The sequence below is a fragment of the Pseudomonas sp. Pseusp3 genome, from assembly GCF_047304225.1.
GTDB classification, from domain to species: domain Bacteria; phylum Pseudomonadota; class Gammaproteobacteria; order Pseudomonadales; family Pseudomonadaceae; genus Aquipseudomonas; species Aquipseudomonas fluorescens_CD.
In genome coordinates this window covers 1-56375 of record NZ_JBGLYV010000026.1, presented here as the reverse complement: position 1 = coordinate 56375, position 56375 = coordinate 1, and the positions used below count along the sequence as shown (strand labels likewise).

The 56375-nt window shown below is 60.5% G+C and carries 51 protein-coding genes (1 of these 51 running past the window's edge); 27 read left to right on the top strand and 24 right to left on the bottom strand.

From position 1 onward, the window contains the following. The 3 genes from ACCD00_RS11500 to ACCD00_RS11490 form a co-directional block, all read right to left on the bottom strand. A protein-coding gene (locus ACCD00_RS11500) for an ATP-dependent DNA ligase (protein ID WP_413424531.1) crosses the window boundary here: on the bottom strand, nt 1-1638 show its 5' portion. 33 nt of this gene lie to the left of the window's left edge; the window shows 1638 of its 1671 coding nt (coding positions 1-1638); its start codon is at nt 1636-1638; its stop codon lies beyond the left edge, outside the window. Next, complete coding sequence (locus tag ACCD00_RS11495; protein ID WP_413424529.1) at nt 1635-2669, bottom strand: ligase-associated DNA damage response exonuclease; 1035 nt, start codon at nt 2667-2669, stop codon at nt 1635-1637. Before ACCD00_RS11495 ends, ACCD00_RS11500 begins: the two co-directional genes overlap by 4 nt. Before the next feature lie 209 nt (nt 2670-2878). Continuing rightward, nucleotides 2879-5329, bottom strand: coding sequence for a penicillin acylase family protein (locus ACCD00_RS11490; protein WP_413424527.1), 2451 nt, complete (start codon nt 5327-5329; stop codon nt 2879-2881). A gap of 194 nt (nt 5330-5523) precedes the next feature. Here ACCD00_RS11490 and ACCD00_RS11485 point away from each other — a divergent pair, with 194 nt between their 5' ends. Next, a complete protein-coding gene (locus tag ACCD00_RS11485) occupies nt 5524-6081 on the top strand; it encodes a cysteine hydrolase family protein (RefSeq protein WP_413424525.1) in 558 nt (185 codons plus the stop codon). 149 nt (nt 6082-6230) lie between these two features. Here ACCD00_RS11485 and ACCD00_RS11480 read toward each other — a convergent pair whose 3' ends face one another. The 4 genes from ACCD00_RS11480 to ACCD00_RS11465 all read right to left on the bottom strand — a co-directional run bounded on the left by ACCD00_RS11480 (nt 6231) and on the right by ACCD00_RS11465 (nt 7994). After that, nucleotides 6231-6437 (bottom strand): SEC-C metal-binding domain-containing protein, encoded by a 207-nt coding sequence (locus tag ACCD00_RS11480; RefSeq protein ID WP_008056806.1) that lies wholly within the window; start codon nt 6435-6437, stop codon nt 6231-6233. Further along, nucleotides 6434-6928 carry an LEA type 2 family protein gene (locus ACCD00_RS11475; protein WP_413424523.1) on the bottom strand — a complete coding sequence of 165 codons (495 nt, stop codon included), beginning with the start codon at nt 6926-6928 and terminating at the stop codon, nt 6434-6436. The genes ACCD00_RS11480 and ACCD00_RS11475 overlap by 4 nt, the downstream gene beginning before the upstream one ends. 87 nt (nt 6929-7015) lie before the next feature. Next, nucleotides 7016-7492, bottom strand: a complete 477-nt coding sequence (locus tag ACCD00_RS11470) for a YchJ family protein (protein WP_413424521.1) — start codon at nt 7490-7492, stop codon at nt 7016-7018. A gap of 4 nt (nt 7493-7496) precedes the next feature. Beyond that, on the bottom strand, nt 7497-7994 hold the full coding sequence (locus tag ACCD00_RS11465; RefSeq protein ID WP_413424519.1) for a DUF6231 family protein: 498 nt from the start codon (nt 7992-7994) through the stop codon (nt 7497-7499). A gap of 189 nt (nt 7995-8183) precedes the next feature. Between ACCD00_RS11465 and ACCD00_RS11460 the strand changes: the two genes are divergently transcribed. The 4 genes from ACCD00_RS11460 to ACCD00_RS11445 all read left to right on the top strand — a co-directional run bounded on the left by ACCD00_RS11460 (nt 8184) and on the right by ACCD00_RS11445 (nt 10856). After that, the gene (locus ACCD00_RS11460) at nt 8184-8873 is read left to right on the top strand and encodes an OmpA family protein (protein ID WP_085715599.1); all 690 of its coding nucleotides are present in this window, start codon (nt 8184-8186) and stop codon (nt 8871-8873) included. A 91-nt stretch (nt 8874-8964) separates the two neighbouring features. After that, complete coding sequence (locus ACCD00_RS11455) at nt 8965-9678, top strand: OmpA family protein (RefSeq protein WP_413424517.1); 714 nt, start codon at nt 8965-8967, stop codon at nt 9676-9678. Nucleotides 9679-9826: 148 nt separating this feature from the next. Next, complete coding sequence (locus tag ACCD00_RS11450; protein ID WP_085715597.1) at nt 9827-10105, top strand: DUF1145 domain-containing protein; 279 nt, start codon at nt 9827-9829, stop codon at nt 10103-10105. Next, a complete protein-coding gene (locus tag ACCD00_RS11445) occupies nt 10098-10856 on the top strand; it encodes a collagen-like protein (RefSeq protein WP_413424515.1) in 759 nt (252 codons plus the stop codon). Before ACCD00_RS11450 ends, ACCD00_RS11445 begins: the two co-directional genes overlap by 8 nt. A 121-nt stretch (nt 10857-10977) precedes the next feature. Here the strand turns inward: ACCD00_RS11445 and ACCD00_RS11440 are convergent, their stop codons facing one another. Next, the gene (locus ACCD00_RS11440; RefSeq protein ID WP_413424513.1) at nt 10978-11442 is read right to left on the bottom strand and encodes a CopD family protein; all 465 of its coding nucleotides are present in this window, start codon (nt 11440-11442) and stop codon (nt 10978-10980) included. Between the two features lie 99 nt (nt 11443-11541). On the opposite strand from ACCD00_RS11440, the gene dinG reads away from it, so the two are divergent. The 5 genes from dinG to pdxH all read left to right on the top strand — a co-directional run bounded on the left by dinG (nt 11542) and on the right by pdxH (nt 19241). Then, on the top strand, nt 11542-13686 hold the full coding sequence (dinG, locus tag ACCD00_RS11435) for an ATP-dependent DNA helicase DinG (protein WP_413424511.1): 2145 nt from the start codon (nt 11542-11544) through the stop codon (nt 13684-13686). Between the two features lie 96 nt (nt 13687-13782). Beyond that, complete coding sequence (locus ACCD00_RS11430) at nt 13783-16185, top strand: beta-galactosidase (protein ID WP_413424509.1); 2403 nt, start codon at nt 13783-13785, stop codon at nt 16183-16185. 118 nt (nt 16186-16303) lie between these two features. After that, a complete protein-coding gene (locus tag ACCD00_RS11425) occupies nt 16304-17449 on the top strand; it encodes a serine hydrolase domain-containing protein (RefSeq protein WP_413424507.1) in 1146 nt (381 codons plus the stop codon). A 112-nt stretch (nt 17450-17561) separates the two neighbouring features. After that, nucleotides 17562-18569 (top strand): OmpA family protein, encoded by a 1008-nt coding sequence (locus ACCD00_RS11420; protein ID WP_413424505.1) that lies wholly within the window; start codon nt 17562-17564, stop codon nt 18567-18569. Nucleotides 18570-18593: 24 nt separating this feature from the next. After that, the gene (gene pdxH / locus ACCD00_RS11415; RefSeq protein ID WP_413424503.1) at nt 18594-19241 is read left to right on the top strand and encodes a pyridoxamine 5'-phosphate oxidase; all 648 of its coding nucleotides are present in this window, start codon (nt 18594-18596) and stop codon (nt 19239-19241) included. Nucleotides 19242-19246: 5 nt separating this feature from the next. Here the strand turns inward: pdxH and ACCD00_RS11410 are convergent, their stop codons facing one another. After that, nucleotides 19247-19483 (bottom strand): hypothetical protein, encoded by a 237-nt coding sequence (locus ACCD00_RS11410; RefSeq protein WP_413424501.1) that lies wholly within the window; start codon nt 19481-19483, stop codon nt 19247-19249. A 166-nt stretch (nt 19484-19649) separates the two neighbouring features. On the opposite strand from ACCD00_RS11410, the gene ACCD00_RS11405 reads away from it, so the two are divergent. Continuing rightward, nucleotides 19650-20114, top strand: a complete 465-nt coding sequence (locus ACCD00_RS11405) for a glycine zipper 2TM domain-containing protein (protein ID WP_008016451.1) — start codon at nt 19650-19652, stop codon at nt 20112-20114. 104 nt (nt 20115-20218) lie between these two features. Here ACCD00_RS11405 and nhaA read toward each other — a convergent pair whose 3' ends face one another. Further along, nucleotides 20219-21406, bottom strand: coding sequence for a Na+/H+ antiporter NhaA (gene nhaA, locus ACCD00_RS11400; protein WP_413424499.1), 1188 nt, complete (start codon nt 21404-21406; stop codon nt 20219-20221). A gap of 247 nt (nt 21407-21653) precedes the next feature. On the opposite strand from nhaA, the gene ACCD00_RS11395 reads away from it, so the two are divergent. Then, nucleotides 21654-22751: a PLP-dependent cysteine synthase family protein gene (locus ACCD00_RS11395; protein WP_413424554.1), complete on the top strand. Its 1098-nt coding sequence runs from the start codon at nt 21654-21656 to the stop codon at nt 22749-22751. A 117-nt stretch (nt 22752-22868) separates the two neighbouring features. On the opposite strand, the gene ACCD00_RS11390 is transcribed toward ACCD00_RS11395, so the two are convergent. From ACCD00_RS11390 to ACCD00_RS11380, 3 genes are all read right to left on the bottom strand, one after another. Continuing rightward, nucleotides 22869-24482, bottom strand: a complete 1614-nt coding sequence (locus tag ACCD00_RS11390; RefSeq protein WP_413424497.1) for an NAD(P)/FAD-dependent oxidoreductase — start codon at nt 24480-24482, stop codon at nt 22869-22871. 107 nt (nt 24483-24589) lie between these two features. Next, complete coding sequence (locus ACCD00_RS11385) at nt 24590-25258, bottom strand: COG3650 family protein (RefSeq protein ID WP_413424495.1); 669 nt, start codon at nt 25256-25258, stop codon at nt 24590-24592. A gap of 268 nt (nt 25259-25526) precedes the next feature. Further along, entirely contained in the window at nt 25527-26126 is a 600-nt protein-coding gene (locus ACCD00_RS11380; RefSeq protein WP_413424493.1) for a short chain dehydrogenase, read from the bottom strand. A gap of 107 nt (nt 26127-26233) precedes the next feature. On the opposite strand from ACCD00_RS11380, the gene ACCD00_RS11375 reads away from it, so the two are divergent. Next, nucleotides 26234-27142, top strand: coding sequence for a LysR family transcriptional regulator (locus tag ACCD00_RS11375; protein ID WP_008052920.1), 909 nt, complete (start codon nt 26234-26236; stop codon nt 27140-27142). A 217-nt stretch (nt 27143-27359) separates the two neighbouring features. Here ACCD00_RS11375 and ACCD00_RS11370 read toward each other — a convergent pair whose 3' ends face one another. The 5 genes from ACCD00_RS11370 to ACCD00_RS11350 all read right to left on the bottom strand — a co-directional run bounded on the left by ACCD00_RS11370 (nt 27360) and on the right by ACCD00_RS11350 (nt 32357). Next, a complete protein-coding gene (locus ACCD00_RS11370) occupies nt 27360-28061 on the bottom strand; it encodes an ABC transporter ATP-binding protein (protein ID WP_413424490.1) in 702 nt (233 codons plus the stop codon). Further along, entirely contained in the window at nt 28062-28829 is a 768-nt protein-coding gene (livG, locus tag ACCD00_RS11365) for a high-affinity branched-chain amino acid ABC transporter ATP-binding protein LivG (protein ID WP_413424488.1), read from the bottom strand. Then, entirely contained in the window at nt 28826-30082 is a 1257-nt protein-coding gene (locus ACCD00_RS11360; protein WP_413424486.1) for a high-affinity branched-chain amino acid ABC transporter permease LivM, read from the bottom strand. The genes livG and ACCD00_RS11360 overlap by 4 nt, the downstream gene beginning before the upstream one ends. Next, a complete protein-coding gene (gene livH, locus ACCD00_RS11355) occupies nt 30079-31002 on the bottom strand; it encodes a high-affinity branched-chain amino acid ABC transporter permease LivH (protein WP_046043982.1) in 924 nt (307 codons plus the stop codon). Before livH ends, ACCD00_RS11360 begins: the two co-directional genes overlap by 4 nt. Nucleotides 31003-31229: 227 nt before the next feature. Then, nucleotides 31230-32357, bottom strand: a complete 1128-nt coding sequence (locus tag ACCD00_RS11350) for a branched-chain amino acid ABC transporter substrate-binding protein (RefSeq protein ID WP_413424484.1) — start codon at nt 32355-32357, stop codon at nt 31230-31232. A gap of 351 nt (nt 32358-32708) precedes the next feature. Here ACCD00_RS11350 and ACCD00_RS11345 point away from each other — a divergent pair, with 351 nt between their 5' ends. Next, nucleotides 32709-33014, top strand: coding sequence for a DUF2288 domain-containing protein (locus ACCD00_RS11345; RefSeq protein ID WP_111281502.1), 306 nt, complete (start codon nt 32709-32711; stop codon nt 33012-33014). Nucleotides 33015-33312: 298 nt separating this feature from the next. Here the strand turns inward: ACCD00_RS11345 and ACCD00_RS11340 are convergent, their stop codons facing one another. Next, the gene (locus tag ACCD00_RS11340) at nt 33313-35511 is read right to left on the bottom strand and encodes a hypothetical protein (protein ID WP_413424481.1); all 2199 of its coding nucleotides are present in this window, start codon (nt 35509-35511) and stop codon (nt 33313-33315) included. A 196-nt stretch (nt 35512-35707) separates the two neighbouring features. Here ACCD00_RS11340 and ACCD00_RS11335 point away from each other — a divergent pair, with 196 nt between their 5' ends. Continuing rightward, nucleotides 35708-36604, top strand: a complete 897-nt coding sequence (locus tag ACCD00_RS11335; protein WP_413424479.1) for an NAD(P)-dependent oxidoreductase — start codon at nt 35708-35710, stop codon at nt 36602-36604. Here the strand turns inward: ACCD00_RS11335 and ACCD00_RS11330 are convergent. Then, entirely contained in the window at nt 36561-38777 is a 2217-nt protein-coding gene (locus tag ACCD00_RS11330; RefSeq protein WP_413424477.1) for a putative bifunctional diguanylate cyclase/phosphodiesterase, read from the bottom strand. The genes ACCD00_RS11335 and ACCD00_RS11330 overlap by 44 nt on opposite strands. Before the next feature lie 147 nt (nt 38778-38924). Further along, entirely contained in the window at nt 38925-39290 is a 366-nt protein-coding gene (locus ACCD00_RS11325; protein ID WP_008016472.1) for a YkgJ family cysteine cluster protein, read from the bottom strand. A gap of 268 nt (nt 39291-39558) precedes the next feature. On the opposite strand from ACCD00_RS11325, the gene ACCD00_RS11320 reads away from it, so the two are divergent. Beyond that, on the top strand, nt 39559-40908 hold the full coding sequence (locus ACCD00_RS11320; protein WP_413424475.1) for a spinster family MFS transporter: 1350 nt from the start codon (nt 39559-39561) through the stop codon (nt 40906-40908). Between the two features lie 196 nt (nt 40909-41104). Here the strand turns inward: ACCD00_RS11320 and rapA are convergent, their stop codons facing one another. Beyond that, a complete protein-coding gene (gene rapA, locus ACCD00_RS11315; protein ID WP_413424473.1) occupies nt 41105-43951 on the bottom strand; it encodes an RNA polymerase-associated protein RapA in 2847 nt (948 codons plus the stop codon). A gap of 217 nt (nt 43952-44168) precedes the next feature. Here rapA and ACCD00_RS11310 point away from each other — a divergent pair, with 217 nt between their 5' ends. From ACCD00_RS11310 to ccoM, 3 genes are all read left to right on the top strand, one after another. Further along, nucleotides 44169-44510: an aspartate-semialdehyde dehydrogenase gene (locus ACCD00_RS11310; protein ID WP_413424471.1), complete on the top strand. Its 342-nt coding sequence runs from the start codon at nt 44169-44171 to the stop codon at nt 44508-44510. 100 nt (nt 44511-44610) lie between these two features. Next, nucleotides 44611-44772: a hypothetical protein gene (locus tag ACCD00_RS11305; RefSeq protein ID WP_008016476.1), complete on the top strand. Its 162-nt coding sequence runs from the start codon at nt 44611-44613 to the stop codon at nt 44770-44772. A gap of 145 nt (nt 44773-44917) precedes the next feature. Next, nucleotides 44918-45028, top strand: coding sequence for a cytochrome c oxidase subunit CcoM (gene ccoM / locus ACCD00_RS11300; protein WP_008016477.1), 111 nt, complete (start codon nt 44918-44920; stop codon nt 45026-45028). A gap of 275 nt (nt 45029-45303) precedes the next feature. Here ccoM and ACCD00_RS11295 read toward each other — a convergent pair whose 3' ends face one another. Then, on the bottom strand, nt 45304-46779 hold the full coding sequence (locus ACCD00_RS11295) for an inorganic phosphate transporter (RefSeq protein ID WP_413424468.1): 1476 nt from the start codon (nt 46777-46779) through the stop codon (nt 45304-45306). Nucleotides 46780-47155: 376 nt separating this feature from the next. Continuing rightward, nucleotides 47156-47356 carry a hypothetical protein gene (locus ACCD00_RS11290; protein ID WP_007986337.1) on the bottom strand — a complete coding sequence of 67 codons (201 nt, stop codon included), beginning with the start codon at nt 47354-47356 and terminating at the stop codon, nt 47156-47158. A gap of 689 nt (nt 47357-48045) precedes the next feature. On the opposite strand from ACCD00_RS11290, the gene pcaR reads away from it, so the two are divergent. The 8 genes from pcaR to ACCD00_RS11250 all read left to right on the top strand — a co-directional run bounded on the left by pcaR (nt 48046) and on the right by ACCD00_RS11250 (nt 56299). Continuing rightward, entirely contained in the window at nt 48046-48888 is an 843-nt protein-coding gene (gene pcaR / locus ACCD00_RS11285; protein WP_008016479.1) for a pca regulon transcriptional regulator PcaR, read from the top strand. A 124-nt stretch (nt 48889-49012) separates the two neighbouring features. Next, complete coding sequence (locus ACCD00_RS11280) at nt 49013-50359, top strand: MFS transporter (protein WP_413424465.1); 1347 nt, start codon at nt 49013-49015, stop codon at nt 50357-50359. 283 nt (nt 50360-50642) lie between these two features. Further along, nucleotides 50643-51500, top strand: coding sequence for a CoA transferase subunit A (locus ACCD00_RS11275; RefSeq protein ID WP_008016482.1), 858 nt, complete (start codon nt 50643-50645; stop codon nt 51498-51500). After that, nucleotides 51500-52279 carry a CoA-transferase subunit beta gene (locus tag ACCD00_RS11270; RefSeq protein ID WP_057400795.1) on the top strand — a complete coding sequence of 260 codons (780 nt, stop codon included), beginning with the start codon at nt 51500-51502 and terminating at the stop codon, nt 52277-52279. The genes ACCD00_RS11275 and ACCD00_RS11270 overlap by 1 nt, the downstream gene beginning before the upstream one ends. Next, nucleotides 52276-53481 (top strand): 3-oxoadipyl-CoA thiolase, encoded by a 1206-nt coding sequence (gene pcaF, locus ACCD00_RS11265; RefSeq protein ID WP_413424463.1) that lies wholly within the window; start codon nt 52276-52278, stop codon nt 53479-53481. Before ACCD00_RS11270 ends, pcaF begins: the two co-directional genes overlap by 4 nt. Nucleotides 53482-53518: 37 nt before the next feature. Further along, nucleotides 53519-54223 carry a protocatechuate 3,4-dioxygenase subunit beta gene (pcaH, locus tag ACCD00_RS11260; RefSeq protein ID WP_108216752.1) on the top strand — a complete coding sequence of 235 codons (705 nt, stop codon included), beginning with the start codon at nt 53519-53521 and terminating at the stop codon, nt 54221-54223. 1 nt (nt 54224) lies between these two features. Then, nucleotides 54225-54791, top strand: a complete 567-nt coding sequence (gene pcaG, locus ACCD00_RS11255; protein WP_057400792.1) for a protocatechuate 3,4-dioxygenase subunit alpha — start codon at nt 54225-54227, stop codon at nt 54789-54791. Between the two features lie 203 nt (nt 54792-54994). Continuing rightward, nucleotides 54995-56299, top strand: coding sequence for an MFS family transporter (locus ACCD00_RS11250; protein ID WP_413424460.1), 1305 nt, complete (start codon nt 54995-54997; stop codon nt 56297-56299). Nucleotides 56300-56375 lie beyond the last annotated feature (76 nt).

Here is a 56375-nt window from a genome sequence, read left to right as displayed (position 1 = left end):
GTCGGCTTCGTCGATCGACTTGTCCTTGCGCCAGCGCAACATCCGCGGGAAGCGCACGGCAATGCCACTTTTGTGACGGCGGGAGAGGGCGATGCCCTCAAAACCTAATTCAAACACCAGGCTTGGCTGAATGCTGGTCACGGGCCCGAACTTTTCCACCGTGGTCTTGCGCACGATGCTGTCGATCTGGCGGATTTCGTCATCGCTCAGCCCGGAATAAGCTTTGGCGAACGGCACAAGGGAGCGTTCGCTGGCATCTGGCGGGCCGTCCCAGACGGCGAATGTGTAATTGCTGTATAGGCTGGCCCGGCGTCCTTGCCCTTGTTGCGCATGGATCAGCACGGCGTCAACGCTGAACGGGTCGACTTTCCATTTCCACCACACGCCCATGTTCTTGGTCCGGCCGATGCCGTACAAGGCATCACGTGCCTTGAGCATCAGGCCCTCGACACCGAGGGCGCGGGATGCCTCGCGCTGGCGGGCGAGGTCGAGCCAGGTGTCGCCGGTCAACAATGGCGAGAGGCGCAACCGCGGATTGGCGCAATCACTGGCTACCCATTCCAGTTGCGCGCGTCGCTCGGCCTGGCTCCGGTTGCGCCAGTCCTCACCCTGCCACTCGAGCAAATCGAAGGCGAGCAGTACCACCGGTACTTCTTCGAGGGTTTTCCGGTCCAGGGTCTTGCGACCGATGCGTTGTTGCAGGTGGGCGTAGGGTTGCGCCGCTGGTTCGAAATCCGTTTCGACGGCGGTTGGCGCAGATTTCCAGGCGACGATCTCTGCGTCGATCACCGTCCCGTCGGGAAGGCCCAGAATCAAACTGTCCAGTTCCGGGAAGCGCTCGGTCACCAGTTCCTCACCCCGCGACCAGATCCACAGACGTCCGTCGCGCTTGATCACCTGGGCGCGGATGCCATCCCATTTCCATTCCGCCTGCCAATGCTGGACGGGACCGAGCAGCGTTTCGAATTGTTCCACCGGCGGCGACAAGGCATGGGCGAGAAAAAACGGGTAGGGCTGGCCGCCACGCTGGGCGTGTTCATCGAGCGATTCGGCGGCGATCAGTTTCAGAAAGCTGGTGGCGCTGGGGCGATGGGACTGCTCGGTGTAACCCACCAGCCGCTGCGCCACGCGTTTGCTGTCGAGGTGGGCCATGGCTGCCAGGGCGCGGGTGACCAGTAACCTGGACACCCCGACGCGCAAGCTGCCGGTGATCAGTTTGATGCAGACCATCAGGCTCAGGCTGTCCAGTTGCGCCCACAGAATCGGTAACCGATGCGCGAGGGACTGCGCTGGTTCGCCGCGCAGTGGCAGCAGTTTGTCCTCGACCCACGTGGCCAGCCCGTCGGTTGAACTGTGTGACACCTGCGGTAAAACCAGCGAAATGGTTTCCGCGAGATCACCGACGGCCTGGTAACTCTCTTCGAACAGCCATTCCGGCAAACCGGAAACCGCCACGGCCAGTTCGCGCAATACCCGCACCGGCACCAATTGCCGGGGGCGTCCCCCCGACAGAAAGTACACCGCCCATGCGGCATCTTCCGGCGCGGCCTGGGTGAAGTAGTTTTGCATTGCCGCCAGTTTGGCGTTGTTCGAGGTGGAGGCGTCCAGTTCGGCATACAGCTCGGCGAACGCCTTCATGGCAGCACCTCGGCAGGCCCGGCCTGGGCAATGATCGCGTCTTCTTCGTCATCACCGTATTCGGTGTCGAACGCTGTGGCATCAAGACCCTGCTCGCGCAGCTGGCGTACCAATGCACCGGCCGATCCATGACTCACCATGACCCGTTCGGCGCCGGTCTGTTCGATAGCCCACAGCAGACCGGGCCAGTCGGCGTGGTCGGACAGCACGAAGCCTCGGTCCACACCGCGCCGTCGGCGTGTGCCGCGCAAACGCATCCAGCCACTGGCGAATCCATCGCTGTAATCGCCGAAGCGGCGCATCCAGCTGCTGTTCGCCGCCGAAGGCGGTGCCAGCACCAACGCCTTGCGCATCATCGGGTCGCTCTTTTTGATTTCGGCGGCATGAATCGTGGGCGGCAGATAAATCCCCGCTTCGCGGTAGATCCCGTTGATCGGTTCCACTTCGCTATGTACCAGGACGGGACCGAGTCGTGCATCGATGCCATGGAGAATGCGCTGGGCCTTGCCGAGGGAGCAACAGAACAGCACGCTGGTTTTTTCGACAGCGGCATTGGCTTGCCACCATTGATTGATTTCGGCAAACACCTGGGCCTGGGGTTGCCAGCGGTAGATCGGCAGGCCAAAGGTCGATTCGGTGATGAAGGTGTCGCAGCGTACGGGTTCAAACGGTGCGCAAGTGCCGTCGGGTTCGATCTTGTAGTCCCCGGAAGCCACCCAGACTTCTCCAGCGTATTCCAGTCGTACTTGTGCCGAGCCGAGCACGTGGCCAGCGGGATGAAAACTGAGGAACACACCATGATGCTGCAGGCGTTCGCCATAGCCCAGGGTTTGCAGGTCGATGGCCTGGCCCAGTCGCATGCGCAGAATGGCCTCGTCGGGCGCTGCCGCCAGGTAATGCTGATTGCCGGCGCGGGCATGGTCGCCGTGGGCGTGGGTGATCACGGCGCGTTCGACCGGCCGCCACGGGTCGATATTAAAGTCCCCGGCTGGGCAGTACAAACCTTCGGGACGCGAGACAACAAGGTCCATGGCATTGCCGGAATGGAGGAATTTGTTAGCTAAGAGTCTGATATGGGGCGTGAAGTTCTATCGGGACTCTGTGGGCGGATGAAATACCAATGTGGGAGCGGGCTTGCTCGCGAAAGCGGTCTGACATTCAAAGTAATGGTTGAATGTTCAATCGCCTTCGCGAGCAAGCCCGCTCCCACAAGGGATCAGTGTCAATCCTTTGCCCTGTGTTACTTGCCGGGGGTCAGCGTCAACCGCGCCTTGCCATAGGCGTTGTCGAAGTTCTGCGGCTGCATCGGCAGGCTCATGTATTGACCCTTGAGCCACGGTTCGATGCTGTTGAGGTAATTCGGGCTGGCCGGGTTGCCGGACTGGCCGGTGCCGTTCTGCGCCATCAGCGGTTCGGACTGGCCGAAGTCGACGATAAAGCGCATGGCTGGCGCCAGCGTGGTGTTGAAGTCCTGGCCCCAGGCGAAGGCGGCGGTGTTGAGCGTGGTGTGATCGCCGCCGGCCGGCAGCGGTCCGCGTACGGTCTGGCCGCTGGTGTTCTTCCATTCATAGCGATGCAATTTGCCCCACTGCCAGGCTTTGTGATCGCTGCCCAACTGGCTGTCGCCTGCGCTGATTGCTGCGGCGAGGCTGCGAGCGAGGATGGCCGGTTTGTCTTCTTTCTGCGCGGTACGCACGTCATCCCAGAACGGACTGTCCTCACGCCCGAGCAAATGATCGGCCTGGGCCGAGTAAGACAATTTGCCGTCGGCGACAAAGGCCTTCCACGCCGGGCTGCTTTCCGGGCCCAGTTCATCGAGGAAGATCTGCCGGATGCTTTCCTGCAGGAACAGTTCGTAGATTGCCGCATCGGTGGAGGTCGGGCCGAGCTTGCCGTCGAACGCCATCAAGCGGCTGTAGGCCTCGTGTGCCTTGGCGCGATCGGTCGCCGGCAAGGCGTCGATGGCTTGCTTGAGTGGCTGGGACATGCCCGGCGCTTCAAACATCTTCTTCAGCTTGGCAGCGAAGGTCGTGGTCTGGTCGTATTGCATGGCAATCAGGCTGCGGCTGTCATGTTTGCCTGCGCCGGCCAGTTCGGCCAGGCGCTCGCCGCGCTCCGGAGCGGCCCAGGAGTTGGACAACTGCATGCCGTAGCCATGGGGAATGACCCGCTGGTTGGCAGTGCCAAGCCAGCCTTGGGCCGGGTCCTGGTCGTACGGGTGCAGCATCGGGTCGGCATAACCGTCCCAATCGTAGCGGCCTTCCCAGCCCGGCGAGGGCAGCAGACCTTCGCCTTCGCGGCGGTTCGGGTAACGGCCGGTGACTTGCCAGCCGATGTGGCTGGCATCGGCAAATACCAGGTTCAGCGCGATGGCGCGGATTTCGCGGCTGGCATCCGAGGCTTTCTCGACGCTCTGGGCGCGGGACAGGTCGAAGAACGCGTCCAGGCTCTTGTCGTCGGTGAAGTTCGGCATCTGCAAGGCCAGGCCGAAACCGTTGGCCAGGGTGGTGCCCTGTGCGCTATTGAGCAGCGGGCCGTGGCGGGTTTCGTACACGGCTTCGCGAATCGGCCGCTGGCCTTTGACGAAATAGGTTTCGTTGCGCACGATCGCCGGCTGCCATTTCCCGGCGTTTTCATAGGTGAGTCCGTTGCCCTGGCGCTTGATCTTCTCCAGGAACAGGTCCTGATTGTCGCCCATCACGGACGTCATGCTCCACGCCACTTTGCCGTTGAAACCTCCCAGCACCATTGGCAGGCCGGCGATGGTCACGCCGGACGCCTGATACTTCGGCGCGCGAATCTGCACGTAACTGAACAGCGAAGGCACGCCCAGCGGGCCGTGACTGTCACTGGCCAACAGACTCTTGCCGCTACGGCTGCGTTGCGGCGCGATGGCCCAGTTGTTCGACGAGGTGGCACCCAACAAATTGAGGTCCGACAGTTGCCCGGTGGCTTTACTGAGTTCGGCCAGCCCCGGGAATTGCCCGTTGAGCTTGAGTCCTTGCAGTTTTTCGCTTTCGGCGACCGGCAGTTTTTCATCGGGTGCCGACGGCGTCAGCCACGCGAGTTTGTCGGTGGTGACGGTCTGGGCCAGTACCAGCGAGGAAATTTCTTCCGGCAGGTTGGTTGACTGGCTGAAGTTCAGCAGGCAGAAAATCAGCGCCGAATCTTCCGGCTGCCAATACTCAGGCTTGTAGCCGCTGGCCGCCAGGTCCGCCGGCAGTTTGTCGCGGTAGCGGAACAGGTAGGCGTTGACACCCCGCGCATAGACCTCGAAGAAACGCTTGAGGCGCGGCGACGAGGCCTTGTACAACTCGCCAGCACTTTTCTTCAGGTTGACCGCCCGCATGTAACGGTCGGCATCCAGCAGGTCCGCACCCTGCATCTCGGCCAAGCGGCCCTGGGCCAGCAGGCGCAGGGTGACCATTTGCGTGATGCGGTCGCTGGCATGCACGTAACCGAGGGTGAACAGCGCGTCGTGGAAGCTGTTGCTTTCGATCAGCGGCATGCCCATGGCATTGCGGCGCACCGAAACGTTCTGCGCCAGACCCTTGAGCGGTTGTACGCCAGAGGTCGGCGGGAGGGTGTCCTGGGCGTTGAAGTTCTGACAACCGGTCAGGCTCAAGACACCGGCCACTGCTGCGGCAACGCCGAACCGGGGTAGAAAATGAGTAAGGGCTGGCGAGGCCATGGCAAAGCTCCTGCGGGGGTAGAGGCGGCGGTGCGCAATAAAGGCGCTACGTTAGTGAGCGGGAGGTGGCCGCGCAAGCGGGGTGCAAGGTTATTTCAGGATTTGTCTGATAAACCTGAAAGATCGCAGCCTTGCCAGTCGCCATGGGTGATGTTGAAGTGCGACTCGCTCAACAATCCTGGAGAACAGTCGGCATGGAGCTCAAGGCAAACGCGGCACTGATCATCATCGATCAACAAAAAGGCATCCTTCACCCCAGACTCGGCCGCAGGAACAACCCGCAGGCCGAAGTGCGCATGCTGGAAATGCTCGACCATTGGCGGCGCACCGCTCGGCCGGTGATCCATGTGCAGCACCTGTCCCGCTCAGAGGACTCAGTATTCTGGCCGCAGCAGTCGGGGGTGGAATTTCAGGAGCGCTTTGCACCAAGGGCCGGCGAACGCCTGATCCAGAAACAGGTGCCGGATGCGTTTTGTTCGACGGGGCTGGAGATTGAGTTGCGCGAGGCGGGGATCGGGCAGTTGATCATCGTCGGTGTCGCGACCCACAACTCGGTGGAATCCACGGCGCGCACGGCGGGCAACCTGGGGTTTGATACGTGGGTGGCCGAGGATGCGTGCTTTACCTTCGACAAGGCTGATTTTTTCGGCAATGCCCATAGCGCCGAGGAGGTGCATGCGATGTCGCTGGGGAATTTGCACGGTGAGTATGCGACGGTGGTCAGCAGTGCCTACCTGTTAAACGCTGACTGAAAAACCTGTAGGAGCGAGCTTGCTCGCGATGGTGTGTCAGCTACACAGGTGTCGACTGACAGTCCATCGCGAGCAAGGGATCTGCATTCACACCACAGGTCTGCTCGCGAAGACGATTCAACAGGCGAAGCAAATCTTCGCCCGAAGCATCAAGCGCCGTGGCACTTCTTGAATTTCTTGCCGTTGCCGCACGGGCACGGATCGTTGCGGCCGACGTCTTTCAGGGCGTTGCGCACCGGTTCCTGGTGAGCGTGGCCGCAGTTCGGACCGTGGACATGACCGTGGTCGTGATCATGCTGGTGATGGTCATGATCGTGGTTGCAGTCAGGGCCGTGGACGTGGGGTTGCTGGGTCATCGGTGTTGCTCCGGAATTAAATCGGCGGGGATTATCACGCCATTGCGCGCCAGGTGCACGTAGTGGGCGATGAATATACCGGTTTCCAGTTCACCTTCCAGACGATAGGGAATGGGTTGATCGGATTTTTTCAGCAGTTTGGCCAGGTCACGCACCTTTGACCACAGGTTGGTGCGGATCGGCACCTTGAAGTAGGCGCTGTGTTTGGGGCCGACGGTGAACCAGTGTTCGTGCTCGCCTTCGGCCAGCAGAATGTCACCCAAGTGAATGCGGTACTCCAGACTGCGCACCGTCAGGTCGCTGTCGTTGGGATTGTCGATGCGAAAATGCAGGAGGAGTTTCTGTTCCAGCAATTTGGCCCGGACCACCTCTATCTTCACCAGATGGACTTCGGGGGCCGGCAAATCGTCGCCGAACCACGATACGCAGCCGCCGAGTCCCAGTGCCAGGAACAACGTGAGCAGATAGCGTGCGCCGCGGTGGATGATCATCGTGCTGTTTCTCCCTTGAGCCCCAGTCTAGACCCAAAAGATCGCAGCCTTCGGCTACTCCTGCGGGGTGGACAGGCATTCCATGTCCTAGCTGCTGAAATACCCCGAGCAACACTTCTTGAACTTCTGCCCACTCGCACACGGGCAGGCGTCATTGCGTCCGGCCTTGAGCGGCACGGTGGGGTCGATGAAATACCAGCGCCCGGTGTTTTGCACAAATGACGAGCGCTCGCGGTGGCTGTGCTCGCCACCGCTGTCGTGCCACCGCGCGGTGAAGGTCACGAAGGCGTGTTCAGGCTGGCCGCCCAGTACTTCGGAGCTTTCCACCTCAAGGCCCAACCAGGTACTTTGCGCGCTCCAGTCGCTGATCGATTGACGGTCCAGACCGGCCTGCTGGGCAGGCAGGGTGGTGGCTACCAGATAATCGACCAGCCCCAACACATAGGCGCTGTAGCGCGAGCGCATCAAGGCTTCCGCGCACGGCGCCGGGTGCCCGGCATGGTAGTGACCGCAGCAGGCGTCGAGTGGGGTGCCGCTGCCGCAAGGGCAAATGGATGTACTCATGGCATTACCACCAGTATTTCCCGAAGTTTTCCGGATTGGCCCAAAAGCGCGAATTCAGCCAGTCGGGGACTTGTTTGTATTCAAGCAGATCGTAGGTAAACAGGGTCAGGACCTGTTCGTCCCGTTGGAAGCGTTCGCTGGCTTGCAGGGCCAGGGAGAAAAAGTCGGTTTCCTGCCAGCCACAGGCCGGCAAATCCGCTAGCACTGCGATGCGGCTGGCGTTGAGGTTGCGGATGCCACCCAGCAGGTTCAGGCCGTCGCGCTTGGGCAAGTGCTCCAGGCAATCGACCACCAGCGCCAGGTCGAATCGGCGGGCTGCCAACTCGGCGGGCAACGGCCCGGGGGCAGCGCAAGCGACGCTGCTTTCCGGGTGCGCGAGTTTGAACGCTTCCAGTGCCGGGAACTCGCTGGCGCCGATCAACAACAGGCGTGCGGGGGCATATCGGTCAAGTAAAGCGGCCAGTGCCTGTTGCGGCGTGCGTGAAGAAATATCTGCAGTCATCGAAGATCCTCAATCAGATCTGCCAAGACTAGCCTGCCCGAACGTTCGGGCCTAGAGCGGCTTGGCGACAAAAGCACGAACTTGTCGCCAATGCGTGAATAAACAGCATGGCCTATTGCTGGCGGAGTTTAAAACTCGGGTCTTTACTACCTGAATCGGTTCTAAGCCGATCCTTCAGGAGAAAACTAGATGAGCATAGTTCGGACAGCATTACCCTTGGTTCTGCTAACCAGTGTCTTGACTGGTTGCGCAGGTTTGCAGAAAACCGATTGGCCGACCTGCGCGGCGGTTGGTGGTGTCGTGGGCGCGGGCCTCGGTGCGACCGAAAGCTCGGCATGGGCAGGGTATGGTGCTCTGCTCGTCGGCGGCACGGCAGCGGCTTATTGCTGGGTTCACGGGGATGGCGACGAAGACGGTGATGGTGTGCCGGACAGCCGTGACAAGTGCCCAGGCACGCCAAAAGGCGTTCAGGTCGATGCCAACGGTTGCCCACCACCAGCACCTGTGGTCGAAGAAGCGGTTGTGGTCAAGGAAGAAACCATCGTCATCCGCGATGTTCACTTCCAGTTTGATAAAGCCACGCTTACCTCGTCCGACAAACTGGTACTCGACAAGATTGCCACTCGCCTGAAAGCCGAAGCCCCGACTGCCAAACTGACCGTCACCGGTCATACCGACAGCGTGGGCAGTGATGTCTACAACCAGAAACTGTCGGATAAACGCGCCCACTCGGTGGTTGAATACCTCATCTCGCAAGGCGTACCTCGCAGTAACTTCGTGTCGGTTGTCGGTGCCGGTGAAAGCCAGCCGGTTGCTGACAACAAAACCGCTGACGGTCGTGCACAGAACCGTCGTACGGAAATCAAAATCGAGCGTTAAGCCCCCCTCGCATCCGCGCCTTGTGCAGTCGCGGATGCGGGTCTTTACTCCTGTGTAACCGGTATTGGCCGGGGACACAGGAGCTTTCAACATGATCGTTCTCACAAGGACCGTCTTGTCGGTTCTGCTACTTGGCAGCCTCTTGACCGGCTGCGCGACCCACAGTGATGGCACTGCCCCCCTCAATCAACGAACCTGGCCAATTTGCAGCCTCATCGGTGGTCTGGTTGGTGGTGGTCTGGGCGCCATCGAGAGCGGTAGTTGGGCCGCGGGTGGGGCGGCGCTGGGTATCTTGTCCGGCGGTTTGATCTGCTATGCCCAGGATGGCGACGAAGACGGCGACGGCGTTTTCGACCGACGCGACCGTTGTCCTGACACTCCCGCCAATACCCCGGTCGATCATCACGGTTGCCCGATGCCGCAGTATCCGGCCGCCAGCGTCAAACCCGAGCCCGCGCAATCCGAAGTCATCACCCTGAGCGATGACGTGCTGTTTGCCTTCAATCAATCCGACCTGACCCCGACGGCCAAGAGTCGACTGGATGCGTTGATGAGCAAGTTCGAGGATGCCGATGTGGTCAGCATCAAGGTGGTCGGCCATACCGACAGCGTCGGTTCGGATACTTATAACCAGGCCTTGTCGGAGCGACGCGCCAGCAGCGTGGCGGAATACTTGCTGAGCCAGGGTGTGGCGCCGAACAAAGTCACCAGCGAAGGCAAGGGCAAGAGTCAGCCGATTGCCGACAACGACACGGAAGCAGGGCGTGCGAAAAACCGTCGCGTGGATCTGCATATAAACCGCTGAGCCAAGAGATAGAGCCGTCGAGCGACAGTTGTGAGCGCAACGACGGCCGTTCGGCGGCCTGCATGAAGAATTTTCCGTTGCCCTCTGGCTTAACCCGCGTGGAAGCCGTTACTGTGCGCGCAAACAATAATTCTCATCGGGGGGGCGTATGAAAGTCATATGGGGGCTGGGGCGGTTATTGACCCTGGTGTTCTGGTCGGTGGTGCTGGTCAACCTGCTCACGCCGTTCGTCTTTCCGCTGCACCCGTTGGTCAATCTGGCCGGCGGCCTGTTGGGATTCATCCATCTACTGGAAGCGTTGCTGTGCTATCGCAGCCTGCGTGGTCGTGCCCATCCCTGGCTTGACCGCCTGAAGATCGTCATTTTCGGCGTATTCCACCTGCAAACCATTCCAGCCCCTACCGCTTCGAAGGCTTCCCATGCGTAAACTCTGCCTGCTCGCCGCACTCATCAGCCCATTGGCCTGCGCACAGGTGGTGAGTGTCGAACCCAACTCGTTGATGCGCTTGCCCAACACCGCCAGCACCCTGCAACTGGAACGCCTGGAAGTGGCCGATTACGGCACCTTGCTGATTCCATCGAACGTCACCGAAGTCACCGTGGGTGAATTGCATCTGGGGCGTGAAGCGCGCATCGCCATCGTGCCGGGGGAGCAGGCGCTGGCGCTGAAGGTCCGTCGCGCCGATTTGTCAGAAGGCAGCCAGATCACCGCCCGTGGCGCACCCGGGACCTATCAGAAGGCCGCTCGATCCGGACGCAATCTTGATTTGCAGATCAAGGCACTGAATGCACCGCAATTGATCGTTGATGCCCGTGGTGGCGCGGGCGCACCGGGGTTTGTCGGTCTCGATGGGGCAAACGGTGAGGAACCGGGGTGCACCTGGGGTCAGGCCGGTCGTGGTGCCGATGGCAGTGATGGCAGCAATGGACAGCCGGGGGCGCCGGGAGCGCTGGTTAAACTGGCGGTGCCGCACGACTTCCCGGCAGACCGAATCAAGGTTCAGGTGGCTGGCGGTGCCGGTGGCCTGGCCGGCCCGGGCGGCAAGCCGGGCGCGGGTGGCAAGGCCAAGGGCTGCCTGATCTACAAGGCCGATGGTGGCAAGAGCGGTAAACCTGGCGCCGACGGGCAACCGGGGCCTGAAGGCGCGGCGGGTTCGGTGACGGTTCAGCGGTTGTAAGCAATCGCCGAAAAAATGTGTGTCGTCCAGTCGATTGTCTTTGCGGGCAAGCCCGCTCCCACATTGGATTACGGAACCCTGTGGGAGCGGGCTTGGTCCGGACGGCGTTCCGACGAAGCGTTTAAAGCGTCGGCCGAACCGACGCAATCGCCACCACAGCCAACCCCACCAGCAGATTTATCCCCACCAAGCGGCGAATCCGCCCCAGCACCGCCGCCCCCGCCGGCCAATCCTGCTCGGCCACGGCGGTGCGCAGTTCCGGCAGCATCAGCGCCTGAATCCTGATAAACAGCGCGGTCATCACCACATACAAGCCCATCATTACCTGCACATAGCGCGGCGCGTTTTCAAAACCGGTGAAGTGCAGATTCAGCATGAGCACGCCGCTGACCGGCAACAGCACCACCGCCACCCAGACCCAGCGGAAAAAACCTTGAAACACTTCTACCCATAACTTCAGCCGGGCATGGCCTTCAAGTGCCTTGATCGCGGCGGGGCGCAGGACCATCCAGGCGAAAAACATGCCGCCGACCCAGACCAGGGCCGCCAGTACATGCAGGCTATAAATGAGGCTAAAAGGTGTCATTGGGTTACTCCGTTCTGCGCGGGATTCATTAGCGGGGTATGATAGCCGCCGAACCGAACCACTGAAAATTTATCCAGCGTTTTTTGCGCCCGACAATCCATGATCAGCACCGAACTCAAAACCACGATCCAGGGCGCCTACTCGCGTTTTCTCGAAGCCAAGAGCCTCAAACCGCGCTACGGCCAACGCCTGATGATCGCCGAAGTCGCCAAGGTCCTGGGTGACATCGACACCGACGACGAAGGCCGGCGCAGTGGCGACCCCGCGATAGTCGCGGTGGAAGCCGGCACCGGTACCGGCAAGACCGTGGCCTACAGCCTGGCAGCGATTCCCACGGCGAAGGCCGCCGGCAAGCGCCTGGTGATCGCCACGGCCACCGTGGCCCTGCAAGAGCAGATCGTCTACAAGGACTTGCCCGACCTGATGCGCAACAGCGGGCTGAACTTCAGCTTCGCCCTGGCCAAGGGGCGCGGGCGCTACATGTGCCTGTCCAAGCTCGACATGTTGCTCCAGGAAGGCCACGCGCAGACCGCCACGGCGCAGTTGTTCGAGGAAGAAGGCTTCAAGATCGAGGTCGACGAGGCCAGTCAGAAACTGTTCACCAGCATGATCGAAAAACTCGCCGGCAATAAATGGGACGGCGACCGCGACAGCTGGTCCACCGCCCTGGAAGACGCCGACTGGGCGCGTCTGACCACCGATCACAGCCAGTGCACCAACCGTCATTGCCCGAACTTCGGCCAGTGCGCCTTCTACAAGGCCCGCGAAGGCATGGGCAAGGTCGATGTGATCGTCACCAACCACGACATGGTCCTGGCCGACCTGGCCCTTGGCGGCGGCGCCGTGCTGCCGGACCCGCGCGACACCATCTACGTGTTCGACGAAGGCCATCACCTGCCGGACAAGGCCATCGGCCATTTCGCCCATTACACGCGCCTGCGCTCCACCGCCGACTGGCTGGAAACCACGGCCAAGAACCTCACCAAACTGCTGGCCCAGCATCCGTTGCCGGGCGACCTGGGTAAGTTGATCGAGCAGGTGCCGGAGCTGGCGCGGGAGATCAAGACCCAGCAGCAGTTCATGTTCACCGCGTGTGAGCAGGTTGCCGATTTCAAACCCGGCGAAGACGTTGAAGGCCGCGAGCGCCCGCGTCATCGATTCGTCGGCGGGGTGATTCCCGAGCACATGCGCGAAATGGGCATCGAACTGAAGAAAGGCTTCGCACGGTTGACCGACGTGTTCACCCGCCTGACCGACCTGCTCAAGGAAGGCATGGACGGCGAGGTCAACATCGGTATCGCCAGCAACCAGGCCGAAGAGTGGTATCCGTTGTTCGGCAGCCTGTTGTCCCGCTCTTCCGGCAACTGGGAGTTGTGGACCGCCTTCACCGTCGAAGACCCGGAGGACAACCCGCCCATGGCCCGCTGGCTGACTCTGGCCGAAAGTGGTTCGCTGTTCGACATCGAGGTCAACGCAAGTCCCATCCTGGCGGCGGAAATGCTCCGGCGCAATTTGTGGAACGTGGCCTATGGCTGTCTGGTGACCTCGGCGACCCTGACCGCCCTGGGTACCTTCGACCGCTTCCGCATGCGCGCCGGCCTGCCGAAAAAAGCCGTGACGGCGGTGGTGCCAAGCCCGTTCCATCATGCCGACGCCGGTGTGTTGCGGGTGCCGAACCTGAACGCCGACCCCCGTGATGCAGCGGCGCATACCGCCGCGATCATTCGTGATCTGCCTGAGTTGGTCGAAGGCTCGCGGGGCACCCTGGTGCTGTTTTCCTCGCGTAAACAGATGCAGGACGTGTTCGATGGCCTTGACCGTGACTGGCGCAAGCAAGTGTTCATTCAGGGCAACCTGTCGAAACAGGAAACCCTGAACAAGCACAAGGCGCGAGTCGATGGCGGGGATTCCAGCGTGTTGTTCGGCCTGGCGAGCTTCGCTGAAGGGGTCGACTTGCCCGGTGCCTATTGCGAGCACGTGGTCATTGCCAAGATTCCTTTCTCGGTGCCCGATGATCCCGTCGAAGCAGCCTTGTCCGAATGGATCGAGGCCCGGGGCGGCAATCCGTTCATGGAAATCTCCGTACCGGACGCCTCGCTGAAGCTGGTCCAGGCCTGCGGCCGCTTGCTGCGTACCGAAGAAGACCGCGGCACCATCACCTTGCTCGACCGGCGCCTGGTGACCCAGCGCTATGGCAAAGCCATCCTCAACGCGTTGCCGCCGTTCCGTCGAGAAATTTCCTGACGCACCGGTGGGCAGTTTTGCCCGCCGCGTTGTCTATCTCTCTGCCATCGCTTTTCCACTGGCCCATTGAAGGTCGTTAGGGAGAATTTCGTTCTCATGATTTGCCGTTCGTTGCCTGCCGTTTTTGCCCTGCTGTTCGCAACACCTTTGCTGGCCGCTCCCGCCGGCCAGCAGACGCTGTTCAACTTTGTGCGCCCCGCCGACGTGGTCCAGGTGGCGACTCAGGATGCCAGCCTGCCGCAATCCAACGCCGAGCAAACCCCCGAGGGCGAAGTGCTGCGCCGGGTGACATTTAACCCGGTCGCCCGGCCGACTTTGCGCCTGACCCCGCAAACCGGCGCCTGGGACTGGTCGCAGTCGGGCGTCATGAGCCTGCGGATCCAGAGTGCGATGAACTGGGCCTTGACCCTGTACGTGACCATCCAGAGCAACGACGGCAAGACGCTGGTCAGCCGTGTCGATCTGCCGGCGGGGCCTGCGCAAACCCTGTTGGTGCCACTGCAAGCGACATCACCGTTGAGCCAGGGCATGAAGGCTGGCCCGCCGATGCCGATGACCGTCGATGGCCAACGTGTGTTGCTGGCCAGTAGCGCCGGTGAACTGGATCGCAGAGAAGTGGTGTCGGTGAGTTTGTCGATGGACCAGCCGAAAGCCGCGCAGAGCATCCTGCTGGAGCGCTTTGGTGTGCAGGACGGTGAGTCGGTCACCCAAGCCGTGTACGGCGGGTTGGTGGACGCTTACGGCCAGTCGACCCGGGGCAAATGGCCGGAAAAGATCGGCAGCGACGAACAACTCAAAGGCGCCGCGAGCAAGGAGCAACAACAACTGAAAACCTGGCTGGCCGAGCGTGAAAAGTCCTCCCTGGACAAATTCGGTGGTTTGACCAAAGGCCCATCCTTCAAGGCCAGCGGTTTTTTCCGCACAGAAAAGCGTGACGGTCGCTGGTATCTGGTGACGCCTGAAGGCCACCCGTTCTATTCCCTCGGGGTCAATACCGTGGCCCCGGATGTCAACCAGACCTATGTTGCCGGCCGCGAGTGGATGTTCGAATCCCTGCCCAAGGCTGACGAGGCGCTGGCCAGCCACTATGGTGAAGGCGACAACCGTGGCGGCAACGGGGCCGATCAAGGGCGCGGCTACAATGCCGGTCGCTGGTATGACTTCTACGCTGCCAACCTGCAGCGCTTGTATGGCGATCCTTGTGGCCCGGGCAGCGAAACCAAAGCTGGCGTCGCCGAGGCGGCCAAGTCCGAAACGACGGAAGCGAAAGCTGCTGAGGCAAAAGCTGTCGAACCGTGCAAAGCGAAGTTCGACGAGCAGCGCTGGGCCGGTCACACCCTTGATCGCTTGCAGGCCTGGGGTTTCAACACCATCGGCAACTGGAGCGCTCCGGTATTGGGTAACGCTGATCGCGTGCCGTACACCTTGCCGCTGTCGATTGTCGGCGACTACGCCAGCATCAGCACCGGCACCGATTGGTGGGGCGGCATGCCCGACCCGTTCGACCCGCGTTTTGCCATGGCCACCGAACGCGCCGTGGCGATTGCCGCTCGCGACCATCGTGACGATCCATGGCTGATCGGTTACTACGCCGACAATGAGCTGGCCTGGGCCGGTCCCGGCGATGACCCGAAAGCCCGTTATGCGCTGGCCTACGGCACCTTGAAAATGACCACCGACGTGCCGGCCAAGCGCGCGTTCCTCAAGCAACTGCGCGACAAGTACCGCAATCAGGATGGCCTGTCGAAAGCCTGGGGCATTGATCTGCCGGCCTGGGAACTGATGGAAGATCCGGGGTTCGTACCGCCGCTCCCGAGCGCCGAACACCCGGAAATCGAAGCTGACTTCAAATACTTCCAGAAGGTCTTTGCTGACACTTACTTCAAGACCATCTCCGACTCACTCCAGTGGCACGCGCCTAACCAGCTGCTGCTCGGCGGCCGTTTCGCCATCAGCACGCCGGAAGCCGTGGAGTCCTGCGCCCAGTATTGCGACGTGTTGAGCTTCAACATGTACACCCTGCAACCCCAGGATGGTTACGACTTCGCCAGGCTGCGCAGCCTCGACAAACCGGTGCTGGTCACCGAGTTCAATTTCGGCTCGACTGATCGCGGCCCGTTCTGGGGTGGCGTCACGCCGTTGGTGAAGGAGGAGGACCGTGGTGCGGCGTATGCCAACTTCCTCAAACAGGCCTTGAGCGAGCCGTCGATTGTCGGCGTGCATTGGTTCCAGTACCTCGACCAACCGGTCACCGGGCGCCTGCTTGACGGTGAAAACGGTCACTTCGGGTTGGTGGGCATCACTGATCTGCCGTTCCAGGGCTTTGTCGACAGCGTGCGCAAGAGCAATCTGGCGACAGTCGAGCAACTGGGCAAAGAGGCCGAGAAGTCAGCGGCCGCCGCCGACAAAGCCAGCCACGACGCCGAGGGCGGCCGCAAGGCCGAGGCCGGCAAGGGACCGGGGAAGGGCGCTGGTGGGCATTCCGGGAAAGGTCACTGAGTCCTCGCCGCAAAAGCTTGGCGGCGCAATAACCGCCCGGCCCAACCCTGTTCCCAAAACCCTCAAGGGCTGGAACAATGCCCGCCACTTTGTAGAGCGTTAATCCGGGGAGTTGCGGGTGCAGATTCAGGGTCATTACGAGCTTAAGTTCGAGGCGGTGCGTGAGGCTTTCGCGGCGTTGTTCGACGATCCCCAGGAGCGTGGCGCCGCGTTGTGCATTCAGATCGGTGGCGAAACCGTCCTCGATCTGTGGGCCGGCACTGCCGACAAGGACGGGGCCGAGGCCTGGCACAGCGACACCATCGCCAACCTGTTCTCCTGCACCAAGACCTTTACCGCAGTCACCGCGCTGCAATTGGTGGCCGAAGGCAAGCTGCAACTGGATGCCCCGGTTGCGCGCTACTGGCCCGAATTTGCCGCTGCCGGCAAAGAGTCTGTCACCCTTCGTCAACTGCTCTGCCATCAGGCCGGCCTTCCGGCATTGCGCGAATTACTGGCCCCCGAAGCCCTTTACGACTGGCAAACCATGGTCGGCGCCCTGGCCGCCGAAGCGCCGTGGTGGACGCCGGGCGAAGGTCACGGTTACGCGGCGATCACCTATGGCTGGCTGGTCGGCGAGTTGCTGCGCCGTGCCGACGGCCGTGGGCCGGGTGAGTCCATCGTTGCGCGGGTCGCCAGGCCGTTGGGCCTGGACTTCCATGTGGGTCTGGCCGACGAAGAGTTCTATCGCGTGGCCCACATTGCGCGGGGCAAGGGCAATGTCGGCGATGCCGCCGCCCAGCGCCTGTTGCAAGTGACCATGCGTGAGCCAACGGCCATGACCACCCGGGCGTTCACCAACCCGCCGTCGATCATGACCAGCACCAACAAACCCGAGTGGCGACGCATGCAGCAGCCAGCCGCCAATGGCCATGGCAATGCCCGCAGCCTGGCCGGGTTTTACGCCGGCCTGCTTGACGGCAGCCTGCTGGAAAGCGAAATGCTCGATGAATTGACTCGTGAGCACAGCCTCGGCGAGGACAAGACTTTACTGACCCGGACCCGTTTCGGCCTGGGTTGCATGCTCGATCAACCGGACGTTGCCAACGCCACCTTCGGCCTTGGCCCGCGGGCGTTTGGTCATCCGGGCGCCGGCGGCTCCATCGGTTTTGCCGACCCGGAGTACGATGTGGCCTTCGGGTTTGTGACAAATACCCTGGGGCCGTACGTCTTGATGGACCCGCGTGCGCAAAAGCTGGCGCGGGTTCTGGCCACTTGTCTGTAAAAGCGGCTATCGGGTTCCGGGACTGGAACCCGATTGTCTTTTCAGTTTCAAAGCGTCTGCTTATACGGGCCCATGCGGCCTGATTTTTTGACTTCATTTTTGTGGATATCCAATGTCATCCAATAAAACCCTCGCCTTGGCCCTGTGCTTCGCTATCACCGGTTGCGCACAGACTCCACAGAAAGACGCCACGGCACCGGTCGCCAAGACTGAAAGCGGCAGCCACTGGTACTGGCCGTTCGGTTCCGACGACAGCGCTGGCAAGCCTGCGGTCAAGCCGGAGGTGAAACCTGAAGTCAAACCCGTTGCGGTGGCCAAGGCCGGAACCGATAGCGGCAGCAAGTGGTGGTGGCCGTTTGGCGGTAGCGAGCAGAGCGCCGCCAAGGCTGTACCGATGCCTGACCCGAAAGTCACCCAGGCCTGGCTTGACGACTATGAACCGCGCCTGCGCGAGGCGGTCAAGGGCAGCAACCTGCAACTCGAGCGTCGCGAAAACGTGCTGGTGGTGACTGCGCCGGTCGAAGGCTCGTTCAACCCTGATCGTCCGGCCATGTTGCTGCCGGTCACACTCGGTCCGTTTACCCGCATTGCCAAAATCCTTGAAGCCGATCCAAAGACTGCTGTCCTGATCCTCGGCCACAGTGATACGTCCGGCGCTGCGCCTGCCAACGTCAAGCTGAGCCAGGAGCGTGCCCAGGCCGTCGCGGCAATTTTCCGTCTCAGTGGTTTGCAGCGTGATCGCCTGATGCTGCGTGGCATGGGCGGTGATGCGCCGCGCGCCGCCAACGACAGCGTGGAAGGGCGTGCGTTGAACCGCCGCGTGGAGCTGCTGGTGACCCCGCAAAACACCATGGCCGCACTGCTGAGCAAGTACAACATGCCGGCGCCGGCCCCTGTGACCAGGGTCACTGCCGCTGACGTCAAGCCGGTCGCCAAGCCTGTGACACCGGCCCCGGCGTCTAAAAAAGCGGCTGTTCCAGCGGCGAAAAAAGCCCCGGCGAAAAAAGCTCCGGCCAAGAAAGCACCTGCGAAAACTGCAACGCCGGCGAAGAAAACCACGCCAGCCAAAGCCTCCGCGGCTGACAAGAAAGGCGCCACCACCGATACTGCAAAGCAGTGATTCGTTAACCAAAAGGAATGCGCCATGACCCAGGGCCTGGCTGATATGCGTCGTGACTACACCCGGGATGGCCTGACCGAGGCGCAAGCCCCGGCCGAGCCGTTTGCGTTGTTCCACCGGTGGTTTGCCGACGCGGTGAAAACCGAACAGGCGCCGGTGGAAGCCAACGCCATGACCCTGGCCACCGTTGACCAGGACGGTCGACCGCATTGTCGCATTCTATTGCTCAAGGGCCTGGACGAGCAGGGCTTCACCTTTTTCACCAACTACGATAGCGCCAAGGGCCAGCAACTGGCCGCGAATCCGTTCGCGGCCATGACGTTTTTCTGGCCGGCGCTGGAGCGCCAGGTGCGCATCGAAGGGCGGGTGGTGAAGGTGACACCCGAGGAGTCCGACGCCTATTATCAGGTTCGTCCGCTCGGCAGTCGTCTGGGGGCCTGGGCGTCGCCGCAGAGTTGCGTGATCGCCGATCGTGGCGAGCTCGAAGCGCTGCTCAAGGACACCGAGCAACGTTTCAGCGACACCCAGCCACATTGCCCGGAACACTGGGGCGGTTATCGCCTGCTGCCGGAGCGCATCGAATTCTGGCAGGGCCGCCCAAGCCGCCTGCACGACCGCCTCAACTACCGCCAGCAGGGCGCCGACTGGATTCTTGAACGCCTGGCACCCTGAGCCGCCTACCGACCGGGATAGTCTGCCGCAGCGGCCTCCAGCCACTTCGGCAGGTCTCGACGCTTGATCTTCTGCGCCCGGGCACTTGCCAACCGCTCGAGCATGAAGGCTTTTTTCTGCTCGTCCTTTCCTGCCAGCGCCAGTGCCAGGTCGCGGTCCATCCAGCGTTTGATCCGCACGTACAGCCACCAATGGAAGTACAAACCGGCAACAGTCGTGACGACGATGATAAAGTAGTCCATGAAAATCCTTGGTCGGCGGGGCGGTTTTCCGATTTTGCCGCTACTGTGTGAGTTCGTGGGGGGCGCCTTAACGGGGCCTGAATCAAAGCAATTTTACCCGGGTGATGCCGTGACAGGCGTCAAGCCGCGGGGTCTAATGAACATCTGTTTCTTTGGAGTTGATGCTATGCGTAAGTCTGTTCTGCTGGTTGCTTCCTTTTCCACGATGGCGATGTTGCTCACTGGTTGCCAATCGAGCCTGACCGGTGACTCCTACTCCCGTGACGAGGCGCGTCGTGTGCAGACCGTTCGCATGGGTACCATCGAAGCGCTGCGTCCGGTGAAAATCGAAGGCACCAAAACCCCGATCGGCGGCGCTGCGGGCGCAGTGGTCGGCGGCGTTGGCGGCAGCTCCGTCGGTGGCGGCAAAGGCAGTGTTGTTGCTGCGGTCATCGGCGCAGTCGCTGGTGGCCTGCTCGGTTCGGCCGCTGAAGAAGGCCTGACCCGCACCCAGGGCGTGGAAATCACCGTGCGCGAAGACGATGGCAGCATGCGCGCCTACGTTCAGGAAGTTCAACCGAACGAAGTGTTCCGCGTTGGCGAGCGTGTGCGCATCGCCAGTGTGAATGGCACCAGCCGCGTTTCGCACTAAGCGCAAACACCGGATAAACAAAAAACCCGATCAGGTGACTGATCGGGTTTTTTGTTTTTCAGCTGAGGGGCGTCTTGATTGGCGCCAGGCGTTATCGCTGTTTATCAGGAGGCCAGCGCGGTGCTCTTGCGGCTCGCCATCGCCGTCACTGCATAACCGATCAGCGCGGCCAGTATCGAACCGGTCAGGATCCCCATGCGGTCCATCCCGGCGAAATCACTAACGCCCGGCTCAAAGGCCAGCGAGCCGACAAACAGGCTCATCGTGAAACCAATGCCGCAGAGAATCGCCACACCCAGCACCTGGCCCCAATTGGCGCCTTGGGGCAGGGCGGCGATACCGGTTTTCACGGCCAGCCAGGTCAGGCCGAAGACACCGACGGTCTTGCCCAGGAGCAGCCCGATGGCGATGCCCATGGGCACATGGTGAGTGAAGCTTTCGACGGTGACGCCGCTCAGGGACAGGCCGGCGTTAGCGAAGGCGAACAGCGGCAGGATGCCGTAGGCGACCCACGGGTGCAGGGCGTGTTCCAGGGTCAGTAGCGGCGAAGGCTCGGCATTTTTCGTGCGCAGCGGAATGCAGAAAGCCAGGGTCACGCCGGCCAGCGTGGCGTGGACACCGCTCTTGAGTACGCAGACCCAGAGGATCAAGCCAATGATCATGTACGGTCCGAGCTTGACCACCCCAAGCCGGTTCATCCCGATCAGCGCCGCAATACAGGTCGCAGCCAGTGCCAGGGACAAGGTCGACAGCGCGCCGGAATAGAAGATCGCAATGATGATGATCGCGCCAAGGTCGTCGATGATCGCCAGGGTCATCAGGAACAGCTTCAGCGAGACAGGAACGCGTTTGCCCAGCAATGCCAGCACGCCAAGGGCGAAGGCGATGTCGGTAGCGGTCGGGATTGCCCAGCCGTTGAGGGCTGGTGGCGTGTCGCGATTGAGGTACCAGTAGATCAGCGCCGGCACCACCATGCCGCCAATCGCCGCCGCGCCGGGCAGGACGATTTGCGACGGTCTGGACAACTGGCCGTCGAGGACTTCGCGCTTCACTTCCAGGCCGATCAGCAGGAAGAACAGTGCCATCAGGCCGTCGTTGATCCACAGCAGCAAGGGCTTGGCGATTTTCAGCGCGCCGATCTGGGCCACCACGGGGGTGTCCAGCAGGCCGTTGTACAGCCACGACAGCGGCGAATTGTTGATGATCAGAGCCAGAACGGCAGCGGCAATCAGTAGCAGACCGCTGGCAGCTTCCAACTGAAAGAAACGCGTGAAAGTGCTACGCAGAGGCAAGGTCGCTCTCCATCCGTGAATTCAAAAGGTGTTACACCCTAACAAGTACTGTTAGTTGTTAAAACAAAAGTTATATTCTTTTTTGTTATATGTCGTTACAACGTAATCTGCCGGCAAGGACCTGAGCCTAGCAGTTGCCGGGCGTATTGGATCTCAGCTGTACCTGTGCTGTATGTAGGTTTTTTCCTAAGCTTGATAGTTGAGCCCTGTGACAAGGCCCACTCTTGCCTGATTCAACGAGAAAACCATCATGAGCGACAACCGACAGTGGTCCCGCGAAGCGATCCGGATCATCGAAGCCGACTTCCAGCGCAGCGCCGACACACACCTGATTCCCTTGCCGCTACCGGGTTTTCCAGGCATCGAGTTGTACTTCAAGGATGAATCCAGCCACCCCACGGGCAGCCTCAAGCACCGCCTTGCCCGCTCGCTGTTTCTGTATGCGCTGTGTAACGGCTGGCTCAAACCCGGTGCGCCGGTCATTGAAGCTTCCAGCGGTTCGACGGCGATTTCCGAAGCGTATTTCGCACGCATGCTGGGCTTGCCGTTCATTGCGGTGATGCCGGCGACCACGTCCAGGGAAAAGATCGCGCAAATTGCCTTCTACGGTGGCCAAAGCCACCTGGTGGACGACCCGACCCAGATCTACGCCGAGTCCGAGCGTCTGGCTCGCGAACACGACGGGCATTTCATCGACCAGTTCACCTACGCCGAGCGAGCCACCGACTGGCGGGCGAACAACAACATAGCCGAGTCGATCTTTCATCAGATGCGTTTCGAGCAGCATCCCGAGCCGAGCTGGCTGATTTCCAGCCCCGGCACCGGGGGCACCACGGCCACCCTGGGCCGCTACGTGCGTTATCGCCAGCATTGCACTCGCGTGCTGTGTGCCGATGCCGAGCGTTCGGTGTTCTTTGATTACTACCAGACGGGCGATGCCAGCCTGCGTCTGGATCACGGCTCGCGTATCGAAGGCATCGGCCGGCCGCGTGTGGAAGCGTCGTTTCTGCCCAAGGTGATCGACGCGATGGTCAAGGTGCCGGATGCCTTGTCACTGGCGGCCATGCACTACCTTGCAGAGCGTCTGGGACGCCATGTGGGCGGGTCGAGCGGGACCAACCTGATCGGCGCACTGATGGCCGCTCAGCAGATGAAGGCGGCGGGGGAGACGGGGTCGATGGTGGCGATTCTGTGTGACGGCGGCGAGCGCTACGCCACGACCTATTACGATCCGAAGTGGCTCAAGGCCCAGGGGTATGAATTGAGTGGCTTGATGGCTGCGGTAGCGGCGACCGTTGAGCGCGGTGAGCCATTGCCGGCCTCGGTGCTGCGCGCCAATATCTGACACACCGAAGATCGAATGTGGGAGCGGGCTTGCTCGCGAAGACGGTTTCACATCCAACATATGTATTGGCTGATCCACCGCTTTCGCGAGCAAGCCCGCTCCCACATTAGAGTGGTATCAGGCCTCGAGACCGAGGATGTCCCGGGCCACCGCTTCGGCAATGCGAATCCCGTCGACACCCGCCGAGAGAATCCCGCCCGCGTAACCGGCACCTTCACCGGCCGGGAACAAGCCTTTCACGTTCAGGCTCTGCATCGACTCGTTGCGGGTAATGCGCAGTGGCGACGACGTACGCGTCTCGATTCCGGTCAACACCGCATCGTGCAGCGAGTAACCGCGAATCTGCTTCTCGAACGCCGGCAAGGCTTCGCGAATCGCTTCGATGGCGAACGCCGGCAAGGCCAGCGCCAGATCACCCAGGGCAACGCCCGGCTTATAGGACGGCTCGACGCTGCCCAATTCGGTGGACGCTTTGCCTGCGATAAAATCGCCGACCAGTTGCGCCGGGGCTTCGTAGTTGCTGCCACCCAGCACAAAGGCGTGGGATTCCAGGCGTTCCTGCAGCTCGATACCGGCCAGCGGACCGCCCGGATAATCGACTTCCGGGGTGATGCCGACGACGATGCCGGAGTTGGCATTGCGCTCGTTACGCGAGTACTGGCTCATGCCATTGGTCACGACGCGGTTCGGTTCGGACGTCGCCGCCACGACCGTACCGCCCGGGCACATGCAGAAGCTGTAGACCGAACGACCGTTCCTGGCGTGGTGCACCAGTTTGTAGTCGGCGGCGCCCAGTTTCGGGTGGCCTGCGTACTTGCCCAGGCGCGCGCGGTCGATCAGCGACTGCGGGTGCTCGATGCGGAAACCCACCGAGAACGGCTTGGCTTCCATGTACACGCCACGGCCGTGGAGCATGCGGAATGTATCGCGGGCGCTGTGGCCGAGGGCCAGGATCACATGTTTCGAATGGATCTGTTCGCCGCCGTTGAGCTCGACGCCGACCAGTTGGCCGTCATCGATCAACACGTCGGTGACACGCTGCTGGAAGCGCACTTCGCCGCCAAGGGCGCGAATCTGCTCACGCATGTTTTCCACCACACCGGTCAGACGGAACGTACCAATGTGCGGTTTGCTGACGTAGAGGATTTCTTCCGGCGCGCCGGCCTTGACGAATTCGTGCAGGACCTTGCGACCGAGGAACTTCGGATCCTTGATCTGGCTGTACAGCTTGCCGTCGGAGAATGTCCCCGCGCCGCCTTCGCCGAATTGCACGTTGGATTCCGGGTTGAGCACGCTTTTGCGCCACAGGCCCCAGGTGTCCTTGGTGCGCTGGCGTACTTCGGTTCCGCGTTCGAGGATGATCGGCTTGAAGCCCATTTGCGCCAGCAGCAGCCCGGCGAAAATCCCGCACGGACCGAAGCCGACGACGATCGGACGCGCATTCAGGTCGGCCGGAGCCTGGCCTACCGCTTTGTAGCTGACATCCGGTGCCACGTTGACGTTACGGTCGTCGGCGAACTTGTGCAGCACCGCCGCCTCGTCGCGAACTTGAAGGTCGATGGTGTAGATGAAACACAGTTCCGAGGACTTTTTACGCGCATCGTAGCTGCGCTTGAACAAGGTGAAATCGAGCAGGTCATCGCTGGCAAGCCCTAAGCGCTGCACGATGGCAGGGCGCAGGTCTTCATCGGGATGGTCGATCGGCAACTTGAGTTCGGTGATTCGTAACATGGCGGGATCCGGTTCGCGGGGCGCACAACTGCGCCAGGGCGTTTGAAGCCGGCAATTATAAGCCCCAAAGGCAGCGTCCAGTGAGGCAAAAACCGCCTCTCGTCGAATCAGTCGTCGCGCGATCCTCCGAAATAACCGCATCCGCGCTGAACCTGGCCGTCAATTCGCAGCTCGGCGCTCATGTGCTGGATGCTGCCGGTGCTGCTGTCGACGCAACGTTGCGGTGCAACCCAGAGTTCGATGTGCTGGTTGTTGGCTTCGGTGCTGAGGTTGAAACGGCCATCGCCCAGTTGCTCCTCGACGTAGGGCACGGCCAGCGGCGGCTGGCCGGCGCGGTCGACGACCATGCCTTTGCCGCTGACTTTCACGCTCCACTCCGGGGTGTGCCCGGCGGCGCGCAGAATCAGCTGTTTGAAGTTCGGATCATCGCACGCGGTGCCCGAACGCTCGACGCGGTACAACTGCTCCAGATCGAACTGGCCGTCACCACCACTGCCGGCCACAACCCGTCCGCGCACGTCGGCAAACAGCTTGCCCTGTTTGTCCGCCAGGTTTGCAGCCTGCTGCAGGACACTGGTACCGCCCGTGTCGTTGACTACATAGCGGTTTGCCTGGTTGCACGGCTGGAACACCAGTTTGCCATCCGCTGCGGTCAACTGGCCTTGCATGCGTGTCTGGCCGACATGGGAGGCGCTCTGCCGTTCACCCTCGAACAACTGGCAAGCGGCGAACAGCGGAAGCAAGGCGACGAGGACTAGGGAACGGGCAACACGCATCTTGGGGTCTCCTGACAGGTGCCGCCACGTTACTCAGGCAAGCCTGTGATCACAAGGCTTGTGTGTCGGGGATTGAGTTGCCGGAGGCGTAGCGTCTTTCATCAACCATGGACATTGCTGCTGTTTTTTTTTGGTACTGATCGGTGCCAGCCTGATCTGTCATCGATGGTTTGAACGGCCGATGCAACAGTGGCTGCGACAGTTCGGGCACGGGCGTCTGGCGAACGGCGTGATCGTTCGCCAGTAACGCGTCTGTCAGAAAGGACGGTCAGCCGACGTGAAAGGTCTGACCTGTTTGCAGGCCTTCCACGCTCTTGGCGTAGGCCAACGCCACATCTACCGCAGGAACCGGCTTGAAGCCGCGGAAGTACGGCGCGTATTTGCCCATGGCTTCGACCAGGACGTTCGGGCTGATCGAGTTCACACGCAGGCCGCGCGGCAGTTCGATGGCGGCGGCCCGGACGAAGCTGTCCAGTGCACCGTTGACCAGCGCCGCTGAGGCACCGCTGTAAATCGGATCGTGGCTGAGCACGCCAGTGGTGAAGGTGAACGAAGCGCCGTCGTTGGCGAACTCGCGGCCGATCAGCAACAGGTTGACCTGGCCCATGAGTTTGTCTTTCAGGCCCAAGGCAAAGCTCTCTTCGGTCATCTCATTGAGCGGGGCAAAGGTCACGTTGCCCGCGGCGCACACCAGTGCGTCGAATTTGCCGGTCTGCTCGAACAGTTTGCGAATCGAGGCGCTGTCGCTGATGTCCACTTGGAAGTCGCCGCTGGTGCGACCGATGCGGATGATTTCGTGGCGTGGCGACAGTTCTTTGTCGATGGCCGAACCGATGGTGCCGCCTGCGCCGATCAATAGAATTTTCATGGATGTTGATCCTCGTTGTGGATTGAACGAGGTATCAGTTTAGGGTGGTTTTTTCTGCAGATAAGCGCGCTAATAGGCAACCTTTGGTTTTCAAATGGAAACAATCCATGAGCGAGATGGATGACCTGGCCGCGTTCGCCGTGTTGATCGAAGCGGGAAGTTTCACCCTGGCGGCGCAGCAGCTCGGTTGCAGCAAAGGCCAGTTGTCCAAACGCATCAGCCAGTTGGAGGCGCAGTTCTCCGTGGTGCTGTTGCAACGCACCACCCGCCGCCTGAGCCTGACCGCTGCCGGTGCTGCGTTGTTGCCCCAGGCACAGGCGCTGGTGGTGCAAGTCGAGCGGGCGCGCCAGGCCCTGGCGCGTCTGAAGGACGACATGGCCGGCCCGGTGCGGATGACGGTGCCGGTATCACTCGGGGAAACCTTCTTCGATGGCCTGCTGCTGGAGTTCTCCGCCAAATACCCTCAGGTGCAGATCGAACTGGAGCTCAACAACAGCTACCGCGACCTGTCCCGTGACGGCTTCGACCTGGCGATTCGCTCTGACGTGGCCATTGACCAGCGACTGGTGGCGCGCCCGCTGCTGGCGTGGCAAGAGCTGACCTGTGCCAGCCCGGCTTATCTGGAACAATACGGTGAACCGCAAACGCCCCAGGCGTTGGCCGAGCATCGTTGCCTGCTCAACAGCCATTACAGCGGCCGCGAAGAATGGCTTTATCACCAGCAGCATGAGTTGTTGCGGGTGCGGGTGTCTGGGCCGTTCGCCAGCAACCACTACAACCTCTTGAAGAAAGCCGCACTGGTCGGCGCCGGTATTGCGCGCCTGCCATCCTACTGCTTGCCAACAGAACTGGCCGACGGGCGCTTGCGATGGCTCCTGCGCGATTATCAGACCCGCAGCATGCCAATGTATCTGGTGCATCCGTATCAGGGTGGATTGCCCAAGCGCACGCAAGTGCTGGCGGACTATTTGATCGGGTGGTTCAAGCGCAGTGGGGAGGCGTTGGATCGGTTGTAAATCTTCACACGCACGTCGTCCTGTAGGAGCGAGCCTGCTCCGGGGGGCGTTCCGACGATGGACGTTAACGATGACGAGGGTTGTCTGAATGAACGCGGCGCCCTCCAGTTCTTCGCGAGCAAGCTCGCTCCTACAGAAGAGGGTTTGCGTAGTCAGGGAGGTTGGCAGGCATAAAAAAAACGGCCCGCAAAGGCCGTTTTTTGTTTACCGCAAAGGCTTAGCCACCGAGGTACGCGTCACGCACTTTCGGATCGGTCAACAGCGCTTCACCGGTGCCTGTCATCACTACCCGGCCGTTCTCCAGAACGTAGGCACGGTCAGCGATTTTCAGTGCCTGGTTGGCGTTCTGCTCGACCAGGAACACGGTCACACCGTCCTTGCGCAGCTGTTCGATGATGTCGAAGATCTGCTGGATGATGATCGGTGCCAGGCCCAACGACGGCTCGTCGAGCAGCAACAGCTTGGGCTTGCTCATCAGCGCACGGCCGATGGCGAGCATTTGCTGTTCGCCGCCGGACATGGTGCCGCCACGCTGGCTGAAGCGTTCTTTCAGGCGTGGGAAAAGTCCGAGGACCTTGTCCATCTGTTCCTGATAATCGCCCTTGTCGGTGAAGAAACCACCCATGGAGAGGTTTTCTTCCACGGTCAGGCGGGAAAACACCCGACGACCTTCCGGCACCACGGCAATGCTCTTGCGCATGATCTGCGAGGAGTCCTGGCCGACCAGTTCCTCACCCATGTAGCGGATGCTGCCGCTGTGGGCCTGCGGCGAACCGCAGAGCGTCATCAGCAGGGTCGACTTGCCGGCACCGTTGGCGCCGATCAGGGTCACGATCTCGCCCTGACGGACTTCGACGTTGACGCTGTGCAGGGCCTGGATCTTGCCGTAGAAGGTGGAAACGTTTTCGAACTGCAGCATTTACGCTTCCCCCAGGTAGGCTTTGATCACTTCAGGATTGTCGCGGATCTGTTCCGGTGTGCCGTCGGCCAGGGGCGTGCCCTGGTTGATCACGACGATGTGGTCGGAAATGCTCATGACCAGTTTCATGTCGTGTTCGATCAGCAGCACGGTGACGTTGTGCTCTTCACGCAGCACGCTGATCAGCGCCTTGAGGTCTTCGGTTTCCTTCGGGTTCAGGCCGGCGGCCGGTTCGTCGAGCATGAGGATCCGCGGACGGGTCATCATGCAGCGGGCGATTTCCAGGCGACGTTGCTGTCCATAGGCCAGGGTGCCGGCCGGGCGGTTGGCGAACTCCTTGAGGTGAACCTTTTCCAGCCAGTACTCGGCGTACTCCATGGCCTCGCGCTCGCTTTTGCGGAACGACGGGGTCTTGAACAGGCCGGACAGGAAGTTGGTGTTCAGGTGACGGTGCTGGGCGATCAGGAGGTTTTCGACCGCCGTCATGTCCTTGAACAACCGCACGTTCTGGAAGGTGCGCACCACGCCCTTGAGGGCGATCTTGTGGCCGGGCAGGCCCTCGATCGGCTCGCCGTCCAGCAGGATGCTGCCGCCGCTCGGCTTGTAGAAGCCGGTCAGGCAGTTGAACACGGTGGTCTTGCCGGCGCCGTTGGGGCCGATCAGAGCCACGACCTGCTTTTCCTTCACGCTCAGGGCTACGCCGTTGACCGCCAGCAAACCGCCGAAGCGCATGCTCAGATTTTCTACTTTAAGGATCTCGCGGCTCATTTACGCAGCTCCATGTGAGGACGTTGCATGGGCAGCAGACCTTGAGGACGCCAGATCATCATCAGCACCATCAAGGCGCCGAACATCAACATGCGGTATTCGCTGAAGTCACGCATCAGCTCGGGCAACAGGATCATCACGACAGCTGCGAGGACCACGCCCAACTGCGAGCCCATGCCGCCCAGCACCACGATGGCGAGGATGGTGGCCGACTCGATGAAGGTGAACGACTCCGGCGTGACCAGCCCTTGACGCGCGGCGAAGAAGCTACCGGCGAAACCGGCGAAGCAGGCACCCAGGGTGAAGGCCGACAGCTTGATCACGGTCGGGTTCAGGCCCAGGGCACGGCAGGCGATTTCGTCTTCGCGCAAAGCTTCCCAGGCACGGCCGATTGGCATGCGCAGCAGGCGGTTGATCACGAACAGCGCGAACAGCGCCAGCAACAACGCAACGAGGTAGAGGAATACCACCTTGCTGACCGGGTTGTAAGTCAGGCCGAAGTACTCGTGGAAGGTCTGCATGCCTTCGGCGGCCGTTCTATCGAAGCTCAGGCCGAACAGCGACGGTTTGGGGATGTTGCTGATGCCGTTCGGTCCGCCCGTGAGGTCCGTCAGGTTACGCAGGAACAGACGGATAATCTCACCGAAGCCCAGGGTCACGATCGCCAGGTAGTCACCGCGCAGACGAAGTACCGGGAAGCCCAGCAGGAAGCCGAACGTCGCAGCCATCAGTCCGGCGATGGGCAGGCAGATCCAGAAGCTCAGGCCGTAGTAGTGCGACAGCAGCGCATAGCTGTAGGCGCCCACCGCGTAGAAACCGACGTAGCCCAGGTCGAGCAACCCCGCCAGACCGACCACGATGTTCAGGCCCAGACCGAGCAGTACATAGATCAGAATCAGCGTGGCGATATCCACCGCACCGCGCGAGCCGAAGAACGGCCACACCAGAGCGACCACGATCAACCCCATGATGATCCAGCGTTGGGTGCTGGGCAGGGTCATGAAGTGGCTGACCTTCGGCGAAACCAGCGAGCCTTTCGGCGCTGACTTCATCATGGTGCTCCACTGCTTGTCGAACAGCACCCGCAGGAACATCAGCACCGAGCTGGCGGTGATGATGAACAGCGTGGAGGTACTGGCACCCAGTACTTCGAGGTTGATGCCGGCGATGGACAGTTTCAGACCGAGTACCGGATAGGCCACGGCCCAGACCAGCAGGGCGCTGAACAGCGCTTGTTTAAGATTCCTAGTCATACTTTCTCAATCTCCGGACGCCCCAACAGGCCGGTTGGCCGGAATAACAACACCAGAACCAGAAGGCCGAAAGCCACCACGTCCTTGTACTGGTCACCGAATATATCGGCACCGAATGCTTCCGCCACCCCCAGCACCAGCCCACCGAGCATGGCGCCCGGAATGCTGCCGATGCCACCCAGTACCGCCGCGGTAAAGGCCTTGAGGCCCACCAGGAATCCGGCGTTGGGGTTGATCACGCCGTACTGCATGCTCAGCAGTACAGCCGCCACGGCCGCCAGGGCGGCACCGATGACGAAGGTCAGGGCGATGATGTTGTTGGTGTTGATGCCCAGCAGGTTGGCCATCTTGATGTCTTCGGCACAGGCCCGGCAGGCGCGTCCCAGGCGTGAACGCGAGATGAACTGGGTGAGGCAGAGCATCACCACCAGGGTCACCACGAACACCAGGATCTGCATGTAGGAGATCAGCACTTCCTGTGCGCCGCCCGGACCGAAACTGAAGCTGCCCGGAATCAGGTTGGGGATCGATTTGTCCTTGGAGTCCTGCGAGAGCAGTACGGAGTTTTGCAGGAAGATCGACATGCCGATGGCCGAGATCAGCGGGATCAGACGGTTACTGCCCCGCAGAGGGCGGTAGGCGATCCGTTCGATGCTGTAGCCGTAGGCACTGGTTACAACGATGGTCGCCAGGAATGCGGCGGTCATCAACAGTGGCAGAGAATGGATACCCAGCATGGCCAGTCCGGCAAGGACGATGAAGGCCACGTAGGAACCGATCATGTAGACCTCGCCATGGGCGAAGTTGATCATTCCAATAATGCCGTAAACCATTGTGTAGCCAATGGCAATCAGGGCATAGGTGCTGCCAATGGTCAGCCCATTAACCAGCTGTTGGAAGAAGTGATAGATCTCAGGCATTACAACGCTCCTAAAAACCTGATACGCATTTCACTGGTGGAGTCATGTTCCGGCCCGGGCTGTGTGGTCTGTAGCCACCTTCGCACGAGCGTTTGCCAGCGAACCGCTGGTGACGGTTTTAAGATTTTCAGGTAAATCAGCTCCCGGATCGCGGGACTCTGACCTATTAACCTCGTAAAACAAAGCCCACTGCTTGCGCAGTGGGCTCTATTACTCATGGAGCCAGTTTACTGAGGCGAAACTTCGGTCTTTGGTTTACCGAAATGCCACTGATAAACCACGAACTTGAAGTCCTTCAGGTCGCCCTTGTCGTCGAACGACAGGTCGCCGGTCGGAGTCTTGAAGGTGCCTTTGTGAATGGCTTCAGCCACCTTGGCAGTGTCTTCGCTCTTGGCGGTCTTGATACCTTCGGCGATCACTTCGACGGCCGAGTAGGCCGGGAACACGAACGGGCCGGTCGGGTCCTGTTTCTTGGCGGCGAACGCCTCAACCAGCGCCTTGTTGGACGGGTCTTGGTCGAAAGATTTCGGCAGGGTCACCAACAGGCCTTCGGAAGCGTCCTGGGCGATTTGCGAGATGGAGTCGTTGCCCACACCTTCAGGTCCCATGAACTTGGCGTTCAGGCCCTTTTCCTTGGATTGACGCAGGATCAGGCCCAGTTCCGGGTGGTAGCCGCCGTAGTAGACGAAGTCGACGTTGGCTTGCTTGAGCTTCTGAATGATCGAGGAGAAGTCCTTGTCACCCGCGTTGAGACCTTCGAACACGGCAACCTTGACGCCTTTGCCTTCGAGGGTTTTCTTCACGGAAGTGGCGATGCCTTCACCGTATTGCTGTTTGTCGTGCAGCACAGCAACGATTTTCGGTTTTACGTGGTTGGCGATGTAGTTACCGGCGGCAGGGCCCTGGGCGCTGTCCAGGCCGATGGTGCGGAACACCATTTTGTAACCACGTGCGGTGATGTCCGGGCTGGTGGCAGCCGGGGTGATCATGATCACGCCTTCGTCTTCGTAGATGTCCGAAGCCGGTTGAGTGGAGCTGGAGCAGAGGTGACCGACAACGAATTTCACACCATCGTTGACCACTTTGTTGGCGACGGCCACGGCTTGTTTAGGGTCGCACGCGTCGTCGTATTCCTTGGCTTCGAGCATCTTGCCGTCGACGCCGCCCTTGGCGTTGATCTGCTCGATGGCCATCTTGGCGCCGATGAACTGCATGTCGCCGTACTGAGTGACCGGGCCGGTTTTAGGGCCGGCGATGCCGATCTTGATGGTGTCAGCTGCGAACGAATGGCTGGCAACCCCGGCCAGAACCATAGCGGCAAACAGTTTGGAAATCTGCTTAGTAGCCTTAGTCATAGTGCTCCACTCTTACTGTTGTAGTTTTTATAGTCCTGGCGCCGAAAGCAGCAGAACCGGGTCAGATATCTGCGACATTCCCCGGAAAAGTCCCTCGGCAACTGTACCGGTACAGTGTAGAGCGCCGATTGTCGGCCTGGGAAGGCGGCGCCGGGGGACAAAACCTGCAGATGTCGCTTTATTGAAAGAAAAAGACAGAATTGCGGCGGGGGTGTTGAGAGGCTTATAGCCGTATTCCGTGCATTCCCTGGCTTTCCTGCGCTTTTCATTTCGGTCACTCAATTGCATCCGGGTTTTTCTGCCAGACAACCGACGTTATCATTCGCGTCGATTTCTTTTCCGGACAGTCCCATGAATCAAGAACCTAGCACCCTCTATGCCAAGCTGCTTGGTGAAACCGCATCTATTTCCTGGAAAGAGCTGGAGCCGTTCTTTGCCAAGGGTGCCCTATTGTGGGTCGATCCTGGCCTGGATTTGATCGCCGCCGCCGAGGCGGTGGCCCAGGATGAAGGGGAGAAAGTGGCTGCCTGGCTGGCTGCTGACAAACTCGCCAAGCTGTCTGAAACACGGGCGCTGGATCTTTTTGAACGTGATCCGCAGTTGTGGGCCGTGGTTGTTTCGCCGTGGATTCTGGTCCAGGAAAGGGCGCAGGCTTAATAAGCTGCACCTGAATGGTGCACTGCTTTCAGAGGGAAAAGTGTGTAGCCGAGTAGCGTGATGGCACGTTGCCGTAGAGAAAGGCCACAGCCTCACGGTGACGTAAACGTAACGGGAACAGTTGAGAGGGCAACTGAACGGCTGCTCAATTGTTTCTGGACGTTGAATTGCGGTGACTTTGAGGTCGCCTTCGTCGGAACGCCGCCCGGAGCAAGCCCGCTCCCACATTTAACCGTGTTCCTCCAGAAGGAATGCAGTCGAATGTGGGAGCGGGCTTGCTCGCGAATGGGGGCGACGCTTAGTAAGCCGTCTTGCCCGTATGGTTATTCAACGAAATAACCTTGGTCTTGCCGATGCGGTGACGGTAGATCTCGCGCAGGTACTTGATCGCTTTTTTCACACAATCGCGCGACAGGCGGATGTCGTTGATCGAAACGAATTTTTCCTTGTCGTTGATCAGTTCGCGGTACTTCTTCTCGTACATCGGCTTGATCGCGTACCAGTTGGTATCGAGGATCTTTGCCGGGTTCTCGAATTCGTTGAGCAAGTCGTCGATCCGGCCTTCGTCGAATTCCTCCTGGACGATGAAGTCCAGGATCGAGTTGTCCAGGGTTTCGTCGAAACGGTAGGCAGACTTCGCAAAGCAGCGCTTGATGAAGGCCACGATCAGCGTCAGGAAATCGTCCGACAGGCACGGGCTCTTGGCGATCAGGGTGGTCAGCGACAGGTTGGCCGATGCACCGATCACCAGCGCGTAGCGCTTGAGCGTGGTGTTGGGGAACAGGCTGTTGAGGTGAGTCTTCAACCGGTTCAGGTCCATGTAGGACAGCTTGTAGTCCTTCGGCAGGGAAACGATCGACACCACCGACGAGCAATTCTTGAAGAAATGCAGGTCATGCAGGGCCGCCGCGTCATAACCCGAGTTCTTGTACTGCTCCAGCGACGCGCGATAGCGCTTGGACTCGATCGGCAACAGGCTGATGCCTTCGATGGCCTGGGTGACCTTGTTGAAGTGCGGCAAGTCGATCGAACGGAAGAACAGGTCATCGATGTTCAGGCGCTGCGGCTCTTTCTCGAACACCTTGAATTTGTCGCTGCTCGGCGGCGGGGTTTCCGGCACCACGGACTCGGCATAGGCAATCGCCACCGGGCCGGCCAGGCTCATGAACAGGTCGTTGGCGTCCAGGCGGATGGTTTCGCCGATGTCGATGCCGGCACGACGGAAATAGTTCTGGTCGTAGTCGGTGGTTACCGCCTGGGCCGTCAGAATGTTGAAGATCTGCTGCGAGATGTATTGGTTGGCGTGCTTTTCCATGGCATTGACATCAATGTTCTGGATATTGCCGTCATCGTTCTCTTCGGCGTAACGCATGATGTCGTTGGAAATCAGCATCATCGCGTTCCACGGGCGGATGCGGCCCATGACGCTGGCTTCGCTGCTGTCTTCGTTGGCGAAGTTGTAGGAGAAGTCCCACTCTTCCGACAGGTACTTGCACAGCAGGCGACCGGCGTTGATGTGCAGCGCCTCGGACATTTCACTGCGGTGATCGGAAATGTTCGGCAGTACACAGATGCCACTGGTGAAGATCGGTTCGAAGACGAAGGAGTGGCCGCTCTTGCTGTCGTGCTCGTCCATCGGTTTGGTGTCGAACGTCTTGTTCATGTACGAGTGTTGCTGGGCCAGGCCGAATTCCGAGGCCATGCCCGAGCCGGTACCGCCGCCGGCACTGAAGATCGAGAAGTACAGGCGCGACTGGTTGGCCTTGATACCGCAGCTGTCGATCAGGTACGAGTGAATCATTTTCCAGTCAGGGCTGGAGAAACGCTGGGTGTCCTTGTTCAGGATGATCTTGGCCAGGTACTGGCCGAGGATCGGCGCGTTACCGGCGCCGCCGGCGTGGACTTCCGACAAGTCCATGATTTTCATCTTGCTGTAGTCACGCAGGAAACCGCTTTTTTCGCCCTTGCGCGAGAAACGGATGCGTCCGGCGATGTCCTTGTCCAGGTCGCCGAGCATCACCAGCGGCTCGACCAGAAACACCGGCTTGGTGTTTTTGTTCTGGCCCAGGCGCAGGTTGTTGCGGATCCACTGGGCCGGGCTGTAGCCCTTTTCGGCAAATCGCTTGTCCGGCGACAGGCGATCTTCGTTGTTGAATTCGTTGAGGTAGAACTTGCGGGCGTTGTACACCAGCTCCGCCACGTCCAGCGCAATGTTCGAGCCGCAGCGGCCCAGGCCGATCAGGCACACCGACGGGAATTCCTGGTCGTTGTGCTGTTCGCTGTCGCCGTCCAGATGCGGTGGGCGCGGGAACACCATGTCGCGCAGGCCGTCGAGGTTATCGAGGATGCGGTCGGTGTTGGTTTCGGTGAAGTACAGGTATTGCTGGGTCGCCAACGGGCGGGATTGAATCAATGGCTTCGGTGATGACGGGCTGTTGGCCGCGGGGCTCAACGTCAGATCGGTTACCGCAGTGGCCGGGGTGTTTTTAGAAGTCATTGTTCGCCATCTACCTGGGCTGATTGGTTGGCCGACTCACTGTCGTCGAACCGTCACGGAATAGAATCGCGTCTTTTTTCAGCGCGTACTTGGACCATGCCTTGGTCTTTAGCCTGAGCGTCACTCGGAGTGAATCCTTTCCTAAGTCATGATGGATCGGCCAATATTTGGCGATCTTTAATCAAAAGGAGGCTAAATGATGTCAACGCTACCTTCGCTGGGGTTTGCCGGGATCGGCCTGATGGGGCTGCCGATGTGCCGGCGCCTGCTGGCCGCGGGCTATCCGCTGGCGGTATGGAATCGCAATCCGGACAAGTGCAGGCCGCTGGTGGAGGCAGGCGCACGCCAGGTCGCCAGCCCGGCCGAACTGTGCCAGCACGCCGACGTGGTGATGTTGTGCCTGGCGGATACGTCGGTCGTACGCGAGGTAGTGTTTGGTCCGGCAGGCATTGTCGAGGGGGCAGGAAAAGGCCGGTTGCTGGTGGATTTTTCCAGTCTGGAACCCAATGCCACGCGGGAAATGGCCGCGGAGCTCGCCAGTAGAACCGGCATGGGCTGGCTCGACTCGCCGGTGTCCGGTGGCGTGGTCGGTGCCGAGGCTGGAAGCCTGGCGATCATGGTGGGTGGCGAGTCACGGGATCTGGAACGGGTTCGTCCTGTTCTGCTGAACCTGGGGCAGCGGGTGACGCACATGGGCGGCGTCGGGGCAGGGCAGGTGACCAAGGCGTGCAATCAGATGATCGTCGCCTGCAATGCATTGGTGATTGCCGAAGTGGTCGCGCTGGCCGAACGTTCCGGGGTGGATGCAAGCCTGATCGCCGAAGCGCTGGCCGGCGGCTTTGCCGATTCGAAACCGTTGCAGATCCTGGCCCCGCAGATGGCTGGAAACCGTTTCGAACCGGTCAAGTGGCACGTGCGCACGTTGCTCAAGGATCTGGACACAGCGGTGAAGTTTTCCCGTGAGCAAGGCTCGGCTACACCGATAAGCGGTCTGGCCGCGCAGTTGATGCGCCTGCATGGAAGTCAGGGTTTCCTTGAAAAAGACCCGTCTACGTTAGTGCAGATGTACCGTGAGCCAGACTCAGCGTCGTGACGGTATAGGCGTGTTTGCGCTGGTTGATTTCGTTCAGCACCGGATGCAGCTCGGCCAGTGGCACCGGCCGACTGAGCAAATATCCCTGGACGAAGTCACAGCCATGGTTTTCCAGGAACTGGTATTGCTCGAAGGTTTCGACCCCTTCGGTAACCACTTGCAGGTGCAGGGTATGGGCCATGACGATAATCGCCTGGACAATTTCCATGTCCTGGGTGGCCTTGGGGATGTCCTGGATGAACGAGCGGTCGATTTTCAGCGTGTTGAGGGGCAGGCGCTTGAGGTAGGCCAGGGATGAATAGCCGGTGCCGAAGTCATCGATCGACAGCGACACGCCAAGGGCGCGTATCTGCCGCAGCAGCACCAGGGTATTGGCGATATTGCCCATCAAGGCGTTTTCCGTGACCTCCAGTTCCAGGCGGTGGGGTTCCACACCGGCGGCCCGCAATGCGTACTCGATTTCATCGGCCAGTTCTTCGCGCGCCAGGTTCAGGGGCGAGCAATTCACGGCGATCTTGAGCTCTTCACAGCCCTGGCGCGACAACTTGCCCAGATCCTCGCAGGCCTTGCGCAGCACCCAGTTGTCCAGCTCGGCGATCAGTCCGTTGGCCTCGGCGATGGCGATAAAACGATCCGGTACGAGTAAACCGTGGACCGGGTGTTGCCAGCGGATCAAGGCTTCGAGCTTGCTGACCTGACCCGTCTTGAGGTCATAGATCGGTTGGTAATAGAGCATCAGGCCGGTGTCTTCACGCAGGGCGTGGCGCAACTCTTCTTCCAGTTGCAGCTCCAGCGTGGCGCGGGTTTTCAGGTTGGCGCTGAAAAAGTTCAGGCTGTTGCGGCCGCTGCCCTTGGACTGATACAGCGCCAGGTCGGCGTTCTTCAGCAGTTCCTCACATGTCTTGCCGTCTTCCGGAAACATGCTGATGCCGATGCTGGTGGTCATGACCATGCGCCGGCCGGCCAGCTCGATGGGTTCTTTCATTTTCAGCATGATGCGTTGGGCCAACTGCCGCGCTTCGTCACGGTCATGCAGGTCAATGAGCAGGCAGAATTCGTCGCCACCGAAGCGTGCGACCACATCCTCGTGACTGCGAATCGAGCTCTTGATGTGCCCGGCAAGCACTTTGAGCAGTTCGTCACCGGCATCGTGGCCAAGACTGTCGTTGATCCGCTTGAAATGATCGATGTCCAGGAACAGGACCGCCAGCATCCCGGTCTCATTGGTTTTCTCGATGAGCTTTTCGGCGAAGGCCTGGTTGAACCCGCGGCGATTGATCAAGTTGGTCAGCGGGTCGTAGTGCGCCACCTGCTGCAGCGACATGCGGGCCTGGTCCAGCTGGCTGAGCAGGGAGTTGACCCGTTGCAGGTCGTGGTCCTTGTGTTGCAGTTTCTTGTCCGCCAGTGCCGCACTGATGCTGCTGCCGATGATCAGCAGGGTCATGACCGTCACGGTCAGCGCCAGTTGCAGATGGCTTTGTTCGCCGGATTGCGCTGGCAGGCTGCCGTTGGGCAGTACCAGGTTGAAGGCGGCCATGGCAGTGAGGTGCATACTGAGGATGCCCGCCCCGAGCAGCAGGCTGGCGCAGCATTTGAAGAGCTGATGCAGCAAGCCGGCGCCATTGCGCAGATACCATGCCAGCAACAAGGCTGCCAGCGCGGCACCGATCGCGAGCGCGATGGAAAGGGCAAACAGACCCGGATGGTAATAGACCGAGGCACTGGAGTGCATGGCCGTCATGCCCACGTAATGCATGGTCGCGATACCCAGGCCAATCCCGATCGATGCCTTGAGGCACTGTTGCAAATTCAAATCAGGGAGGCTGAGGGTATGCATTGCCAGCCACGCGGCGAGCAGCGCGATGGTTAGCGAGAACACCGTGACAGGCAGTTGGTAGTAAAGGCCGATAGGCGCCTGGAATGCCAGCATCCCGACAAAATGCATGGCCCAGATGCCGCCGGCCAGGCATCCGCTGCCCACCCAGCGCCATCGTGTTTTGGAGGCGGATTTTTCAGCGTGAGCAACCCGTTCGGCCATGTCCAGTGTCGCGAAACAACCGACACAGGCGACCAGATAAGCCAGTAGCACCAGAAAAGGGTCATGTGCGCAATTGAGTATGACCTGCCCACTCTCTGGTAGCTCGGTAATGAAATGCAAACCAAGCCACTCCATAGCATGCCCCATCGTTATCCCTCAGGCCGGCGCAAGGAGCGCCGGCGAATGCCTTGGAGTATAGAGGGCATGGATGGAGTGCAAGCGATAGTGGCACATTGGCACCAATGATTTTGATATTAAGCTAATAGCGATTGGTGCTAATACTCAGGCGATTTGCTTCTGAGGCGTCTCGAACGCGGGTTGCAGGGCCGGCAAGCCGAATGCGGCACGGGCCGCGTCGCAATCGGGATTGACCAGGCCATCGACCCATGAGGCGTCGAATTCCCGGCAGGTGCTGGAGCGTTTTTCGTAAATCGAGCACTGCACCGTACTGCCCACGTCGCCCACAAGGCTTGTGCAGCGCACGGGTTTACAGCCGGTGCCGATCATCGCGACCCGGCTGGGGCTGATCTGCTCGACGAGCTCATCGGGTACCGTCCCCCCGGCAGAAGCGCATTCACCCCAGAAAAATGACACGCGAAAATGAGAACAGCAGGCACCGCAATTCAGACACGGACTGGCTTCGGACATGGGCGATTATCGTAAGGAGGAGTGGAGACACAGGGGGGGAGCAAGGCCGCTATTCTAGGCTTCGCCAACGGCTTGGGAAGGGGGGTGGAAAGGTATTTTTCAACGAGCGGACGGACTGCGAAATACCCATCCTGCGAAAGCTCCTACAGGTTGCGTTCCATGGGTTGGTATCAGCCTGGCGAATAATGAAAGACAGGTGTGGCCGGCCTGTCTAGATTGCAAAGTCCGGGGGCAGTGACGCCCCAAAAACAATAAAAGAGACGGACCCATGCAGAACTCGACCCAAGCGGCCAATGCCTGGCGCATCCTGTTCCTGTTGTTCCTGGCCAACCTGTTCAATTTTTTCGACCGTACCATCCCGGCCATCATCATCGAGCCCATTCGCATGGAATGGCACCTCAGTGATTTCCAGTTGGGGATCATCGGTACGGCTTTCACCATCGTCTACGCCATTGCCGGCTTGCCGTTGGGGCGCATGGCCGATACCGGTTCGCGCAGCAAGCTGATGGGCTGGGGGCTGGCGGTGTGGAGCGGGTTGACCGCCGTCAACGGTATGGTGGGCAGCTTCTGGAGCTTCCTGATCGTGCGCATGGGCATCGGCATCGGCGAGGCCAGTTACGCGCCAGCCGCCAACTCACTGATCGGCGACTTGTTTCCGGCGCACCGCCGGGCGCGGGCCATGGGCATCTTCATGCTCGGGTTGCCGTTGGGGCTGTTGCTGGCGTTCTTCACCATCGGCGCAATGGTCAAGGCGTTCGATAGCTGGCGCGCGCCGTTCTTTATCGCGGCGGTGCCCGGGCTGATCCTCGCGATCTTCATGTTTTTCATCAAGGAACCGAAACGCGGCGCCGCCGAGAGTGTTCAGGTATCGCAGGAAAAGATCGATCGGCCGATCCGTCGGGTATTGGCTGTGCCGACATTCCTGTGGCTGGTGATGGCCGGCCTGTGTTTCAACTTCGCCACCTATGCCTGCAACTCGTTTCTGGTGCCGATGCTGCAACGGTATTTCCTCATGCCGTTGCAGGAGGCCGCGGTCGCCACCGGAGTCATTGTCGGCGTGACCGGGTTGTTCGGCCTGACCCTCGGTGGCTGGATCGCAGACAAGATTCACCAGCGGATTGCCAATGGGCGGCTGTTGTTTGCGGCGTTCAGCCTGATGATTTCGACGGTCTGCACCGCGTGGGCGCTGCATTCCGGGCGCATCGAGATTGGGGTGTTTGTCGCCGTATTCAGCGTCGGCTGGCTGTTCGCCTACAACTTCTACACCTGCGTGTACACGGCGATACAGGATGTGGTGGAGCCGCGTTTGCGGGCGACGGCAATGGCGTTGTTCTTTGCCGGGTTGTACCTGTTGGGCGGTGGCTTGGGGCCGGTGGTGGTCGGCGCCTTGTCAGATCACTTTGCCCACTCGGCGATGCTGGCGGACGGTGCCGCGCAGATGACCGAAGCCTTCAAGGCGGTCGGCCTGCACGATGCGATGTACCTGATTCCGGTGGCGCTGTTTTTCACCGTGGTGTTTCTGTTCATGGCTTCGCGGTGTTTTGTGCGCGATGCCAAGCGGATGAAGGCGGGGTTGGTGGCGGTGGTTGAGCCTGAAGGTTCAGTGGTGACTGCCTGATCGCTTTCGTCGGAACGCCGCCCGGAGCAAGCCCGCTCCCATAGGTTCTGTGGTGTTCACAGATTCTGTGTACGACGCGGACACTGTGGGAGCGGGCTTGCCCGCGAAGAGGCCATCACCAGCGCTACAAAGTTCAAATGAATAAAAAGGCCCGCATCACTGCGGGCCTTTTTTTCAGCAAGGTGGAGTAGGGGACTTAACCCGCCACCAACACCCGAATCGCTTCCAGTCGCAGCGCAGCCTTGTCGAGCATGGCCAGGCCTTGCTCGCGTTGTTTGCGCAGGGCAACCAGTTCGCTGTCGCGCACGGTCGGGTTGACCGCTTGCAACGCGGTCAGGCGCGCCAGTTCTTCTTCGGTATCGGCTGCCAGGCGACGCTGCGCTTCGGCGACACGCTCAGTGTGGCGAGGCAGGATCTTCGCTTCGCCGGCATTGATCCGTGGCGTCAGCTGGTCGCGCTGGGCCTGGATGAACTTGTTGGCGCTGGCACGCGGCACGCTTTCGAGTTGATCGTTCAGGGTTTCGAACGAGACGCGGGCCGACAGGTCGTTGCCATTGGGATCGAGCAGGCAGCGCAGGGCGGCCGGCGGCAGGTAGCGGCCCAGTTGCAGCGAGCGCGGGGCGACCACTTCGCTGACATACAACAGTTCCAGCAACACGGTGCCCGGCTTGAGTGCCTTGTTCTTGATCAGTGCCACGGCGGTGTTGCCCATGGAGCCGGACAGCACCAGATCCATGCCGCCCTGAACCATCGGGTGCTCCCAGGTGATGAACTGCATGTCTTCGCGAGACAGCGCCTGGTTACGGTCGTAAGTGATGGTCACGCCTTCGTCGTCGCCCAGCGGGAAGCTGGCGTCGAGCATTTTTTCGCTCGGCTTGAGGATCAGTGCGTTTTCCGAATGGTCTTCGCTGTCGATGCCAAAGGCGTCAAACAGTGTTTCCATGTAGATCGGCAGCGCGAATTGATCGTCCTGCTCAAGGATATCTTCCACCAGTGCATCGCCTTCGCCCGCGCCACCGGAGTTCAGCTCCAGCAAACGGTCGCGGCCGGTGTGCAACTCGGCTTCCAGGCGCTCACGCTCGGTGCGGGCTTCGTCGATCAGCGCTTGCCATTCGACATCGTCGGCTTCTTCGAGCAGCGGCAGCAGGCGCGGGCCGTACTGGTGCTGCAAGGCGTTGCCGGTCGGGCAGGTGTTGAGGAAGGCGTTCAGAGCTTCGTGGTACCACTGGAACAGACGTTCTTGCGGGCTGGTTTCCAGGTACGGCACATGCAGTTCGATGACGTGTTTCTGGCCGATCCGGTCCAGTCGACCGATACGTTGTTCCAGCAGGTCCGGGTGGGACGGCAGGTCGAACAGCACCAGGTGATGGGAGAACTGGAAGTTGCGGCCTTCACTGCCGATTTCCGAACAGATCAGCACTTGCGCGCCAAACTCTTCGTCGGCGAAGTAGGCGGCGGCGCGGTCACGCTCGAGGATGTTCATGCCTTCGTGGAACACCGTGGCCGGGATGCCGGAACGCACGCGCAGGGCGTCTTCCAGGTCCATGGCGGTTTCGGCGTGCGCGCAGATCACCAGCACTTTGGTGCGCTTGAGCATCTTCAGCTGATCGATCAGCCATTCGACACGCGGGTCGAATTTCCACCAGCGTTCTTCTTCGCTGGCATCCGGTTGGGCCTGGAAGCTGACTTCCGGGTACAGCTCGGCGTGATCGCCCAACGGTAGTTCGAGGTATTCGTCCGGGCATGGCAGCGGGTACGGGTGCAGCTTGCGCTCCGGGAAACCCTGCACGGCGGCGCGGGTGTTACGGAACAGCACGCGGCCGGTGCCGTGACGGTCGAGCAATTCGCGCACGAGGCGGGCGCTGGCTTCGGTGTCGCCATCGTTGACGGCGGCCAACAGGGCTTCGCCTTCGTTGCCGAGGAAACCGTGGATGGTCTCGTGTGCTTGCGGCGAAAGACGCCCCTTGTCCAGCAACTCCTGAACGGCTTCAGCCACCGGGCGATAGTTTTCGCTTTCGGCGCGGAAGGCTTGCAGGTCGTGGAAACGGTTCGGGTCGAGCAGGCGCAGACGAGCGAAGTGACTGTCCTGGCCCAGTTGTTCCGGGGTGGCGGTCAACAGCAGCACGCCAGGAATGGTTTCGGCGAGTTGCTCGACCAGCGAGTATTCAGGGCTGACCTGATCTTCGTGCCACACCAGGTGGTGAGCCTCGTCGACCACCAGCAAGTCCCAGCCTGCCGCGAACAGCGCGTCCTGGGCTTTCTCGTCGTCCACCAGCCACTCAAGGGCGACCAGCGCGAGTTGGGTGTCTTCGAACGGGTTGCTGGCATCGCTTTCGATGAAGCGCTCTTCGTCGAACAGTGCAACCTGCAGGTTGAAGCGACGGCGCATCTCTACCAGCCACTGGTGCTGCAGGTTCTCCGGAACCAGGATCAGCACACGGCTGGCGCGGCCCGAGAGCAATTGGCGATGGATCACCAGGCCGGCTTCGATGGTTTTGCCCAGGCCCACTTCGTCGGCCAGCAGAACCCGTGGCGCGATTCGGTCGGCGACTTCGCGGGCAATGTGCAACTGGTGCGCGATCGGTTGCGCACGCACGCCGCCCAAGCCCCAAAGGGAGGACTGCAACTGGCGGCTGGTATGTTCCAGGGTGTGATAACGCAGGGAGAACCAGGCCAACGGGTCGATCTGGCCGGCGAACAGACGGTCACTGGCCAGGCGGAACTGGATGAAGTTCGACAGTTGGGTTTCCGGCAGAGTGACCACTTCGCTCTGCCCGTTGAGGCCGTGGTAAACCAGCAGGCCATCAATGTCGTCGACTTCGCGGACGGTCAGTTTCCAGCCTTCGAAGTGAGTGATGGTGTCACCCGGCGAAAAGCGCACGCGGGTAAGAGGCGCATTCCGTAGCGCGTACTGGCGAGTGTCGCCAGTGGCCGGGTAGAGCACGGTCAACAAGCGGCCGTCCTGTGCCAGAACGGTGCCTAATCCCAGCTCGGCTTCGCTGTCACTGATCCAGCGTTGCCCCGGTTGATACTGCTGCGCCATGCTGCCTGACTCCCACCTGAAAAAGCGGGCTATCTTAACGGAATGAGGGCTTCAGGGCCAAAGGACTCTCAGAAAAACTCACAGTCTTACGTTAGCCCACGTATGCATGACGCGCCGCTCGGTGCACTAATGAGTGCCAATTGGGTCACAGTTTGCGACCGATGGCTCAAGTCGCCATCCCCGCAGCCGACAGCCTGCTGACAGGAGACCGAAAATCATGCTGCCACCGATGCTCCCCCTGAGTGCCGTGCCGATCACTTCACAAACCGACCCGATCCGCCAGCGTCCGGATATTCCACCGGTGGTGTCGGTGCAGGAAAGCTCCAGTGAAAGCACCATTGACCTGCAAAAGCGCAATCCTGAAGAGGACGGGGCAGTGCTGCGCGAGGAGCAGCGCCGCAGGCAGGAGCAGGAGCGGCGCCGTCGTGAAGCCGATAATGACCCCGAGGCTCACCTGGCGATTCCCGGCGATGAACTCAATGCCGACAACACCGTACCGGTCGCACCGCTGATGGAAGATCAGCCGCGGCAGGGACTGTGGGTCGATATCGAGATTTGAGTGCAGGCTGGTCAGCGCGGCCGTCAGGCCGCATTATTGGCGGCAGGGTTGCCGAACGCTACGGCGGCTGAAACTCATTTCAAGCGATGCACTGACCGCCATGAGCCAAGACGACAAACTGATTGACCTCAATGCTGAACGCGCCAAGCGTGTTCATGACCTCAATGACAAGCGGCTCAATGAAGTTCGCCAGGCGTTCGAGCAAGCCATGCCATTGGGCAAGGCCAAAAAAAAGCCGAAAAACAAACCGAAAAAACGCTGATCCCCACCCCGCATTCATTGATGCGGGTCAAACTTTTCCCTTCCTCTTGCCCGGTCTCGGGCGACATTGATCCCGGTCAATATTCTGTCCTGCCCGTTTGGTTAACTTAGCCCCATCGCAACAGGGCAAGTTCAGGAGACGCGTCATGTTTTTCGACAACGTGGTGATCGCCGGGGTGCTGACTGTCAGCCTCATGTTGGTTTTTTTTGCAGGATTCGGATTTTTTATCTGGAAGGATTCGCATAAGCGGAAGTAACCGCAGGTCTTTCTGGATGTAATGAGCACGCAAGGCATTTTGGGCAACTTCGGTTGCCCTTTTTTTTGCCTGCGAAAAACTATCGGTAAACACGTAACCCTGTAGGAGCGAGCTCTGCTCGGGATGACTGCAAGGACAACGCGTACATTCAGGCAGCCCGCGTCATCGTTGGCGTCCATCGCGAGCAGAGCTCGCTCCTACAGTGATTTTTTGTGATTGGCGGATATAAAAAAGGCGCGGTCCTTGCGGAGCGCGCCTTTTTCGATGCGGCTGTATCAGCTACCCAGTGCCTTCGAGGCCAGCCAGAACAACCCGGCCGACAGGGCCACGGTGGCTGGCAGGGTCAACACCCAGGCCAGCAGGATGGTTCTGACGGTGCCGCCTTGCAGGCCGCTTTTGTTGGCGACCATGGTGCCCGCTACGCCGGAGGACAGCACGTGGGTGGTGGAAACCGGCAGGCTGAAGATGTTCGCCATGCCGATCAGGCTGGCGGTGGTGATCTGCGCCGACATGCCCTGGGAGTAAGTCATGCCTTGCTTGCCGATCTTTTCGCCAATGGTCAGTACCACGCGTTTCCAACCGACCATGGTGCCCAGGCCCAAGGCCAGTGCTACCGCCAGAATCACCCAGAACGGGGCGTATTCGGTAGTAGTGGTCAGGTCTTTGCGCAGCTTGTCCAGGTCAGCCTTTTCACGCGCCCCGAGAGTTGGCAACTTGCTGACTTTCTTCGCGGTGTCGTCCAGGCAGAGCAGGTAACGACGTACTTCGATGCGGCTTTCCGCCGACAGCGAATGGTAGTCGGCTACACCCTTGAGGGTGTCGAGCAGGGCGGTAATGGTCGGTTCGGTCTGTTGCGGGTTGCAACGGAATTTCTCCGGCAGGTCGCCGTCCAGGCTCTTGCCCAGGGCCAGGAACTCGCCCAGGGTTTCGGAATTGCGCTGGTAGAACTGGCTCAGGTGCAGGGTCGCGTCGCGAGTCCGCTCGATCTGATAGGTCGTGCTGTTCAGGTCGAGGACGAACTGCGCCGGCACGATACCGATCAGGACCAGCATGATCAGGCCGATACCTTTCTGGCCATCGTTGGAACCGTGTACGAAGCTCACGGCCATGGCCGAGATCACCAGTACCAGGCGATTCCAGAACGGCGGGTGTTTTTTGTCGTCGATCTTGCGGCGCTGTTCCGGCGTCTTGTGCATCTTCGACAGCGGACGCCACCATTTAAGACCGATCAGGATCAGCGCGGCGATCAGGAAGCCGGCCATTGGCGAGAACACCAGCGACATGCCGATATCGATCGCCTTTTGCCAGTTCACCCCGTCGGCCAACGGAATTTCGTTGATCAGGGCGTTGGCCAGGCCCACGCCGAGGATCGAACCGATCAGCGTGTGGGAGCTGGAGGCGGGGATACCGAAGTACCAGGTGCCCAGGTTCCAGGTGATGGCTGCGGCGAGCAACGAGAACACCATCGCCAGGCCATGGCCGGTGTTCACATTGATCAGCAGTTCTACCGGCAGCAGGTGGACGATGGCATACGCCACGCCGACCCCGCCCAGCAGCACGCCGAGGAAGTTGAACACACCGGAGAAAAACACCGCCAGGTGAGGCGGCATGGCTTTGGTGTAGATAACGGTGGCCACCGCGTTAGCGGTGTCATGAAAGCCGTTGATGAACTCGAAGGCGAGGACAAAGGCCAGGGCGAGCAAGAGGCTCACAAGCACCCAAGCATCCAGTCCGCTGAATAAATCGATCATGAAGGTTTTCTGACCCGGTCATAAGGGGGCGCGATTATGCCAGAAAAGACTGCTAATCAATGCACTAGCTGCTCATCGGTAACATTCTTCAACGAATTTTTTTGCCGCAGCACCTAAAACCCCAGGGTTTTGCTGTGTTTTTTAAGTGGTTGATTTCGTTGAAAAAATACGCCGTAACAAAACCTTCACGACCCGGGAAGAGGGGCTTGAATGGTTGTACGAAAAATCTGAGAAATAGGTCAGATATCAGAAATCCGCCTGATTCTACGATGGTGATGGCCGCTGCCCGCTTGTAGCGGGCGCGAAAGGCAACATCAATACATCCCGCTTTTAACAGGTGCAGAGGCAGGCCCTTGTAAGGATCAGGCCAAAGCAGTCACGGCTCTTCGGCTTTGAGTTCCTTTTCCATTTTTTGAAGTTCTTGCTGGAAAACCTGATCCTGAACGGTGGCGCGTTTACGCCAGGGTTTGCGTTCCGGTTCGGGTTGAGCGGCGTAAGTGGTGACTTCTCCGCCGTAAACTTCCTTGTAACGTTGTTCCTGGCGCTCTAGTTCCGCGCGCAGTTCGTCTTTCGTCACAGTGCTACCTGATTGAGTTTGGATAAATTCTGGTGAAAACGCGCTGTATCAAATCGACTGATCACGTTCATCGAATGGGCAATGCCCCTCAAGGCATCGTTTTGGCAACGGCGTGATCAATACTTCCATGTCACAGGCGGCTACGACACCAGAGATAAATAGCTGACGTAGCTTCAGTCTCCTGTTTCAGCAAGCGCAATGGCAAGGCTGTGCAATGCGTATCTGGCGCTTGCTACGGGCAACGGCGATGGAACATCGCATTGCCGGGCAGCGGGTTCGGCAAGTAAAAAACCGAAGTGCTACTGAATTGTATTATAGCGGCCGATTTGAAGAACACTATCTCCAAAGAGTTAAAAGTGAATCTTGGTGTGTGACCGTTTTGTTGCTCAAAACTTGCGATTAACTGGAACGTCGACTGATACCACATCGCCGAGATGCCTTTCTGACGCCGTTAAGCCGAACAAGTTTCGGTATTTGGATTGCTTCATTAAGTCCTGTGTCAAGTCGATGTAAACAGCGGTTCGTGAGTCAGCGGAAAACCGGGTATCAGCGGATCGGGTGATTGACAGGGTGGATTGCGATTATCGGTCGAGCGTTCGATAATCGCCCGGAGATGGCGGGCCGGGCTTGAGTGCCAGGCGGTAGCCCTTTGTAATAGTCGCTGATCCGAGTGGGTAAAAGGACCTTGTATGAACGATCAAATGCGCAATTCCTTCGCTTCAGTGGCTCCCCCCATCGTTGCCTCACCGGCCAAACGGATCCAGGCGCTGACCGGCGACCCGGACTTCATGACGTCCCTTGCCCGTGGCCTGGCCGTGGTGCAAGCGTTTCAGGAGCGCAAACGGCACCTGACCATCGCCCAGATCAGTCACCGCACGGAAATTCCCCGCGCCGCCGTGCGACGTTGCCTACACACCTTGATCAAACTCGGCTACGCCACCACCGACGGCCGCACCTATTCGTTGCTGCCCAAAGTGCTGACCCTCGGCCATGCCTATGTGTCATCGACGCCGCTGGCGGTTTCCGCCCAGCCTTACCTGGACCGCATGAGCGAGCAACTGCACGAGGCCTGCAACATGGCCACGCTGGAAGGTGATGACATTCTGTACATCGCCCGCTCTGCGACCACCCAACGCCTGATTTCGGTGGACCTGTCGGTGGGCGGGCGCTTGCCGGCCTATTGCACGTCGATGGGGCGGATTCTGCTGGCCGCGCTGGATGACACTTCGCTGGGCGAATACCTCGATCACGCTGAATTGCAGGCCAAGACCAGCCGTACGATTCACACCCCCGAGGCACTGCTCGAATGCCTGCAAGAGGTGCGGCAGCAAGGCTGGTGCATCGTCGACCAGGAGCTCGAGCAAGGGCTGCGTTCGATTGCCGTCCCGGTGTATGACGCCTCTGGCCAGGTGGTCGCGGCCCTCAATGTCAGCACCCACGCCGGGCGAGTCAGCCGCAATGAACTGGAACAGCGTTTTCTGCCCGGCCTGCTGAGTGCCAGTCGCGACCTGAGTACCCAGTTGTTCTCCTAAGCTGTTCGATAAACGCACAGAGTCGCGTTCAGCGAATTGACGCTGTTTCCTGTGGATCATTACTGTCGCGACTGCGTCAGCCCCGGCTGGCCCCTTTTCGACTGTGATCCACGGAATAAAAATAATGAACCAGCCTCAGTCTGCTGTAGGTAACTGCCTCGACGTGCAGTCCTTCATCAACGCTCAACCCATTTCGCGCTACCAGTGGCGGGTGGTGATCCTGTGTTTTCTGATTGTCTTTCTCGACGGCCTCGATACCGCGGCCATGGGCTTCATCGCGCCGGCGCTGTCTCAGGATTGGGGGATCGATCGTGCCAGCCTTGGCCCGGTAATGAGCGCAGCCTTGATCGGCATGGTCTTCGGTGCACTGGGCTCCGGTCCTTTGGCTGACCGCTTCGGGCGAAAAGTCGTACTGGTTGGGGCGGTGTTTCTATTCGGCGCCTTCAGCCTGGCCTCGGCCTACAGCAGCAATGTCGATCAGTTGCTGGTATTGCGCTTCCTGACCGGCCTGGGTTTGGGCGCAGGCATGCCGAATGCCACGACCCTGCTGTCGGAATACACCCCGGAGCGCAAGAAGTCCCTGTTGGTGACCAGCATGTTCTGCGGTTTCAACCTCGGCATGGCCGGCGGCGGATTTATCTCGGCCAAGCTCATTCCGGCCTTTGGCTGGCACAGCCTGCTGCTGATCGGCGGAGTTCTGCCGCTGATCCTCGCCGTCGTTTTGCTGCTTTGGCTGCCGGAGTCGGCGCGTTACCTGGTAGTGCGTAACCGCGGTACGGACAAAGTGCGCAAGGCACTGGCGCCGATTGACCCGACAGTGGTGGCCCAGGCATCCAGTTTCAGCGTGCCGGAACAGAAAACCGTGAAGGCGCGCAATGTGTTCGCGGTGATCTTCTCCGGCACCTACAGCGTCGGCACCTTGCTGTTGTGGCTGACCTACTTCATGGGCCTGGTGATCGTTTACCTGCTGACCAGTTGGCTGCCGACGCTCATGCGTGACAGTGGCGCAAGCATGGAGCAGGCCGCCTTCATCGGTGCGCTGTTCCAGTTCGGTGGCGTGTTGAGTGCGGTGGGTGTGGGCTGGGCGATGGACCGGTTCAATCCGCACAAGGTCATTGGCACGTTCTACCTGCTGGCCGGGGTGTTTGCCTACGCGGTAGGGCAGAGCCTGGGCGACATCGCGCTGCTGGCAACGCTGGTGCTGGTGGCCGGGATGTGTGTCAACGGAGCGCAATCGGCAATGCCGTCGCTGGCTGCGCGTTTTTATCCGACTCAGGGGCGGGCCACCGGGGTGTCGTGGATGCTCGGGATCGGTCGCTTCGGCGCCATCCTCGGGGCGTGGATGGGCGCGACGCTGCTGGGGCTGGGCTGGAACTTCGAGCAAGTGCTGACGGCGCTGGTGATTCCGGCGGCGCTGGCGACCACGGCGGTGGTGATCAAGGGCATGGTCAGTCATGCGGATGCGACCTGACAGCCTGATCCGGAATCTCGTGTGTATTTGAAGGCCTCTTCGCGAGCAAGCCCGCTCCCACAGGGATAAGTGTGATCCTTGTGGGAGCGGGCTTGCTCCGGGCGGCGATCCGACGAAGCTTTTTGGGGATAGGTAGCCAGACAACAATGTGTTCGATAATCGAACGCTCAGTCGATTATCGGATTGTTTGGCCTTTTTCAGAAGCTTAACCTTCAGTCATTCCGGCGCTGCGCATCGGCGCCTTCTTCCACTGTCGGTTAACAATAAACGGGAGCCTGCCCCAATGGCTGAAATCCTTTCGCTGCACGACGCGGTGAAGCAATTCGTAAACGACGGCGATACGGTCGCGCTCGAAGGCTTTACCCACCTGATCCCGACGGCGGCGGGTCACGAAATCATTCGCCAGGGCAAGAAAGACCTGACCCTGGTGCGGATGACCCCTGACTTGATCTACGACCAGTTGATCGGTGCTGGTTGTGCCCGCAAGCTGATTTTCTCCTGGGGCGGCAACCCGGGTGTCGGCTCCCTGCATCGCCTGCGTGACGCGGTGGAGAAACAGTGGCCGCATGCGCTGGAGATCGAAGAACACAGCCATGCCGACCTGGCCAATGCCTACGTCGCCGGCGCTTCCGGCCTGCCGTTCGCGGTCCTGCGTGCCTACGCCGGTTCCGACTTGCCGAAGGTCAACCCGCTGATCAAGTCGGTGACTTGCCCGTTCACTGGTGAAGTACTGGCCGCCGTGCCTTCGGTGCGCCCGGACATTACCGTGATTCACGCGCAGAAAGCCGACCGCAAGGGCAACGTGCTGCTCTGGGGCATCCTCGGCGTGCAGAAAGAGGCCGCACTGGCCGCCAAGCGCTGCATCGTCACCGTTGAAGAGATCGTCGACGACCTCAATGCGCCGATGAACGCCTGTGTGCTGCCCACCTGGGCCTTGAGCGCGGTTTGCCACGTACCTGGCGGCGCGCACCCGTCCTACGCCCACGGTTACACCGAACGCGACAACCGTTTCTACCAGGCCTGGGACCCGATTGCCCGCGATCGTGAAACCTTCACCGCGTGGATCAACGAATACATCCACGGCAGCGCTGACTTCAGCGAGTTCCAGGCCAAACTGGCCGCCGCTTCGGAGGCGAAGTAATGACTTACACCACCAATGAAATGATGACTGTCGCCGCCGCTCGCCGTTTGAAGAATGGTTCGGTGTGCTTCGTCGGTATCGGCCTGCCGTCGAAAGCGGCCAACCTGGCGCGCCTGACATCCTCTCCTGATGTAGTACTGATCTATGAATCGGGTCCGATCGGTGCCAAACCAAGCGTACTGCCATTGTCGATCGGTGACGGTGAGTTGGCGGAAACCGCCGACACCGTGGTACCGACTGGCGAGATTTTCCGTTACTGGCTGCAGGGCGGACGCATCGACGTCGGTTTCCTCGGCGCGGCGCAGGTCGACCGTTTCGGCAACATCAACACCACCGTGGTCGGCGATTATCACGCGCCGAAAGTGCGCCTGCCAGGCGCCGGTGGCGCGCCGGAGATCGCCGGTTCCGCCAAGAGCGTGTTGATCATCCTCAAGCAGTCGGCGCGTTCGTTCGTCGATAAACTCGACTTCATTACCTCGGTCGGCCACGGCGAAGGCGGCGATTCGCGCAAGCGTCTCGGCCTGCCGGGCGCCGGCCCGGTCGGGATCATCACCGACTTGTGCATCATGGAGCCGGAGGAGGGTACCCACGAATTCGTGGTCACCGCGCTGCACCCGGGCGTGACCCGCGAGCAAGTGGTCGCCGCCACCGGTTGGGCAATCCGTTTTGCCGACAACGTTGAGCAAACCGCCGAGCCGACCGAGGTCGAACTGACCGCGCTGCGTGATCTCGAAGCCCGTACCGCTGCGGCACACGGCCAAGCCCCGGGAGAAGCGTGATGCGTGACGTTTATATCTGCGACGCGATTCGTACCCCCATCGGCCGTTTCGGCGGTGGCCTGTCGACGGTGCGTGCCGACGACCTGGCCGCCGTGCCGATCAAGGCCTTGATCGAGCGCAACCCATCGGTGGACTGGAACGCGGTGGACGAGGTGTTCCTCGGCTGCGCCAACCAGGCCGGTGAAGACAACCGTAACGTCGCGCGCATGGCGCTGTTGTTGGCGGGGTTGCCGGAAACCATTCCCGGCGTGACCCTCAATCGTCTCTGCGCTTCGGGCATGGATGCCATCGGTACCGCGTTCCGCGCAATCGCCAGTGGCGAGATGGAGCTGGCGATTGCCGGCGGCGTCGAGTCGATGTCCCGTGCGCCGTTCGTGATGGGCAAGGCCGACGCAGCGTTTTCGCGCAACATGAAGCTCGAAGACACCACCATCGGCTGGCGCTTCATCAACCCGCTGATGAAAGCGCAGTACGGCGTGGACGCGATGCCGCAGACCGCTGACAACGTGGCCGACGACTACAAAGTGTCCCGTGAAGATCAGGACGCCTTTGCCTTGCGCAGTCAACAACGCACCGCCGCCGCGCAATCCGCCGGGTTCTTCGCCGAAGAAATTGTCGAAGTACGGATTGCCCACAAGAAGGGTGAAACCGTGGTCAGTCAGGACGAGCATCCTCGCGCCGACACCACCCTGGAAGCCCTGACCAGACTCAAACCGGTCAACGGCCCCGACAAAACCGTCACCGCCGGCAATGCCTCCGGAGTGAACGATGGCGCAGCGGCGCTGATCCTGGCCTCGGCCGAAGCCGTGAAGAAACACGGCCTGACCGCCCGCGCCAAAGTGCTGGGCATGGCCAGTGCCGGTGTCGCCCCTCGGGTGATGGGCATCGGCCCAGTGCCGGCGGTGCGCAAACTGACCGAACGCCTCGGTGTGGCGGTCAGCGATTTCGACGTCATCGAACTCAACGAAGCGTTCGCCAGCCAGGGCTTGGCGGTGTTGCGTGAACTGGGGATCGCGGACGACGCGGCCCAGGTCAATCCGAACGGTGGTGCGATTGCCTTGGGTCATCCGTTGGGCATGAGCGGCGCGCGACTGGTGTTGACCGCGTTGCATCAGCTGGAAAAAACCGGGGGCAAGAAAGGTCTGGCGACCATGTGCGTCGGCGTCGGCCAGGGTCTGGCCTTGGCGATCGAACGTGTCTGACACGTCCCGTCGACTAACAAGAACTGAGGAAAGTGTAATGACTGACAAGCCTGGATACCGTCGCCCGCAGGCGGGCACTCAGCCGGAGTACCTGCACCCGACCTATCAATCCACCAACTTGCGCTCGCCGTCCAAGCCGTTGGTGTTTCTGCCCCATTCGTTGTCGGAAATCACCGGACCGACCATCGGCGCCGAGCGCGTCAACGAGAAGGATAACGACCTGACCGCTCAGCATGAGGGGCAGCCACAGGGTGAGCGCATCATCATTCACGGCCGTGTCCTGGATGAAAACGGTCTACCGGTGCCGGGGATTCTGGTAGAGATCTGGCAGGCCAACGCCGCCGGCCGCTACGCCCATGCTCGCGACCTGCACGACGCACCGCTGGACCCGAATTTCACTGGCACCGGCCGCACCGTGACCGACGCCGATGGCTGGTATCAGTTCCAGACCATCAAGCCTGGCGCTTATCCATGGGGTAACCACCACAACGCGTGGCGCCCGGCGCATATCCATTTCTCGCTGTTCGGGCCGAGTATTCTGACGCGCCTGGTGACGCAGATGTATTTCCCGGGTGACCCGCTGCTGGCGTACGACCCGATCTACAACTGCGTGCCCGATACCAGCGCCAAAGAGCGTTTGATCGCCACGTTCGATCTGGAAAAAACCATCCCTTCCTATGCCCTCGGTTATCGCTGGGACATCGTATTGCGCGGCCGCGATGCCACGCCGATGGAGAAATAAGATGACGCTGACTGCGACCACGTCCCACACCGTCGGGCCGTACTACCACATCGGCCTGACCTGGCTGAACCGCGAAAACCTGACCGTCGAACAAACCCTGGGCGAGCGCGTGGCGATCACCGGGCAAGTGGTCGACGGCAATGGCGACATCGTCAACGACGCGATGCTGGAAGTCTGGCAGGCCAACGCCGCCGGCAAGTATGACCACCCCGAAGACGACCAGGACAAACCCCTGGACCCGAACTTCGAAGGCTTTGGTCGGGTGCCGGTGGATGCCGAAGGACGTTTTCGTTTCACCACCATCAAGCCGGGTACTGTCGAGGGACTCAAAGGCACGACTCAGGCGCCGCACCTGGTGGTGCTGGTGTTTGCCCGTGGCCTGGTGAAGCACTTGCTGACACGGATTTACTTCGATGGCGAAGCGGCGAATGTGAACGATCCGCTGCTGGAGTGCGTGCCGGCCGAGCGTCGGGGTACTTTGCTGGCGAAGAAGGATGCAAGCGGTGTGTACCAGTGGAATGTGATTCTGCAGGGTACCGATGCCGAGACGGTGTTCTTTGATTATTGAGTGAACACCATAAATCCCTGTAGGAGCGAGCTTGCTCGCGATGGTCGTCAACAATTACGCGTATCGATGGATTGACCGTGTCGCTCTCGCGTCCATCGCGAGCAAGCTCGCTCCTACAAGGGATCGCGTTACCGATCCATCTGTGGAACGGGGCTGTTGCAAAGTGTGTCTAGACTCTCACTGTCCCCATTGAGTGAAAAACAATGACAACGCCAACCGCTACACCCGCGTTATATACCGGCGAAGAGCGCAGAAAACGGATCTTCGCCATTGTCGGCGCCTCGTCCGGCAACCTGGTCGAATGGTTCGACTTCTATGTCTATGCCTTCAGTGCGCTGTATTTCGCGCCGGCCTTTTTCCCCTCCGACAACCCCACGGTGCAGTTGGTCAATACCGCGGGCGTGTTTGCCGCCGGGTTCCTGATGCGACCGATTGGCGGCTGGATTTTCGGTCGGTTGGCAGACAGGCACGGGCGCAAGAATTCGATGTTGATCTCGATTCTGATGATGTGCTTCGGCTCGTTGCTGATCGCTTGCCTGCCGACCTATAGCAGCATCGGGATCTGGGCACCGATCCTGTTGCTGTTTGCGCGTTTGCTCCAGGGCCTGTCGGTAGGTGGCGAGTACGGCACCACCGCCACCTACATGAGTGAAGTCGCCCTCAAGGGGCAGCGCGGTTTCTTCGCTTCGTTCCAGTACGTGACGCTGATTGGCGGGCAACTGCTGGCGGTATTGGTCGTAGTGATCCTGCAACAGTTCCTCAGTGAAGACGAGTTGCGTGCCTACGGTTGGCGGATTCCCTTCGTGGTGGGGGCCATGGCGGCGCTCGTGTCGCTTTATCTGCGTCGTTCGCTGAAAGAAACCACCAGCAAGGAAATGCGCGAGAACAAGGACGCCGGCAGCATCAGCGCACTGTTCCGCGACCATAAAGCCGCGTTCATCACCGTACTGGGTTACACCGCCGGTGGTTCGCTGATTTTCTACACCTTCACCACGTACATGCAGAAGTACCTGGTGAACACCGCCGGCATGCCGGCCAAGACCGCCAGCTACATCATGACCGGCGCGCTGTTCCTCTATATGTGTATGCAACCGGTTTTCGGCATGCTCGCCGACAAGATCGGCCGGCGTAACTCGATGCTCTGGTTCGGCGCCCTCGGCACGCTGTTCACCGTACCGATCCTGTTGAGCCTGAAAAGTGTCAGCAGCCCGTTCCTGGCCTTTGTATTGATTACCCTGGCACTGGCGATCGTCAGTTTCTACACCTCCATCAGTGGCCTGGTGAAAGCCGAGATGTTCCCGCCAGAGGTGCGTGCACTGGGTGTCGGCCTGGCGTATGCGGTGGCGAATGCGATCTTCGGCGGTTCGGCGGAATACGTGGCCTTGAGCCTCAAGGCCGGGGGGATGGAAAACTCCTTCTACTGGTACGTCACGGTGATGATGGCGGTGGCGTTCCTGTTCAGCCTGCGCCTGCCGAAACAAGCCGCGTACCTGCATCACGATCTTTGATCTTTTCGCGGGGGGCGGGGGGGGCCCCCCCGCCCCGCAATTTTTTTTTTTCAGCGGCCCGGGGGAGAAATTTTTT

Bases quoted from the DNA above. Each gene is read 5' to 3' on its own strand.
- ACCD00_RS11495 (WP_413424529.1), bottom strand. From the start codon at position 2,669: ATGGACCTTGTTGTCTCGCGTCCCGAAGGTTTGTACTGCCCAGCCGGG.
- ACCD00_RS11490 (WP_413424527.1), bottom strand. From the start codon at position 5,329: ATGGCCTCGCCAGCCCTTACTCATTTTCTACCCCGGTTCGGCGTTGCC.
- ACCD00_RS11485 (WP_413424525.1), top strand. From the start codon at position 5,524: ATGGAGCTCAAGGCAAACGCGGCACTGATCATCATCGATCAACAAAAA.
- ACCD00_RS11480 (WP_008056806.1), bottom strand. From the start codon at position 6,437: ATGACCCAGCAACCCCACGTCCACGGCCCTGACTGCAACCACGATCAT.
- ACCD00_RS11475 (WP_413424523.1), bottom strand. From the start codon at position 6,928: ATGATCATCCACCGCGGCGCACGCTATCTGCTCACGTTGTTCCTGGCA.
- ACCD00_RS11470 (WP_413424521.1), bottom strand. From the start codon at position 7,492: ATGAGTACATCCATTTGCCCTTGCGGCAGCGGCACCCCACTCGACGCC.
- ACCD00_RS11465 (WP_413424519.1), bottom strand. From the start codon at position 7,994: ATGACTGCAGATATTTCTTCACGCACGCCGCAACAGGCACTGGCCGCT.
- ACCD00_RS11460 (WP_085715599.1), top strand. From the start codon at position 8,184: ATGAGCATAGTTCGGACAGCATTACCCTTGGTTCTGCTAACCAGTGTC.
- ACCD00_RS11455 (WP_413424517.1), top strand. From the start codon at position 8,965: ATGATCGTTCTCACAAGGACCGTCTTGTCGGTTCTGCTACTTGGCAGC.
- ACCD00_RS11450 (WP_085715597.1), top strand. From the start codon at position 9,827: ATGAAAGTCATATGGGGGCTGGGGCGGTTATTGACCCTGGTGTTCTGG.
- ACCD00_RS11445 (WP_413424515.1), top strand. From the start codon at position 10,098: ATGCGTAAACTCTGCCTGCTCGCCGCACTCATCAGCCCATTGGCCTGC.
- ACCD00_RS11440 (WP_413424513.1), bottom strand. From the start codon at position 11,442: ATGACACCTTTTAGCCTCATTTATAGCCTGCATGTACTGGCGGCCCTG.
- dinG (WP_413424511.1), top strand. From the start codon at position 11,542: ATGATCAGCACCGAACTCAAAACCACGATCCAGGGCGCCTACTCGCGT.
- ACCD00_RS11430 (WP_413424509.1), top strand. From the start codon at position 13,783: ATGATTTGCCGTTCGTTGCCTGCCGTTTTTGCCCTGCTGTTCGCAACA.
- ACCD00_RS11420 (WP_413424505.1), top strand. From the start codon at position 17,562: ATGTCATCCAATAAAACCCTCGCCTTGGCCCTGTGCTTCGCTATCACC.
- pdxH (WP_413424503.1), top strand. From the start codon at position 18,594: ATGACCCAGGGCCTGGCTGATATGCGTCGTGACTACACCCGGGATGGC.
- ACCD00_RS11410 (WP_413424501.1), bottom strand. From the start codon at position 19,483: ATGGACTACTTTATCATCGTCGTCACGACTGTTGCCGGTTTGTACTTC.
- ACCD00_RS11405 (WP_008016451.1), top strand. From the start codon at position 19,650: ATGCGTAAGTCTGTTCTGCTGGTTGCTTCCTTTTCCACGATGGCGATG.
- ACCD00_RS11390 (WP_413424497.1), bottom strand. From the start codon at position 24,482: ATGTTACGAATCACCGAACTCAAGTTGCCGATCGACCATCCCGATGAA.
- ACCD00_RS11385 (WP_413424495.1), bottom strand. From the start codon at position 25,258: ATGCGTGTTGCCCGTTCCCTAGTCCTCGTCGCCTTGCTTCCGCTGTTC.
- ACCD00_RS11380 (WP_413424493.1), bottom strand. From the start codon at position 26,126: ATGAAAATTCTATTGATCGGCGCAGGCGGCACCATCGGTTCGGCCATC.
- ACCD00_RS11375 (WP_008052920.1), top strand. From the start codon at position 26,234: ATGAGCGAGATGGATGACCTGGCCGCGTTCGCCGTGTTGATCGAAGCG.
- ACCD00_RS11370 (WP_413424490.1), bottom strand. From the start codon at position 28,061: ATGCTGCAGTTCGAAAACGTTTCCACCTTCTACGGCAAGATCCAGGCC.
- livG (WP_413424488.1), bottom strand. From the start codon at position 28,829: ATGAGCCGCGAGATCCTTAAAGTAGAAAATCTGAGCATGCGCTTCGGC.
- ACCD00_RS11360 (WP_413424486.1), bottom strand. From the start codon at position 30,082: ATGACTAGGAATCTTAAACAAGCGCTGTTCAGCGCCCTGCTGGTCTGG.
- livH (WP_046043982.1), bottom strand. From the start codon at position 31,002: ATGCCTGAGATCTATCACTTCTTCCAACAGCTGGTTAATGGGCTGACC.
- ACCD00_RS11350 (WP_413424484.1), bottom strand. From the start codon at position 32,357: ATGACTAAGGCTACTAAGCAGATTTCCAAACTGTTTGCCGCTATGGTT.
- ACCD00_RS11345 (WP_111281502.1), top strand. From the start codon at position 32,709: ATGAATCAAGAACCTAGCACCCTCTATGCCAAGCTGCTTGGTGAAACC.
- ACCD00_RS11340 (WP_413424481.1), bottom strand. From the start codon at position 35,511: ATGACTTCTAAAAACACCCCGGCCACTGCGGTAACCGATCTGACGTTG.
- ACCD00_RS11335 (WP_413424479.1), top strand. From the start codon at position 35,708: ATGATGTCAACGCTACCTTCGCTGGGGTTTGCCGGGATCGGCCTGATG.
- ACCD00_RS11330 (WP_413424477.1), bottom strand. From the start codon at position 38,777: ATGGAGTGGCTTGGTTTGCATTTCATTACCGAGCTACCAGAGAGTGGG.
- ACCD00_RS11325 (WP_008016472.1), bottom strand. From the start codon at position 39,290: ATGTCCGAAGCCAGTCCGTGTCTGAATTGCGGTGCCTGCTGTTCTCAT.
- ACCD00_RS11320 (WP_413424475.1), top strand. From the start codon at position 39,559: ATGCAGAACTCGACCCAAGCGGCCAATGCCTGGCGCATCCTGTTCCTG.
- rapA (WP_413424473.1), bottom strand. From the start codon at position 43,951: ATGGCGCAGCAGTATCAACCGGGGCAACGCTGGATCAGTGACAGCGAA.
- ACCD00_RS11310 (WP_413424471.1), top strand. From the start codon at position 44,169: ATGCTGCCACCGATGCTCCCCCTGAGTGCCGTGCCGATCACTTCACAA.
- ACCD00_RS11305 (WP_008016476.1), top strand. From the start codon at position 44,611: ATGAGCCAAGACGACAAACTGATTGACCTCAATGCTGAACGCGCCAAG.
- ccoM (WP_008016477.1), top strand. From the start codon at position 44,918: ATGTTTTTCGACAACGTGGTGATCGCCGGGGTGCTGACTGTCAGCCTC.
- ACCD00_RS11295 (WP_413424468.1), bottom strand. From the start codon at position 46,779: ATGATCGATTTATTCAGCGGACTGGATGCTTGGGTGCTTGTGAGCCTC.
- pcaR (WP_008016479.1), top strand. From the start codon at position 48,046: ATGAACGATCAAATGCGCAATTCCTTCGCTTCAGTGGCTCCCCCCATC.
- ACCD00_RS11280 (WP_413424465.1), top strand. From the start codon at position 49,013: ATGAACCAGCCTCAGTCTGCTGTAGGTAACTGCCTCGACGTGCAGTCC.
- ACCD00_RS11275 (WP_008016482.1), top strand. From the start codon at position 50,643: ATGGCTGAAATCCTTTCGCTGCACGACGCGGTGAAGCAATTCGTAAAC.
- ACCD00_RS11270 (WP_057400795.1), top strand. From the start codon at position 51,500: ATGACTTACACCACCAATGAAATGATGACTGTCGCCGCCGCTCGCCGT.
- pcaH (WP_108216752.1), top strand. From the start codon at position 53,519: ATGACTGACAAGCCTGGATACCGTCGCCCGCAGGCGGGCACTCAGCCG.
- pcaG (WP_057400792.1), top strand. From the start codon at position 54,225: ATGACGCTGACTGCGACCACGTCCCACACCGTCGGGCCGTACTACCAC.
- ACCD00_RS11250 (WP_413424460.1), top strand. From the start codon at position 54,995: ATGACAACGCCAACCGCTACACCCGCGTTATATACCGGCGAAGAGCGC.